Source organism: Methylomonas sp. DH-1 (assembly GCF_046097555.1).
GTDB classification, from domain to species: domain Bacteria; phylum Pseudomonadota; class Gammaproteobacteria; order Methylococcales; family Methylomonadaceae; genus Methylomonas; species Methylomonas koyamae.
Map to the genome: position 1 here is coordinate 3,894,646 of NZ_CP143089.1, position 57,671 is coordinate 3,952,316.

The following is a 57,671-nucleotide window of genomic DNA, read 5'->3' on the forward strand; positions in this document are numbered from 1 at the left end:
AAAGCTTTAGCGAAACCGTGCAGGACGAGAGCGGCATTGGCGATATTACATTGGAAGGCCGCTATAACTTCTGGCACAGCACCCATTACGACAAATTTGCCAGCTTGCTGCTGGGTACTACGTTACCGACCGGCGATTTCAACGCCACCCGCGCCGCAAATGCCATCGTCGGCAGAAATCTGGTGGCAATGGGCCCGGCGCTGCAGTCGGGCAAAGAAGTCGCCACCTTCACCGGCGGCTTACTGTATTCGCAACGTTGGAAAGATTTCTGGCTGCACGCCTCCGCACTCTACAACGTGAATCCGGAGAACGACGAACAATTCAAATTCGGCGACGTGTTGACCGGCGGCTTGGCGCTGCATTACACGCCAAACTATGACGTGATGGTCGGTATCGAGTTGGACTCCAGCTACACCCAGAAAAACGAGGATATGGGGTACAAGATCGGCAACAGCGGCGGCTTGGTGACTAATTTGGCTTTCGTCGGAGACTGGCGCTTCATGAACGCCTTCGGCGGCAACTTTAAATTGCGCGGCTCGGTCGGCCTACCGATCTACGAGGATTTGAATTCGTTCCTGGTTGCCTACGGCGCAAACAACCGCTTTAACTTGACCCAGGTGCAGCCCGGAGACGGCTTCTTCGCCAACTTGGCGATCCAGTGGACATACCGCGAAGCGCCGAATTACTAACCTTGTCTACAAAAACGGCCAGCTCGGCGAACCTTAGCCGAACCGGCTATTCGCAAACAGCCGCGCCGATTGAGGTCTCGAATCGATATGTTTGCACCAGCCCGATCAGCCGTGGCGCTCGGCCTTGCGTTTGCGGCCTTGGCTGCAACCTGGGCCGAGGATACGCAACCGTTGCTACAGCCCGACGACGCCTTTCAATTTTCCGCCGAACTGGTTGGCCGCGATACGCTGGCGCTGTCCTGGGATATTGCCGACGGCTATTACCTGTACCGGCAAAAATTCAAATTCGCTGCGAAAACCGCCGATATCGTAATTGATGTGCCGTCGTTTCCCACCGGCCAAAACCGGCAGGACCCGCAATTCGGCAATGTGGAAATATTTCGAGAACGCCTGGAACTGGTATTGCCGTTTCAACGCCGTTCGGCCGCTGGGGAAACATTGAATCTGGAAGTCACTTATCAGGGCTGCGCAGATATCGGCGTTTGTTACTTGCCGATACGGAAAACCATAGGTTTCGATTTGCCCGAAGCTGCAGCCAGGCCCGAATAAGGCCGGTCCGGTTTTGCCTGGCAGACAAAGGCCCTGCCAGCGTATCCGCTAATGCGGGATTGCGCGCCAGCTTCCGCTATCGCAGCGTGCAAAAAAACGGCGGCATGCCGAACATGCCGCCGCAACTTGCTAAGTCCACGTCCCTGTGTCGTTTTTTTCCAAATCAGGCTTTGCGGCGCGAAACGCCCAAAAACCCTGCCAATGCGGAACCGAACAACCAAACCGCGCCTGGCACCGGTACCGCAGCGACCGAAAAGTTTTCGGTGTTGGGAACGCGCGCTGCGAAGCTACCGTCGCCCAGATTGGTCCAGTTGGCGTTAGCGTTGACCAATAGCCGGTAGTCGGCGAAAGCCGTTTCGCCGCTGCGCGGGCCTGCATATTCGGCATAGTCGGTGCCGCTGTTCAATTGCACCGCACTGCTGCCGACCGCCAATCCGGTATTGGCCAGCGTACCGTTGCTGCCGAAGCCGCCGTTGGAAATAGCCGCCAAAAAGGCGGTGGGCGTATTGGCGTTGCTGCCTAGCAGGGCGTAAATGGTTTCGTTGCTGGCATTGATGCCGTTGTCGCCGCCGGCGCCGAACAGGGAGCCGACCGATACCGACCGCGAGGCCTGGTCGTATTTGCTGAAGCGGATCACGGTGCCGGCCAAAATCGGCGCGGCTCCGCTATTCCAGGACAGCACGCCTTCGCCGCTGTTGAAAGCGCCGCCGGCACCGATGGCATTGCCGTTCCATTCGTTGTCGTTGAAATGGATGGTGGTGTTCGCACCGATATCGACGAAAGCCACCAACGAAAATCCGTCTTCGTCGGCATTAAACGAGGTAAAGGCGATATCGCCCGTGGTCAAAGCCGCGTGGGCATTCGCGCCGGCCACCAGCAACAGGGCCGAAACAATTGTGTTGCGAAACATCGAGTTCTCCTGGTTCAAAATTGGGATTGGCTGAATTCGAGGCTTAAGCCTCTACCGAATCGGCCGGCCGCTGCAGCGGCCGCGGCGACTTGGATATCACCCAATGTTAACCAGCTCACAAGAAGGTAAAGCGTCAACTCGGTTAAGGTTTGATGAAATGTAATACGCGGCTAACCGGCTAACCCGAAGCGGCGCTCGCCGGCGGCAACCGCTAGCGCCAATAGCGCGATGGCAGCGAACGCGCCGCCGTCGCCCAAATACAGATACGGGGTAGCGCCGCGCATCGGCACGATGCTGTCGCTGATGGCCACGGTAGCGAACAACGGCGCCTGGCGTTTGACCGCTCCGTCCGGAGCGATGAAAGCGGTCACACCGGTGTTGGTGGCCCGCACCAGATAGCGGCCGGTTTCCAGCGCCCGCATCTGCGCCATCTGCAGATGTTGGTGAGGTTGGGCCGAATCGCCGAACCAGGCGTCGTTGGTCATGTTGACGATATAGCCTGCCTCGGCCGCCTGGCGCGCGACCAGTTCGCCGAACGCATCTTCGTAACAGATAGTCGCAACGAAGGCATGGCCGCCGGCCCGCAACAGCGGCTGGCGGGCGCCGCCGGCGGCAAAGTCGCCGAGCGGGATGGCCAGTTGGTCCAACACCCAGCCCGACAGCGGTTGCAACGGCAAATATTCGCCGAACGGCAGCAGATGGACTTTGTGGTACAGCGCTTGCGTTTCGCCCAGCGCCAACACGCTGTTGTAATAGTCCCTGCCCTGGCCGCTGCTGGGCAAACCGACCACGATATCGACGCCGCGGGCGCGGGCTTCGGCTTGCAATGGGTCGATAAAAAACGGCTTAACATCCTCCAAAAACGCCGGGATCGCCGTCTCCGGCCAGATGATGACGTCGGAATCCCAATACTGTTCGGTCAGCTTGCGGTACAGATTCAAGGTCGCCAGTTGTTGGTGGGCCAGCCATTTTTCGTCCTGGCCGATGTTGCCCTGCACCAGCGTGACGGCGATCGGCGCGCCGGCCGGCTCGGTCCAGGCCACTGCCCGCAAGCCGGCGCCGGCGCCCCAGATTGCCAGCAGCAGCGCCAGGCCTGACCGCCAACGCACGGTTTTTTGCGCCATTTCCGCCGCAGCAAATGCGGAAAAGGCCAACAAAAAACCGACTGCGTAAGCGCCGCCGAGCGCAGCGAAGCCGGCCAGCGGCGTGCCGGTCTGGCTGTAGCCTATTTGCAGCCAGGGAAAACCGTTCAGCACGTAGTTGCCGCGAAAATATTCCACCGCCACCCACAACAAAGCGGCGCCGGCGGCACGCGTCCAAGCGCCAGGCCACGGCACCATTGCGATCAACCAAGCCGCCAAGGCCGGAAACCCGGCCCAGGCCGCCACCAGCAGTGCTGCCAACGCAGCGGCGCTGGCCGGATCGGCACCGCCGAAATCGTGAATGCTGATATACACCCACCAGATGCCGGAACCGAACAGGCCCAGTCCGAAACAATAGGCGGTCGCAGCCGCCCGCCGCGGCGTCTGCCGTTGCCAAGCCAGATAAAGCGCGATCAGCGCGACCGGCGCCAGATAGGGCAAGGCGTAGGGCGCGAAAGCCAAGGTCAATAAGCCGCCGCTGCACAATGCGGCGAGTTCGGAGCGGTACTGCAGGATTCGGGACATGGGCCAGCCGGTCGGACAAATGGAGCGGCATTTTATGCAGCCGCGTGCGCTTATTCAAAATCCGTGGCTGTTGAAGCGGTTAATCTGTTCTAAACTTGCCGAGGTTTCCTTATGCACATCGACTCGCCGTTCATGACCGACAAAGCATCCCTGCCCTTCCAATTGACCCACGAATCGATGGCGAGCTGGTTGAAATCGCTCAGCTCGCTGGCCCCGGCCGTTGCCGCCAACCAGCTCAATCTGACGTTGAAAGAACTGGTACGCACCGATGCCGACGCGAATGCGTTGTTGCCGCTGTTGATCAATCTGAGCCCGCTGGCGCTGCACCTGTCCAACAGCCTGGCCAATCTGGCCCGCACCGAACCGCAAGGCAAAGCCTATAAAATCGCCAAACTGGCGGTACAACTGCTGCGCCACTTGAGCCTGGCACTGTGCCGGGCGATCGAATCCAAGCAATTGGCAACGGAAACCGTACCGACCGGGATCTTCCATGCCCTGCACCTGATCGGCTATTGCCAACGCAATAGCGCGCTGTTTTACGAACCGCCGTCGGCCACGCTATGGAAAAAAACCGCCCTGCTCTACCAAATCGCCGAAAAAAAGAATTGGCTGCAGCAGGAGATCGCCGGCAAATTCGCGGATTTGAAACAACCGAATTCGATTGAAGGAGTGGTAAAGCGCAATTTGTTATTCGCAATTTTCGCCCCCAACCGCTACGCCGTCGCCGAAATCGAACCGTTATTCAAACTTGCCGCCATCACCCAACCTTTGCTGGAAACGTCGATGCAACCCAGCCAGGGGCCGGATTTCTATTGGGAGTTGAAAGACAGCGAGCCCTGTCCGGCCAAACGCGGCCATTGGCAAACCTCGCGCGGCATGATGGCCATCTGCACCCAACGTCTGGGCCACGCGCTAAGGCTCGGCGAAATCAGCAGCGAATTGCCGCAAACCACCGTGAGCAAATTGACGCAACACCTGTGCGGTTACGACCAATTATTTGCGACCGTGGACTTGAAACCGCCGATATTGCCGGCCCGATTTTTCCCCGGCCTGGGCAGCGTCCAGGCTTATTTAGCAAGCCAGGATAAATTGTCGAAAATCATGCGCCTGAGCGGGCAAACGGCAAGCAGAAACGTGCTGCGCGATATGAGTCTGGTGCCGTTGGAGCACGAAAAAAACTTTTACAAACCCAGTACCGGCCACGTTTCCAACTTCAATAACCAACCCGGTTTTCCGGTCACATTGCTGCGCAACCACAGCAAACAATTCGTCGTGGCCGAAAGCAGCGAAGGCGCGTTCTGCACCGGCGACATCGGTATGTTGAGCCGGGAACAGCAAGCACCGCGGTTGATGTTGGTGCGGCGCCAGGCCGCGTTCGAAGATACCTCGCTGATCGCCTTCGAACCGGTCATCGGCGAATTGTCCATCCACGACATCGCCGGCGACGGCGGTAAAACCGTGCAAGCGGTGCTGGTCACCGACGAAAACCATAGCGAAGTATTTCTGCCGAAAGGCAAATATGCGCTGGAAAGCAAAATAGCCCTGCCAAACGGCACTACCCTGCTTTTGAAAAGCTGTCTGGAATTTAACGAATACTACGCCCGCTTCCGCGTCACGCTTGATTCGTGACCCCGTGCGGCACGTGCGCTGCCGCTACCTGGTGCTGTTCGGCCGAATCGCAATGGCCTTTCTGGTCGTCGAAGAAAATATCGGCGCCGAACGCCTTCAAAAAAGCGCCCTTGGGCATGCCGCCCAAAAACAAAGCCTCGTCGATCCGAATCCCCCAGGCGCGCAAGGTGCGCACCACCCGTTCGTGGGCCGGCGCGGCGCGGGCGGTGACCAACGCGGTGCGGATCGGCGAGATGTCTTGGTCGAAGTGAGTCTGGATCCGGTGCAACGCGCTGAGAAATTCCTTCAACGGCCCGCCGGATAAGGGTTTATGCGCTTCGCTGCGTTCGTTGGCGGCGAATGCGGCCAGGCCGTGTTGCTGGTAAATCCGCTCCGATTCGTCGGAGAACAGCACCGAATCGCCGTCGAAGGCGATGCGCAATTGCGGCGATGGGTTGGCTACCGCACCGGAGACAATGGTCGCCGCCGCATAACCGGCGGACAAGGCTTTGCGAACGTCTTCGTTGTTGGCGGATAAGAACAAATGGGCGCCGAATGCCGGAATATACTCGTAAGGCGACACGCCGCTGGTGAACGCGGCGCGGGTAATCGCCAGTTCGTAGTGGTTGATCGAATTGAAGATGCGCAATCCGGTATCGGCGCTGTTCTGCGACAGCAGAATGATTTCGACCAGCGGAGAACCGGGAAAGGCTTTGTTGATATCGAGAAATTTCTTAACCAGCGAAAAGCCGAAGCCCGGTTGCAGGATTTCGTTTTCGTGTTCGATCTGGTAGCGGCAGAAGGCTTCCTTGCCTTGGGTTTCGAAAATCGTGTGCGATTCGTCTAGGTCGAATAAGGCCCGCGACGACACCGCGACCACCAACTTCTGGTTATTCATGGCGCCGGCCCTATTCCTTGACCCGGGTGACCCAGACCGAATCCAAATTCAGCGTTTTCTTGACTTTGGCCGCATAGGCCGCCGCTTCGTATTGGGTTTTAAAACCGTCGACGCTCAAGCGGTACCAATTTTCGCCCTTGGTTTCGGTCTTGCTGACCTTGGCCGGCACGCCCTTGCCGGCGAATTCCTGCGCCTTGCTTTTGGCGTACCAGTCCTGCTTGAACGCCACCAGATTAACCGCCCAATTTTCCTCGACCGGAGCCGGTTTCTTCTTTTCCGGTTTCGGCGCCGCCGCCACGGCCGTAACCCGCCCCTTCTCCAGGGCGCTGACTTTGTTCTGCAATGCTTCGAGCGCCGCGCCGATTTGCAGGTTTTGGTTGGCCAGTTCGGCCAGTTTGCCGGCTTGGTCGCCGCTGGGGGCGGCAGCGGCGTTGGCGTGCGGCGCCTTGCTCAATTCCGCGATCTGGGTCGACATCACGCCGGTGCTGACCGTTAGTTCGTCCAATTGCTTGTGCAGCATCGCCATCTCGGCGGCATCATTGGCCGGTGCGGCATTAACCTGTTCCTGCAACTTGCCGATAATGGCCGCCAACTCGCCGACTTGGGACTTGGCGATCATGCCTTGCACGCCCAATCCCACGCCCGCCAGCAGGGCCACGCCGGCGATGCCGGCCGCGGCATAGGCCGCCACCGGTTTTTTGGCGCTCAACGCATCCAAACCGCGCTTGGCTTTCTTTTGTTCGACCTGCAAACTTTCCAGGCCGGCCTGGCACTCGCTGAGTTGGGCTTTTTCCGGCTTTTCGGCCAATTCGTGCTTCAACTGCTGCTGTTGCCTTTTCAGCTCGGCGATCTGCCGGTTCAGCGCAGTAATGTCGCCGCTGTAGTCGACCGCCGGTGCCGGCGGTGGCACTGGGGCAGCTACGGCCGTGACCGCCGCGGCAACCGCGACGTTCGCCAAACCCGCTGCGCCGCCGGCCGCCAGCGCATCGCCATCGTCGTCAGGCTCCGGTTCTGCCACGATTCGAGCCGCTGCATCGGGCTCGGCCTCGCCGGCTTCCGCTTCGGCATCAACGGCTACCGCCTCGATCGTATCGGTATCTGCCAGTGGGCTTCCGATGTCCGCCTCGATCTCGTCCGCGGCGGCAACACCTGGCACGGCAACATCCTCGTCAGCGGAGATATCGAAATCGGCCATCAGAAAATCGGCAGTGCCATCTAACATTTCCGGCTCATCGCCGAATTCGTCGATTTCCGCCATGTTTTCCAAGTCGCCGCCGGCCGGTGCGGCAACTGCTGCGGCAACGACCGTTTCCGCTTCGGTTTCCGCGAACTCGTCGATATCGCCGACCTGCTCCAACTCGGCCACTTCGGCTATAACCTCATCCGCCGCCAATTCGCGTTCAATGTCGGCACCGACGGCATCGGCAAATTCGTCGGCCAATGTCTCGGCCTCCCGGCCGGGATTGATCGGAATATCGGCAATTTCGCTATCGAATTCGTCGCCGAATTCGTCGATATCGTCCAGCGGCCGATTCTTCCCGGCCGGCAAGTCGATTTCCAGCAAGTTGTCGAAATCGCCGAATTCGTCGATTTCTTGTTCCGCGTCGCGGCCCAGGGTTTCTTCGCCGACCAGCAACCGGTCTATCGCTTCGTCGTCGTCGATTTCGCCCACTTCGCGCCCGGCCGGTTCGCTGATGTTCAACATCGCATCCAGATCGTCGGCGAAGGCATCCAGAGTTTTTTTGCTTTTACTGCCAGTCGGTTCAGCCATGAGTCTTCTCGGTTCGGTGGGGCGGCCGCTCGCTCGCCCGAATTACGCTATTATGGTCCGGCGTCTACCCGGCTTCCTTGACAGCGGTGACCAGAGCATTGACGTCGATCCGCCGCTTCAGTTGAATCCGGCCGAATCCGGCCTCCGCCATCTGGGCCAGGGCGACCGATTCGCGCATCACATGGTTTTCGGACTCGTCGCTGAACAGATGAATGATCCAATGTTCCAACAAGTCCAGGCGGTCGATGCCGATCAATGCCCTGAAGTAACCGGCCACTTCCCGTTGCGTGGCTTGGGTGTGTTCATCGATGTCGTCCAGGGCGTAGCGGTCGCCGTTGACGAATTTGCCGCCCGGTTTCAACACCCGGTGAATCTCGGCCAGCACCTGGCGCCGGTAACCGGCTTCGAAATTATGCAGCGTGTAAGCGGATGCGACGACATCCGCGCTGTGTTCGGGCAAATCGCGCAACGCGCTGAAAGCGTCTTGTCCGGAAAATGCGAGTCGCCCTTGGTTGGCCCAGTCTTGCAAATTCTGTTTGGCCTGGTTTTGCATGGTCGGCTCGCTGTCGACGCTCAGTACCCGGCAATTCTCCGCCGCCGACAAAATCGCCAGCGTAGTGATCCCGGTACCGCCGCCCAACTCGACTACTTCCGGTGTTGTGTCGCGGCCCCGGCAAAAATCGGCGACTTCGAGCCCGACCAAGCGGCTCATTTCCGCGGCAAACGGGCAGATTAGCTTCAGCATGTCGTATTCGCGGCCGATCACGCCGGAGAACATCGCATCGAACGGGTTATCGGCGCTCATGGACTCTCCTTGAGTTTTTGCCGGGCCTGGTAGGCTGCCAATTGTTCCGGAGTAGCTTCGCGCTGGTATTTATCCTTCCATTCGGCGTAGGGCATGCCGTAAACGATCTCGCGGGCTTGCTCGTAATCGACGCCGATACCGCGTTCGGCCGCCGCCGCCGCGTACCATTTCGCCAGACAATTGCGGCAGAAATCGGCAAGTATCATCAATTCGATATTTTGAACTTCGGTGTGCTGTTGCAAGTGGGCAAGCAGTTGCCGGAAAGCAGCGGCTTCCAACTCGGTACGATCAGTATCGGCCATGAAATCCTCCTTTAAATTCGGCATTTTAGCAGCAAAGCCGCCCCGCTCATGTACAATTGCAAACAAAGATTCTACAATTAAGCATCGTTACTTCGACCCCTAGCGTCACCCCGTGAACACCATACATAGTTCATCATTGGCATTCTATCCGGTCGGATATCAATATCGGCAAACCGGAGCCGCGGACGCCAAGCCTGAACAGCCGCCGCTAGCCGATACCGACGCTGCATTAAAAAACCGGCAACCGCAAAGCCAACCCTCGTCCACCGAGCAAATCGAGGCGGCACTGGCCGAAACCGAATTGACGATAGAAACCCGCAACGCACCAACCAATTCGCGCGCCTTGAAAGCCCTGAACGCCTACACCGAAAACCGGAACCAATCCGTTCAGGCACGGCTTCACCAAACACTTTCCGGCATCGATCTATACGCCTAACCTTTCCGCTAAACCGTCCATCATGAAACCGCTTTTAGAGTTTTTCCCAATCGTTTTGTTTTTCGTCGCCTACAAGCTGTACGACATCTATGTAGCAACCGGCGTCGTGATTGCCGCGACAGTGGTTCAAGTCTGCATTTACTGGCTGCTCTACCGCAAAGTCGAAACGATGCAATGGATTACGCTGGGTTTGATTCTGGTCATGGGCGGAGCCACGCTGTATTTGCAAGACGAGCAATTCATCAAATGGAAGCTGACCATTATCGAATGGCTATTCGGCGGCGCCTTCTTGATCAGCCAGTTCGTCGGCAATAGAACCTTCATCGAACGCATGATGGGCGCCAATCTGGAATTGCCGGCCCGCATCTGGAAGCGGCTGAACCTGAGCTGGTCCTTGTTTTTCATCGGCGTCGGTTTTTTGAACTTGTACGTCATGAGCCATTACAGTACCGACGATTGGGTCAGCTTCAAGACCTTCGGCGTACCGGGTTTGATGGTGCTTTTCATCGCGGTGCAAATGGTTTTCTTATATAAATACGTGCCGTCTCCGGAAGCGAAAGAGTGATGCTGTACGCGATAATTGCCGAAGATACTGCCGACAGCTTGAGCAAACGCCTGCAAACCAGGCCCGCTCATTTAGCGCGGTTACAAGAATTGCAAGACCAAGGCCGGTTGGTTCTAGCCGGACCGCATCCGGCAATCGACGCCGAAAATCCCGGCGATGCCGGCTTCAGCGGTAGCCTGGTGGTCGCCGAATTTGCCGACTTGCAGGCCGCCCGGACCTGGGCCGAAGCCGACCCGTATTTAGCCGCCGGCGTTTACGCCCGCGTTACCGTCAAACCCTTTAAACAAGTATTTCCCCAATGACTGCCGATATCATCAGACACAAGCTGGAAGAGGCTTTTAAGCCGGAATTAATCGAAATTATCGACCATAGCGCCGCGCATGCCGGACATGCCGGAAACCAAGGCGGCGGCCATTACCACGTCACACTGGTTTCAACGCAGTTCGAAAACAAATCGTTGGTGCAACGCCACCAACTGGTCTACCAAGCCTTGGGCGACATGATGAAGGCGGAGATTCACGCCTTGAGCATTAACGCCTTAACTCCCTCTGAAAACAGCAAAGGAAATTCTTGATATGAAATTGAAACTTGTCCCCCTGGTTCTGGCCGGCGCCGCTTTGTTGCCGGGCTGCTTCGAAGAAAAAGCCAAAGAGGCAGGTCCCGCAACTCCGGCCGTCAGCAAGGAAGATGCGGTGGCCTCGGTCAACGGTACCTACATCAGCAAAAAAACCCTGGAAACACTGGAAAAAGAGATTTCCGAACGCAGCCAAGGCCAAACCTTTCCTAAAGAACAATTATTGGAAGAGCTAATTCAACGGGAATTGTTGATTCAACAGGCTTTGCAAAAACAATTGGACAAATCGCCGGAAGTGATCGAGCGGATGGCAACCGTCAGAAATTCCTTGCTGTCGCAAGCGGCGTTACAGGATTACCTGAAAGCCAACCCGGTCACCGACGAAGAAATCAAAGCCGAATACGATTCGAAAATGGCCAACATGGGCAGCGAATACAAAGCGCGCCATATTCTGGTCAAAACCGAAGACGAGGCCAAGAAATTGATTGCCGAGCTGGATAAAGGCGGCAACTTTAACGAACTGGCTAAAAAGCACTCGATCGACCCGATGGGCTCGGAAGGCGGCGACCTGGGCTGGTTTACCGCCGACCGAATGGTGCCGCCATTCTCCGAAGCGGTCGTTGCCCTGGAAAACGGCAAATACAGCAAACAACCGGTGCAGACCCAGTTCGGCTGGCATGTCATTCTGCGCGAAGACTCCAGAGCCTTGACACCGCCACCGCTGGATGCCGTCAAAGAACAAATCCGGCCGATGCTGCAACGGCAAAAAGCGCAAGCAATGATCGAAAGCTTGCGTAAGAACGCGAAAATCGAGGTGATGTTGCCGCCGACACCGCCTAAACAGGAAGAAGCGCAGCCAGCAGCACCCCAACCGGCAGCTCCTGCCGAACAACCTGCGGCGGCACCGGCCGAGCAGGCAGCCCCAGCCGAACCTGCCTCCCCCGCAGCGGAAACCAAACCTGCGGAACCGGCGGCAGCGAAATAACCAAACAGCCTGAGTTGGCAATGCAGGGCGGAATCCGCCCTGCTTCACCGAACCCCACTGCAGCGGATTAAGCCGCTTGCGCCCTCATCGCGCGATTCTGGCACTTTTCATCCAGCATAGCCTTAATGCTTAACGAGCATTTGCCACAAACACCACCCGCTCCGGTACATTCCATTACCTGTCTACGACTGCAAAGGCCCTGGTTAATCGCCTGAGCGACCTGCTTATCGGTAACCGCTTTGCACACGCACACGTACATATAACAACCTCCAAACGATTTTGGATTAATGATAACAATTATCATTTAAAAGTAAAGCGGTGTTATCGGCATTTTTCAGGTTCCGAACTAAGCCAAACATCATTGGTCGAACGATAGCATTACCCTGCGATGCTTAGGAAATTCGCGGGATTCAGCCATGATTCCGAATTGCGCTTCCGGGTTTTTTCGTGCTTAAATACCGGGATAACCTTTTCGTCATATATAGAGCCAATGATGCAAGACTATCAAACCCAACAATCCACTGTGCTGGAAATACTGGACGCTCACCGAACGATGCCGGGCAGCTTGTTACCTATATTGCACGGGATTCAGGACACCCTGGGCTACATTCCTCCGGCCGCAGTCGCCGATATCGCAAGTTCTCTGAATTTGTCGCAAGCCGAAGTGCATGGGGTTATTAGTTTTTATCATTACTTCCGCGACACTCCGCCGGGCAAGCATACCGTACGCATCTGCCGCGCCGAATCCTGCCAATCGATGAACAGCAAAGCCTTGGAAAACCACGCCAAACAGGTGCTCGGCATCGATTACCACGAAACCACCGCAGACCAAACCTTCTCGCTGGAACCGGTTTATTGCCTGGGCAATTGCGCCTGCTCCCCATCGATTACAATAGACGACCAAGTATTCGGCCGCGTCACGCCGGATAAATTCGACAGTCTGCTTGCCAAATTCAAAGGTGCTTAACATGACCCGCCTGTTTATTTCCCGCGACTCCACCGCGCTGTCACTGGGCGCAGAGCAAGTCGCAGACGCGTTTGCCCAACATACTGCCGACCGGGGCCAATCGGTACAAATCGTTCGTAACGGCTCGCGCGGCCTGTTCTGGCTGGAGCCGCTGCTGGAAGTCGAAACCCCGCAAGGCCGCGTCGCTTACGGCCCGGTCCAAGAAGAAGACGTTGCAGGACTGCTCGACGCCGGATTACTGGAAGGCAAACCCCATCCGCTTTATCTGGGCAATATCGAAGAATTGCCCTACTTCAAAAACCAAAATCGGCTGACTTTTGCTCGCGTCGGCATCACCGACCCGGTTAGCCTGGACGATTATTTGGCCAACGACGGCTATAAAGGCCTAAAAAACGCATTGGCGTTACAGCCGGCCGAGATTGTCAAACACGTCACCGATTCCGGCCTGCGCGGCCGCGGCGGCGCGGCGTTTCCGACCGGCATCAAATGGAATACCGTATTGAACGCCCCCGGCGAACAAAAATACATCGTCTGTAACGCCGACGAAGGCGATTCCGGCACCTTCTCCGACCGGATGATCATGGAAGGCGATCCTTTCGTTTTAATCGAAGGTATGACCATCGCCGGCATTGCGGTCGGCGCGACTCAAGGTTACATCTATCTGCGCGTCGAATACCCGCATGCCAAAATCGCGTTGAACCAAGCCATTGAAGCCGCCTACAAAAACGGCTATCTCGGCGAAAACATCCAAGGCAGCGGCAAAACCTTCCATCTGGAAGTACGCAGCGGCGCCGGCGCATACGTCTGCGGCGAAGAAACGTCATTATTGGAGAGCCTGGAAGGCAAACGCGGCCTGGTGCGCTTCAAACCGCCACTGCCGGCCATCGTCGGCCTGTTCGGCAAACCGACCATCGTCAACAACGTGATTTCGCTGGCCTCGGTGCCTATCATTCTGGATAAAGGCGGCGAATTCTATAAAAACTACGGCATGGGCCGCTCGCGCGGCACGCTGCCGCTGCAATTGGCCGGCAACATCAAACACCCAGGCTTGTTCGAGGCCGCATTCGGCATGACTTTGCGCGAACTGCTGTACGACTACGGTGGCGGTTCCGCCAGCGGCCGACCGATTCGCGCCGTGCAAGTCGGCGGCCCGTTGGGCGCCTACATGCCGGAAAGCCAATTCGATACCCCGCTCGACTATGAAGCCTTCGCCGCCATCGGCGCGGTATTAGGCCACGGCGGCTTGGTCGTCCACGACGACACCACCAATCTGGCCGACATGGCCCGCTACGCGATGGAATTCTGCGTCGAAGAATCCTGCGGCAAATGCACGCCGTGCCGGATCGGCTCGACCCGCGGCGTCGAAGTCATCGATCGCATCGTCGCCGATGTGGACAAAGCCAAAAACACCGAATTGCTACGCGACTTGTGCGACACAATGTTGTGCGGCTCGCTGTGCGCGATGGGCGGCATGACACCTTATCCGGTGTTGAGCGCGTTGAACCATTTTCCCGAAGACTTTGGCCTACACCCCACCAAAGCCTGATCTATCCTCCCGGAGGTAGCTATGTCATTAAACAACGAAATCGACTACGGCACGCCGGCCAGCGCGTCGGCCGAACCAGTCTCCCTGGAAATCGACGGCCACAAAGTGACCGTCAATGCCGGCACTTCGGTAATGCGCGCGGCCGCCGAAGCCGGCATCAGCATTCCGAAATTATGCGCCACCGACCACCTCGACCCATTCGGCTCGTGCCGGATGTGCCTGGTGCAAATCGAAGGAGCGCGCGGCTACCCCGCTTCCTGTACCACACCGGTTGCGGCCGGCATGAAGGTGACTACGCAGAACGAAAAATTGGCAAAACTGCGTAAAGGCGTCGCCGAACTGTATATCTCCGACCATCCGCTGGATTGCTTGACCTGCTCCGCCAACGGCAATTGCGAACTGCAAGACACGGTCGGCGCGGTCGGTCTGCGCGAAGTGCGTTACGGTTTCGACGGCGACAACCATTTGAAGGCCGAAAAAGACGAAAGCAACCCCTATTTCTCGTTCGACCCGTCCAAATGCATCGTCTGTTCGCGTTGCGTCAGAGCCTGCGAAGAGGTGCAAGGTACGTTTGCGTTGACCATCGACGGCCGCGGCTTCGAATCCAAAGTCTCTCCCGGCCAAAACCAGCCGTTCATGGAATCCGAATGCGTCTCCTGCGGCGCTTGCGTGCAAGCCTGCCCGACCGCGACTTTGATGGAAAAAGCCGTGATCGACCACGGCCAACCCGAGCATAGCACCATTACCACCTGCGCCTATTGCGGCGTCGGTTGCTCGTTCAAAGCCGAAATGAAAGGGGAGCAACTGGTGCGCATGGTGCCGGACAAAAACGGACTGGCAAACCATGGCCACTCATGCGTCAAAGGCCGCTTCGCCTTCGGTTACGCCACCCATAAAGACCGTATCACTACGCCAATGGTACGCGACAAAATCACCGATCCATGGCGCGAAGTCAGCTGGGAAGAAGCGATTCAAACCGCGGCCAGCCGTTTGAAAGCGATTCAAACCAAATACGGCAAAGATGCGGTTGGCGGCATTACTTCGTCCCGCTGCACCAACGAAGAAACCTATCTGGTACAAAAATTGATCCGCGCCGGCTTCGGCAATAACAATGTCGACACTTGCGCCCGCGTTTGCCATTCGCCGACCGGTTACGGCTTGAAAACCACCTTCGGCGAATCGTCCGGCACCCAGACCTTCGATTCGGTCATGCAATCCGACGTGATTCTGGTAATCGGCGCCAACCCGACCGACGGCCATCCTGTCTTCGGTTCGTTGATGAAACGCCGTCTGCGCCAAGGCGCCAAATTGATCGTGGTCGACCCTCGCGAGATCGACTTGGTCCGCAATAGCCCGCATATCAAGGCCGACTATCACTTGAAATTGCGTCCTGGCACCAATGTCGCCGTAGTTACCGCGCTGGCCCACGTCATCGTCACCGAAGGCTTGGTCGACGAAGCCTTCGTCAACGAGCGTTGCGACGTCGAGAGTTTCAACAAATGGCGCACCTTCGTCGCCAAACCGGAAAATTCGCCGGAAGCCGTCGCCGAACTGGCCGGCGTACCGGCCGAACTGCTGCGCGGCGCGGCGCGTTTGTACGCCACCGGCGGCAACGGCGCGATTTATTACGGCTTGGGCGTCACCGAACACAGCCAAGGCTCTACCACCGTAATCGGCATCGCCAACTTGGCAATGGCGACCGGCAACATCGGCCGCGAAGGCGTCGGCGTCAACCCGTTACGCGGCCAGAACAACGTGCAAGGCTCCTGCGACATGGGTTCGTTCCCGCACGAATTCGTCGGCTACCGCCACGTTTCCGACGGCGCCACTCGCGCCCAATTCGAAGCCGAATGGGGCGTCAGTCTGGCTTCGGAGCCCGGCCTACGGATTCCGAACATGTTCACCGCGGCTATCGAAGGCAGCTTCAAAGGCCTGTACGTGCAAGGCGAGGACATCGCCCAATCCGATCCGGACATCAACCACGTTCACCATGCCTTGCGCGAACTGGAATGCTTGATCGTGCAAGACATCTTCCTGAACGAAACCGCCAAGTTCGCCCATGTGTTCCTGCCGGGCTCGTCGTTCCTGGAGAAAAACGGCACCTTCACCAACGCCGAACGCCGGATTTCGCCGGTGCGCAAGGTCATGAAGCCATTGGCCGGCAAGGAAGATTGGGAAGTCACTCAAGACCTGTCCAATGCCTTGGGCTATCCGATGAACTACGCCCATCCGTCGGAAATCATGGACGAGATCGCGCGCCTGACCCCGCAATTCGCCGGCGTCAGCTACGCCAAAATCGACGAAATGGGCAGTATTCAATGGCCTTGCAACGAGGAACACCCGGACGGCACGCCGATCATGCACGCCGACCAGTTCGTGCGCGGCAAAGGCCGCTTCCTGTTGACCGAGTACGTGCCGACTACGGAGCGCACCAATAGCAAATACCCGCTGATCCTGACCACCGGCCGGATTTTGTCGCAATACAACGTCGGCGCTCAAACCCGGCGTACCGCGAACGTGGCTTGGCACGAAGAGGACCGCTTGGAGATCCATCCGCACGATGCCGAAGTGTTAGGCGTAGCGGACGGCGACTGGGTCGGCGTGAAAAGCCGTTCCGGCGAAACCGTATTACGCGCACGCGTCACCGACCGGATGCAACCGGGCGTGGTCTATACCACGTTCCACTTCCCGCATTCCGGCGCTAACGTGATTACGACCGACAACTCCGACTGGGCCACCAACTGTCCCGAGTACAAAGTTACGGCGGTACACGTGGCCAAGGTGGCGAAACCGTCCGAGTGGCAAAAGGAATACCAAGCCTTCTCCGACGACCAGCAATCGCTGCTGGATAACCGCATCGTCACCGCCGGCTAAATCCTGGCAAAACCGCGCATGGATCCAGTACCCGCGGAACTAGGCTGGACCAGCTATCGGACCGGAACGTTCGATAGCTGGCGCGGTCCGGAGCACAGCCGCAAACAGGACTACGTCGCCGAAGAGGTGCCGGTAGTGCTGGTCTACAACACTATACCTCACGTCGTTATGCTGACCACGCCGCTCAATCTGGAAGATTTCGGCCTGGGTTTCAGCCTTACCGAAGGCATCATTCGCCATCCGTCCGAAATACTGTCCATCAAAACTGTTCAGCGCGCCAAAGGCGTCGAAGTACGGATGCAAATTCCGGAGGAACGCTTCAACAATCTGCACGGCAAGGGCAAGAACATGACCGGCCGCACCGGCTGCGGCCTATGCGGCGCCACGACGCTGGAACAAGCCATCCGCCCAACACGAAAGGTTGGAACAGGCTTAGTATTGGATGCATATCGCCTGAGCGCGGCATTCGAAACCATGCGCCAACAACAAGCTTTGAATTTATTGACCGGCGCCGTGCACGCCGCCGCTTGGCTCGATCCCGAACACGGCATTACCGCAGTACGCGAAGACGTCGGCCGCCACAATGCGTTGGACAAGCTGATCGGCGCGTTGGCCAAAAGCGGTTGCGATTTCTCTGCCGGCTGGCTGCTGGTCACCAGCCGGGCCAGTTACGAAATGGTGCAAAAAGCCGCCAGCGTCGGCATCACCTTGCTGGCCGCGATTTCGGCGCCGACCGCATTGGCGATCAGCCTGGCGGAAGATTGCGGGCTGACGCTGGTCGGTTTCACCCGCAACGACAACCATACGATTTACACCCATCCCTTCCGTTTACAACATTTTCAAGAATCAACCGCATAGACCCATGGATAACAGCAATCTGATCAAAATGGCCAACAACATCGGCGCCTTTTTCAAATCCGAGCCGGAACACGATGCGGCCGTAGCCGGTGTGGAACAACACATCCGCAATTTCTGGGAGCCCAGAATGCGCAAACAAATCGTCGAATATATCCAACACGGCGGCAACGAATTGCTCGACATCGTCGCCGAAGCGGTCAAACGCATCGCGCAAAAGCCGTGAGTCAAATATTCATGCGAATGGAAAGATAGAGGGTTCAGCCACGGCCATTCGTATCGGGCTTGTGGCTCGGATCATGGCTGAACGCTTTTCGGGTTAGCGGCATATTTTTGTGCAGAAACCAAACAAAAGCCCTCTAATAATCAAAGTTAATCAATTGGTTACAGCTACCGATCAGACTTCGTTTACCGAGGCGACAATTGGCTTGAGCTGCTCCGCAACATAGGGCATTGGCCTTTGTGTTTTGATTCGGCTGATACAGCCGGATTGCAAAGCGGATACTGCGAACGCAAACAGAACACATCAGCAGCCGACTCGGCAAAAACCTGAAAGGCAAATCCCGCCCATCTGCCGCTGCAGAATCAGCCTTTACACCCGCTCGGCGGAAGCCGGTAGAGTGCAAAGGCTGGCCGAATTTATGCCAAGACAGTCGACTTGCGGCGCCCTTTCGCCAAAAAGCCGAGCACAGCCGTCATCATGAACCACGCCGTGGCTGGCAGAGGCACCGCCGCCGGAGTGCCGCCGGAGCCCGGATAGTCCGAGCTAGCCTGGGAAGCCTTAATGTCGAAGGCGAACAAACGGTGTTCGTTACCGGCACCGTGGTTAGTCGGATCAACAAATGCCAGACTCCAGGAAGTTTGACCCAGCAGACTGATCATGCTGCTAGAGTTTTCGGTGATCCAGCCGGTCGGAGACCACCAACCCAATTGAAAATTGCTGGAACCGAGCAGCGCTCCGGTCGAGTTGCCGGTCTTGATGTCGACATTGACGCCGTTTTGGGTAAAGGTCACAGTCGCGGCATCGAAAAAGCTCAATACCGGATTAATAATGGCGTTGCCTATAGAGCTGCTCAACAAAGCAGTGTCTTCGAAAATACCGAACTTCTCTCCGGTAGGTATGTTCAGCAGCAATGCGTAAGTGTTGGCGAACTGGCTGTCGTTATCGGTAGGTGCCCAGACACTTGCAGAACTAGCATCCGACATGGCCAGCAGACCGGCCACTACGCCCGCTTTGAAAACTTTGGTCACTTGCATGTTATCCATTTCCTATATTTGTTGAAGAGGTTCGCAAATCTTAATTTTTGAGCCATTTGGTTCAATGGTACTGAGGTGTCATGACAAAATTGTCAGACCGCGACGACTCCGAAATACCCGCCGATAGCCCACCCGACTCAACAGCCCGATAACGCCAAATATTTACGAAAATTTTATCGATCTGTTCGTAAACTGGACCGACTTCGGCACATGCCTTGATTTTCGGAACCCATATGCAACATATCCGCCCCGATCCCGATGCACTGTTAGCCCGCGTCGAGCGCGACCAGGCCAGGGCCAAACGCGGCCGGCTGAAGATATTCTTCGGTGCCGCGGCCGGCGTCGGCAAGACCTTTGCGATGCTGTTGGCCGCCCGCGAGCGGCGTGCCGACAATCTGGACGTCGTGGTCGGCGTCGTCGAAACCCACGGCCGCAAGGAAACCCAGGCGCTGCTGGCCGGCCTGGAAACGCTGCCGCTGCGCCGGATCGACTATAAAGGAACGGTGCTGCACGAATTCGACCTGGATGCCGCATTGAAGCGGCGGCCGGCCATCATTTTGGTCGACGAATTAGCGCATTCGAATGTCCCCGGCTGCCGCCACCCGAAACGCTGGCAGGATATCCACGAATTGCTCGAAGCCGGTATCGATGTCTACACCGCGCTAAACGTGCAGCACCTGGAGAGTTTGAACGACGACATCGGCCAAATCTCCGGCATTCGGGTCTGGGAGACGGTGCCGGACACGGTGTTCGAAGACGCCGACGAAGTCGAGCTGGTCGATCTGCCGCCGGACGAATTGTTAAACCGGCTCAAGGAAGGCAAGGTTTATCTGCCGCAACAAGCCCAGGAAGCGGTCAAACATTTCTTCCGCAAAGGCAATCTGATCGCGCTGCGGGAATTGGCTCTGCGTCAGACCGCGAGCCGGGTCGACGCCGAAATGCTGGATTACCGGGAAGACCACGCCATCCGCGAAGTCTGGCAAGTCAGCGAACGGATTCTGGTCTGCATTGGCCCCAACGCCCTGGCCGAGCGCCTGGTGCGCGCCGGCAAACGCCTGGCAACCAGCCTGCGCGCGGAGTGGATCGTGGCCTACGTCGAAACCCCGCAGTTGCAGCGTTTGCCGGCCGAAAAACGCGACGGCGTGCTGCGCATTTTGCGCCTGGCCGAACAGCTCGGCGCCGAAACCGTGACCCTCAGTGCACCGGACATGAGCGAAGCCTTGATCCGCTTTTCCCGGCAACGCAACATCGGCAAAATCGTCATCGGCAAACCCAGCCGGCGCGGCTGGCGGCGCTGGCTATTCGGCTCGGTGGTCGATACCTTGGTTAGCCGGGCCCACAATATCAACCTGTATCTGCTCGGCAGCCCGCAAACGCGGGAGCGCGGCCAAGCTGCCCCGGAACTGGCTTTGTTCGGCAAAAGCCCCCTACCCGGCCTGAAGCAACGCATTCCCAGCAAAACCGCGCGGCGTTACCTGGGCTACCTGTGGGCGTTTGCCGTCAATGCGTTGATTACCGCGGCGGGCTATCTGCTGCTGGGCCGGTTGGAACCGGCCAACTTGATAATGGTGTATTTGCTGGGCGTGATTTTCGTCGCCAGTCGCTTCGGCCGCGGGCCGTCGGTGCTGGCCTCGGTGCTCGGCGTCGGCTGCTTCGACTTATTGTTCGTGCAGCCCTACTACAGTTTTTCGGTGGCCGACAGCCAGTATCTGATCACGCTGTCGGCGATGCTGGCAGTGGGCATCGTCGTCAGCAATCTGACCGCCAACGTACGCTCGCAAGCCAAAGTGGCCGCGCACCGGGAGCGCCGGGCCGCGGCTTTGTATTCGATGAGCCGGGAGCTAGGCAGCAGCCAGAGCGAAACCGACGTGGTGCGGGTTGCGGTCAAGCATTTGTATGCCGAATTCAGCAGCCGCAACGTGATTCTGTTTCCGAATGGCAACGGCCGCATGGTATTTCCGGCAGGAAAAGCCCTCGCCGAATCGTTGTTGGGTGCCGATTTGAGCGTGGCCCAATGGGTATTCGACCATAACGAAATCGCCGGCCAAGGTACCGATACCCTGCCCGGCGCCTCCGCCGTCTACTTCCCGATACATAGCGACGACCAGGTATTGGGCGTACTGGCCTTGCTGCCGGTCAATCTGCGCCGGGTGTTTTTGCCCGAGCAGCAAAAACTGCTGGAAACCTTTTTACGCCAGATCGGCCAGGCCATCGGCCGCATCCGCTTTTCCGAACGCGCCCGTTCCACCCAGATGCAAATGGAAGCGGAGCGTCTGCGCAACTCGCTGCTCAGCGCGATCTCCCACGATTTACGCACGCCGCTGGCAACCATCATCGGTTCGGCCAGCACCATCGCCCATAACCAGCAAAAACTGGCGCCGCAGGACCTGGTCGAACTCGGCCAAGGTATCGTCGACGAAGCCGAACGCATGGCGAATCTGGTCAACAACATCCTCGACATGGCCAAGCTCGAAGCCGGCGTGTTGGAGTTGAACAAGCAATGGTACCCGCTGGAAGAAATCGTGGGCACCGCATTGACCCAGTTGCAAGCCCAACTGGCCGGCCGGCCGGTCACGGTCAAGCTGCCGCCGGGCATACCGATGGTGCTGGCCGATTCGGTCATGATCGAACAGGTGTTGATCAATCTGCTGGAAAACGCAGTACGCTATACCCCGGAGGCCAGCCCGCTGGAAATATCGGCCGAATTCGGCGACAGTTCGGTCGAAATCGCCGTCGCCGACCGCGGCCCCGGCATTCCGCGCGGCATGGAGGAACGCCTGTTCGAGAAGTTCTACCAAGGCCGCCAGGAAACGGCGCAAAGCGGCGTCGGCCTGGGGCTCGCGATCTGCCGCGCCATCGTCGAAATCCACGGCGGCACCATCAGCGCGCGCAACCGGCCGGACGGCGGCGCGCTATTCGTCTTCAAGCTGCCTCTGGACCAGCCGCCACCCGAAGTCGAACCCGAGGAATAACGCTCAACGGAAACCCGCACCATGTCCAAAACCGACCCCGTCATCATCGTCATCGAAGACGATCCGGCCATCCGCCGCTTTCTGCGCACCAGTCTGCACAGCAACGGCTACAAGGTGTTCGATGCCGAGACCGGCAGGCAAGGCCTGGTGGAATTGGGTGTGCGCAAGCCGGATTTGCTGATCCTGGACTTAGGACTACCGGATATGGACGGCGTCGATGTAATCAAGGCGGTAAGGGCTTGGTCTGCGCTACCGATCATCATCCTGTCGGCCAGAAGCGGCGAACAACAGAAAATCGACGCGCTCGATGCCGGGGCCGACGATTACCTGACCAAACCCTTCGGTTTCGGCGAATTGCAGGCGCGGATCCGGGTAGCGCTGCGCCACGCCGTGCGGCCGTCGGACTCGGCGCAAGAGCAAGTATTTACCACCGGCAATTTGCAGGTCGACCTGATCAACCGGGTAGTCAAAGTCGACGACCGGGAAGTACACCTGACGCCGATCCAGTACCGGCTGCTAACGGTATTGGTCAAACATGCCGGCAAGGTGTTAACCCACCAGCAAATCCTGCGCGAGGTCTGGGGTCCCAATTACCAGGAACACGCCCACTACCCGCGGATTTACATGAGCCAACTCCGGCAAAAACTGGAAGCCGACCCGGCCCAGCCCAAACTGCTGCTGACCGAATCCGGGCTGGGTTACCGGCTCAAAGTCTGGTAACCCGGCTTAAAAGGTCACCACCACATCGGCACCAAAAATAAACTGGCTGTCCTTGTTCCGTTCGTCGTAAGCATCGACGCCTTCTGACCAGTCGTAACGCGCTTCCGGGCGCAGCATCAGCCATTTGGCCGGCTTCCAGTTCACGCCGAGCGTCGCCGCATAATAATTGGCCGGCCCGGTCCCCAGCACCGCACAACTGGGGCACATTTGACCCACCCGAACACCGTCGTCATCCCTAAACCATTCGCCGCGCAGGCCCACGCCCACCGTATCGGATACATCGTATTTCAATTGCGAATGGATACCGTACCATTCGGCGTCGGCGAAATTATTCAGCGGGTGTTGTTGTTCGATGCCGTGGTCGTGTTGCAGTACGTAATGCCAGCGTTCGGTAAAGTTATGTTGGAGAACCAGACTGTAAAACGTGCGGTTGTCGCGCTTATTGATACCGGTCTGGCGTTGAAATTCCCGAAGATTGTTGTCGCTGTTGACGTCGCCGGTAATCAGCGTCGCGGTGAACGAGGTTGCCGCATCGTCGCTGGTCCAGGTCGCGCCGCCTAGAAAGTTCCAATTCTCCATGTTTTTGTCGAATCCGTCCCAGGCGCCGTTACCGTCCAGCACACCGTTCAATTTGGTATGGCCGCCAGTCACCGCGCCCAGCGTCACGCTGAGATTTTGATGAACCGGATAGGTGGTAGTCATGCCGAAATGGGTAAATGGTTCGCCGTACTGGAAGGTAGAAGGATGGGTGTAGAAAAAATTGTCCGGCGACAAGCCGGTCTCGTAACCCATGATCGTGTAAAACCGGCCGATGCGCGTGGTCAGGCCCTTGCCTATCGGCGTAAAAATATCCAGGTAAGCGTTCGGAATCGCCAGTTTGTAAAAGCGCTCGTCGGAACCGATCAAGCGATTATCCCAATGTCCGCCGCCGTAGGTGTAACGGCTTGCAATCGAAAACGCGCAAACGTGCAATCAGCGCAATTTTCGACCAGAATTAAATGCAACTGACGGGCATTCAAACCGAGATTATTTGCAACTGAACCAGCAATCATCTGCTCCGACCTGCAATCGTCCGCAGCAAACCAGGATTATTTGCAACTGAAACCATAATGAATTCAGATCGGTAATCCAGCCAGGCGCATACGATCCCGTAGTTCGCTGGCACGGATTGGATCGAGTTGGTTGGCAAACAGGGCTTTGATTTCTGCTGGTTTGGCATCGAAGTTCTGCACCAGTTCGCGCAGACCATATCCTTGGCGGGTGATGGTGGCTTCCATGTCGTCCAAGTGCTTGGATAACACCGTTTCGACCAACTCAGCGCCGACCGGATTTTCACCTGATTGATACCCCGCTTCAAAGGCCTGAGTCAGATGCCATTCAATCTGCAAGGCGGTCCGTAACCGACTTGCCAAGAGGTCAATGGCATCGGCGGTCATCAGCGTTTCCACTCCTTCCTTCTGGCGTTCAGTGCATTGGCCGAGTAACCATTTGATATATTCGCGTTGACTGCCGGTGATGCCGTCCAGCGAGAACATATCGGTACGCAAGCCGATTTCTTCCAATTTGGGGCGGCGCAAATCATTACGCAGCTTGGGCCAACCCGCAAGGACGACTGATAAGCATCCGTCATCACTTTCAATCACTTCCATGAGTCGTTTGATACCGGTGAGGGCATCATCTTTTAGAGCATGAGCATCGTCAATAAATAATGCTACCGGGCGTTTGCCCTTTTTAATCAGCGCCTGTAATTCTCTTTCACGGTCCTCGGATCGGGACGGTATCCTAATCTTCTTTCCCGTGGAAAGATCGTAGAACAGCGCCGCCATCAGTGTGTTCAGTTTAATGTTGTGCTTTTCCACCGCTTGCGAGCGGGAGACGGTGACTTTATTTTCATCTTTCAATTGTTGCTGCAATCGGCGTAATGTGACGGTTTTGCCGCTACCGATGACGCCGTAGAGAACAATAATCCGGCCTTCATGGATAGCGCCGCGAATATTCTTGAACAATTGGCTGTGATGTTCGGTTTCGTAATAACCGGCGCGATTCAGTGGTTTGGTCAGCCCATAATAGTCCATCACTTCAACCCGCATGTTGTCCCCCTTGGGATTCTTGGCATCTAAAATATTCTCGAATACGTGCAAGCACAACGCTTCGTTCGAGAGTTTCAGCAAGCACGCTGTCGATGAAAGCGCGATCATTGGGCGTGAGCTTGGCTAACGGCTTCGCAATGTCATCGGCGATAGCCAGTTTCGCGGCAATCTTACTGGGATAATGGTATTCCTGGCGTTCGGCGTTGAAGGGATGCCGTGGCAAATCTTCCGGCAATGCCGTCGGCTCTTCTAATTGTAAATCTGCGTCACCGGTCAATGCGGCAATGGGTAGCCCGAGTTGATCGGCCAGTTGCCTGATGCGATCAGCCTTTTCATCTATTGCCGTTTTCTTGAACGCCCGATACCGATTAAGGGGAATGGGGCCTGAAATGGGAGCATAAGGCCCGGAGCGTTCGCCATCATATTCGACATAGAGTTCGGTGTCGAATAACCCCCACAACAGCAACACGGTTTCACCAGCCAGTTCCGGTGCGACCTCATAGGCGGTGCCATCCACCGAAACCCGAGCATCAGCCCCGACCTTGTGCCGCTCTGGCTCCCGAGCAAACCGGCAGAACTGTTCCCAGGAACACATTTCGCGAAAACCATTTGCCGGCAAGTTGGCGAGCCAATCTTCCAGCCGTGTGTGAGGTTCGCTCCGGTGCCCCTTCCGGTTGTAGTCCAGCAAATAACGCTGCAACCACAAGTTGGCTTCGGCCTCATTCTGCGGCTGATGGAAATGATAAAGTGTTTCATGTACCTCTTTCACGGTACGAAACGGCCGTTCTACTTTGCCGGTAGCGCGAGCAGTTACCCGACGACCATCTTTCCCGGCTGGCATGTGTGTCTTCCAAATAACACCCAAGGCATCCATCACATTCTGGAATACCCGGCTCTTGGAGACTGGGCCACAATCCATGTAGATCATGTCCGGAATACCTTGAAACGGAAAATCCGGCATGTAGGGTTTGGGGGCCATGGCATTAAACAGAAACCGCAACGCCGATTCAGCATCTTCACCGTAGACACAGCGATATTCCTCATACCCTACGCCACTACGGTCATCGACGATGCTGTATAGCATCAGGGTTGGCGCACCTCGGCTGGGTTCTATCCACAATGGCGCTTTAACATGTTTAAGCTCGGAAGGCGACATATCGAATTGCCAGCAAGCGTTGCTCAATTCAGCCTGGAACCTAACCGCCGGCGGCTGTCGGGTCAAACGCGGTTGATCGAGTTTCCAGTAGCTAAGGTAATGATTTACCGTACTGACACTTAATAAACCCTTGGGAACACGGATAAATCCTTGTGGGGTTTCCAGGCCATAATCTTCCATCAGTTCGATGGCTCGGCGAGTGGAAACATGGCGGCCCTTCTTGTTAGTCGTCCGTAGTTTCAATGCCGCGATGAGTTCGCAGTAGCGCTCCAGTTCTGCTTTCGGCAGCACACGCGGTTTGCCACGGTCGCCGCGCTGGGCGGCCTTGGGTTTGTGTAAATCCCGGAGTGCGCGATAAACCGTGTCGATGGAAACAGCGTAAAGTTCGGCGACGGATTTGATCTGAGTAGTTCGTTCCGGACTTTTGGGCGATAGCCGATCCAGCCGTTGGCGCAATGCCAACAGCGAATCAGTTGGAATGGGACTATGCCGCGTCGCGGGCATTGACACCCTGCTCCGCGAGATAGTTATACAGGGTACTTTTGGAAATCCCCATGATCCGGCAGATTTCCACGATGCTATGTTGACGTTCTTTATAAAGGCGTAACGCTAGCTCGCGTTTTTTAGGATCAAGGAGCTTTGGCCGGCCACCTTGCCGTCCTCGCGCACGCGCTGCCGACAATCCCGCCTGGGTGCGTTCGCGAATTAGGTTGCGTTCGAACTCAGCCAAAGCGCCGAACAGATGAAACACTAACCGGCCACCACTGGTGGTGGTATCAATATTCTCTTGCAGGCTTCGGAGTCCGATACCTTGCTGTTCCAGTTTTTCAACCAGGTGGATCAGATGCTTCAAGGAGCGGCCCAGTCGATCAAGTCGCCAAACCACCAACGTGTCACCTGAGCGGGCTATTTCCATAACACCGGCCAGACCGAGACGCTCGGTACTCGCACCGCTTTGCTGCTCGGTGTAAATCTTTTCGCAACCCGCTTTTTCAAGCGCGTCTCGTTGCAAGTCCAGATTCTGATCATCAGTGGATACCCTGGCATAACCGATCAACATGTTTTCTCTATCCTCTAGTCCAATAAGTCTCAAGATCAGAGTATATCTGGAATTTGTTTCATGGAATAGTTTTATGGACTCTGGAAGCCTTATCAGACGGCGTCAGGAAGTGGAAGGTTGAAAAGTCCAGAAAACGGACGTATTCTGGACTGGTCATTTTTCGAAGCCGGTATCAGCAGCGACTTGGGCGACAAAGACCGACCCCAAGCAGCCGTTCGCCATCCAACTCATCGGCAGTCCTGTTCCATCGTACAGCAGACCGTCAAACCAACGACAGAACTCTTAATAACTGTCCGACTAACAAATTGAACAATATAGTTCAGCGGCTGCTTGCCAAGAAGAATCCTGGCAAGCAGCACAAATCATTTACATCTGGCGATGCATCGCCGCCATACTCAAATTGGCTTCAGCCGCCTTTTCATAGGCATTAATCAACACTCGACAATGACTTACCAAGGTGTCGAGTTGCTTGCCGTAAACATAGCTTTTCGCTTGATATTGGCTAAGCAGTTTTTTGTGCTCTTCAACTTTAAGTTGCAGTTCTTTGGCCGCCTCTTCGTAATGTTTCGCCAATGCCTCGTGATCAGCTTTGGTCGTTGCGCTTTGAACGGCTTGAGTCATATCCATCGGATGCGGGTTCATCTCACTACATGCCACTAAGATGCCAGCACCTAACAATAAGGTAATCAATAGTTTTGTTTTCATAGATTTTCTCCAGATTTAGTTGTTATTAATCGTTAATTTCGTCCTGTTTTTATAGCTCATGGAGTGATGAAAAATTAGAAATGACATCAATCCATTCTATAAATCTTTATATTTCAAGCACAAATAGTGCCATTATTAAAATCAATGAGTTAAATTCGTCTTTACATACTCTCACGGCTGATTGCGCAATACTGGTGCAAACAAAGGTGTTGCCGCACCGTATTGGGTCAATTTCCTAAGCCTATGTGCGTGCAACTTCATATCTTGCCTTTCGAGCCTTAAACGCAGTGTTCAAAAAGTGTTCGCCAACAAGGCGTTGCAGCATTGCTTCCAGTTGAGATTCGTCTAAATCATTCACCTCTTGATGAAGACTCGGAGCAATCTTGGCAAAAATCGTTACCAGTTGAGGGTCAAAGTGGCTGCCACCCTCTTTAGTGAGCTTGGTAATAGCATCGACCGCTGGCCACGCGTCCTTGTACGGACGGTGCGAGGTCAGCGCATCAAACACGTCCCCGATAGCGAATATTCGCGCGTTCAGAGGAATGGCATCCCCTTTAAGGCCTTGCAGATACCCGCTGCCGTCATATTTCTCATGATGAAACTCCACGACATCCCGCGCACCGGTTAACCAGTGCGATTTGTTTAGAATTTCCACGCCTAATGCCACATGCGTTTTCATGACCTCGAATTCATCCACTGTCAGTTTTTCCGGTTTCAGTAAAATCGGATCGCGGATGCCGATCTTGCCGACATCATGTAAAAAAGCCCCTGCAATGAGATCGCGCATATTTTCTTCAGGCAGCCCAATCGCTTCGCCAAGCCGCAGTGCGTAATAAGTCACCCGATAGTTATGATGGTTAGTTTCCGAATCGCGTTCTGCAATGGCACAGCCCAGTACATTCATCAGTTCAAGATTGCCTTGTAAGAGTTCGCCGGAAAGCCTAATGACGCCTCGATTGAGGGTCAGGACAATCGGATACATCAAGAGGCTGGTAAAGAAAATGCCTAGCGTCACGAAGGCCAGCATGCGGATTAGGTTTTGCTTCAACGCGGCAAACGTTTCCGGATCAACCTGATAAACGCCCTCGAAATAACCCATCGGCGAATCCTGTTCGCCACGTAGCGGAACCAGTGTCACTAGCCACAACTGCCCCCGAATAAAATGTAGGTCATGCGTAAACTCGTCGACCTTTGGAAATTGATGGCGATATTGATCGATGAACTGCTCGACCACTTCCTGCCCTTGTCGAACAACTTCGAGTTTTAACTGTTCGTTGCGGTCATACAATTCGACAATCAGAAAATGCTGGCTCACCAGTTGTTCAGCCAGTAGCCTCAGATGTACGGTTGATGGGGTATCGAGTTGTTCCAGGTTATGGGCCGATGCCCCGCTGAATATCGCTGATTCCTTCAACGCAAGGGCATGAACCAATTGCTCGGCCCTCTTAATTTCCAGCCATAAAATGGAACCGCCTACTGTTACGCTCAGGAACAACCAACCCAAAAACAATCGAGCCAGAATTTTTCGGTGAATAAAGCGATTGGTGGACATCGCTTGGGGCGATTTCACTCTGTTAGGCTGGCGGCGGCGTGATTGCTCGGTTTTCATCATTCTAAGCAATTTTTTTGGCTCGATTGAGCAGGATTTTTCTGAGTTCTAAGATTGTCAAGGGTATAAATCCAACCCCGATCCAGACTACACACTGATGCAACGACACCGATTTGATCTGAAACAGGGCCTGTAGCATCGAAACATGGTGTATCGCCAACTGTAAGCCGAAACACACGGCGACAATCAGAAACAAGCGTAGATTGGAGAACAAGCCGATTTGCCAGATGACGCGCTGTTCGCTTCGCGCACCGAAGGCGCGCAGCAAACCGGTAATCACCAGAGCGGTAAAGGCGGCATCGCGAGCTTGATCAAGCGTATTGCCAACCACATGCAGTTCATAGGCAAACACGCCCAGCGTGACGCTTGCGGCCAATATACCGGTGAATAACGTCAGATAAAACAAATTCCGATTGAGTAACTGGGATTGCGTTCTTCGTGGTGGGCGATTCAATACCCCTGGATCGATCGGATCGGTGGAGAGCGCCAAAGCTGCAAAACCATCGGTAACCAAGTTGATCCACAAAAGATGTAACGGTAAAAGCGGTAATGGCCAACCCAGCAGCACCGCCCCCAACATCACCAACAATTCGCCGGTACTACTGCCCAGCAGATAAGCTAGCGTTTTGGCGATGTTGTCATAAATGCCGCGTCCTTCTTCGACGGCGGCGACAATGGAAGCAAAATTATCATCGGCAACAATCATGTCGGCGGCTTCTTTGGTCACTTCAGTACCGGTAATGCCCATAGCGATTCCGATGGACGCCTCTTTGATAGCCGGCGCATCGTTCACGCCGTCTCCCGTCATCGCGACAACCGCCCCAGTCGCTTTCCATGCCCGCACAATACGCAGTTTATGCTCGGCTGTTACCCGTGCATACACCGAAACATGCGGTACGCGTTCCTTTAACTCAGCATCGTCCAAGTGGTCTATCTCGGTACCAATCAGAACTTCATCGCCCTTATCCATAATCCCTAATTCGCAGCCAATAGTTCGCGCAGTATCAGGGTGGTCGCCGGTGATCATCACCGTTTTGATCCCTGCCCGTTTGCATTTGCTGACGGCCTCTCTGGCTTCACCACGCGGCGGGTCCTGTAAGCCGACGAGTCCCAACAAAATAAGCTGCTGTTCGATCTCGACATCACTGCTGAACACGCCCGCGCCGAAATGGATGCCCTCTAGTGGACGCTCTGCCACGGCCAGCACTCGCAAAGCATCGTTGGCCAGTAAGCGATTGGCCTGAAACAAATGCGTGCGGTCGATTTCAGTCAACGCCCTGACACCTTGGTCGGTACGAATCAACGTGCAACGGCTAAGAACGACTTCGGGAGCACCTTTGACAAAGGCCCAGGGGAAATTAGCCTGACGACGGATAACGCTCATACGTTTGCGGTCAGAATCAAAAGGGATCACCGCCAAACGCGGCATGTCCGTTTCTATGGCAGACCGGGTAATATTCGCTTTCGCGGCGACCACCAATAACGCCCCCTCGGTAGGATCGCCTACTACAGTAGATCGACCATCGATTAGCGTGAGTTCGGCATCGTTGCATGCCGCCGATGCTCGCAGCAAGGCGAATAATTCGGGGCTTTCCGAGGGGATGCTTTCCACGTTGCCGGAGAAAAATGTGCCTTCCGTGGCGTAACCTTCACCGGTAACACGATAGAGGTTTTTCGAGGTAACCAACTTGCGGGCCGTCATTTCACCCATCGTCAGCGTGCCGGTCTTATCGGTACAAATCACCTGCGCACGGCCTAATGTTTCGACCGAAGCCAAGCGTCGTACCAAGGCATGCCGTTGAACCATCCGTTGCACGCCTAATGCCAGCGCAATCGTTACCACCGCTGGCAACCCTTCGGGAATCGCCGCGACGGCAAGACTCACCGAACTTAGGAACAGCTCAAAGGGGGCGATGCCACGCCATACTCCCAGACCGAAAATCAAGCCGACGATGCCGAAACACGCCATCAACAAAAGGCGTCCAACCCGTTCCAGTTGGCGTTGTAATGGTGTTTCTCCACTTTCGGCCGATTCGAGCAGTTTCGCGATGCGACCAAGTTCGGTTTCCATGCCGGTGTTAACCACCACCGCGTGAGCGGAACCTCCCGTCACACTGGTACCGAGAAAAACCATATTGCTTCGCTCAGCCAATGGTGTGTCCAATACCAAACTAACGGTAAACTTAGCCACGGCTTGTGATTCCCCTGTGAGCGGGGCTTCATTGACACGAAACACGGAGGCTTGAATAAGGCGAGCATCCGCTGCAACCAAATCGCCCGCTTCGAGTAACAGTAAATCTCCCGGAACGACTTCAGTGGTTGTAATCACCAAACTATGGCCATCCCGAATCACTCGGCAATGCGGCGCTGTTAAACGAACGAGTGCGGCGGCCGCTTTCTCGGCCCGATACTCCTGGAGAAAGCCAATTATTGCATTCAAGATCACGATAGCGATGATGGCAATACCGTCGATAACTTCACCGAGTGCGACGGAAACAGCCGCTGCACCAATCAGCACCCAAATAACGAGACTTCTAAACTGACTGATAAAAATCAGCAAAGCCGAAAAGCGCTTGCCCTTATGCAGCTTATTTTGCCCATATCGAGCCAGTCGATGTTTCGCTTCTTCGGTGGAAAGTCCCTGTTCCATATCGGTCGCAAGCAGACCTGCGGTTTCGATTGCTGATAACTTGTGCCATGTGTTCGTCATAACACACCTCCCCCTAACATTATCGGTAACAGAAGGGATAACGACCGGTGGCAGCTAGAGATTATCAAAGCAGGCCTCCTATTCCGGAATGCTGGCTAACAATGAATCCACTGCGGCAGAAACCGCTAGATCGACCCTGTTATCGTTGATTAACCCGTCCAATATCCCGCCATCCCCGACCAAACAAATCGTACTGTCCCGCCATAGCTGCAAGCCCTTCTCTTTGTCATATAGAAAGCCTGCCACTTCCACCTTATCGTTGCTGCCAACCACATTGAGATCAATCAGGGCTAAGACCATGATCCAGCGTGCATCCGGCGGACCAAGGCGTTTTATCACGGCAGGATCGGCGGCCCGTAGACTATCGTTGGTCAGGGTAGCGCTCTCACGCGAATCACTCAGGACCACCGGGTATCCTTTCCGCTTCAGGATCGTTGCCGCCTTTTGGCGCAAGGGTTCTTCGAGATGTGCCGCGACATGCTTGTCGATTCGTGCATCAACGGCTGGCAGCAGCGTAATATAACCGATGGATTTGGGCATCAATTCCGAAGCCCGGTAGAATGCGGGCTGGGTAACGGCACACCCTTCCAGCAAGAAAAGCACACCGACGAATGCGATTAGAATTGGTTTATGCCAACGGATAGTCATAGCTCTTCCCCCCTCGCTATTTCTGGCGATGCAGATTTGCCATCTCTAAATTTTCTTCAGCCGCTTTTTCGTAGGCATTGATCAATGATTGGCAATGTTCTTTAAACCCTTCGGCTTGCCGGCCGTAAAGATAGCTTTTTGCCTGGTATTGGCTCAAAAGCAGCTTGTGTTCTTGGACCTTGACCTGCATCTCCTTAGCGGTTTCTTCATAGTGTTTAACCAAAGCCTCATGCTGTACGGCCAGGTCCAAATCCATCGAATGCGGAGTTATTTCGCTACAGGCGACTAGTAAGCCGGTCGTTAAAAGCAAAGTGATCAGTAATTTTGTTTTCATAGGTGATGTCCTGAGAAACCGATTTTAGTTTAGTAATCCAGAAGCCATTTGACGGTGTAGTCGGGCCATTTCTAAGTTCTCTTGCTCGGAATTAGCATATATTTTGATCAGTTGTAAACAATGTGCTTCGAATTGAGCATATTGCTCATCTGCTTTTGAAAGAATTGCTTGATATTCCCCCAATTGTTTTTTGTGGTCATCGGACTTCGCTTTCATTTCATAGGCTATTTGTTCGTAATGAACGGCCAGTGCTTCGTGGTCTGTCTTTGTTTTCGCGTTATGAATGGCTACGACCATGTCCATGGGATGAGAAGCCAACTGGGCGCAGCCCACCAACAATCCCAGCATTGTGAAAATCAATAACAGTTTCATAATGTTCATAGTAAATCTCCTTAAATAAAGTCCTGTTTTCGAGGATGGAAGCACATTAAAATTGGTCGTTAGTTAGGTTTTTCGTTTTCATACACTTAATTTAAAGCTCTGCCATAGGCGGAGCGCGATGTGTTGCTAGCTATAAAAACGCCGGCAACAAAATCGGTTTAGATCGTTTTAGGTTTCCCCTTGGTTATCGAAACCGCTCTTGAAACTGCAACACCAGGCTGTAAATCACCGGGAACACCAAAAGGCTTAATATTAATACGGTGAGCATGCCTCCCAGCGCGGGAGCAGCGATGCGTTGGGTAACATCCGCGCCGGTGCCGGTCGCCGTCATGATGGGTATCAAGCCGATGATGTTGGCCAGCGAGGTAATGGCTACCGGCCGGACGCGCAACGCCGTCGCGGCTTCGCTGGCCATTCGGATTTCCTTAGCAGTCAGTGGTGCCTGTTTTTGCGCCCTAAGCTTATCGATTTCTATATCGATAAAGCTCAGCACCATCACCCCGGTTTCCGCCGCCGTACCCGCCAGCGCGATCAGGCCGACATAGACGGTAATCGACAGGTTGTAGCCCAGCCAATAGACGAACCAGATACCGCCAATCAGGCTGAAAGGAATCGCCAGCATCACAATGGTAGGTTCGGTGATATTGCGAAAAGCGGTGTACAACAGGATGAAAATCAGTAGCAAGGTGATGGGTATGACGATGCGTAGCCTTTCCGCAGCCCGCTGCATGTATTCAAACTGGCCCGACCACGTCACGGTATAACCGGCGGGCAACGTGACTTTTTCGGCTAACGTCTTTTTCGCCTGTTCGACGTAGCCGCCGATGTCGGAGGTTTTAAGATCGACATAAATCCAGGCATTGGGCCGCGCATCCTCGGTTTTGATCACGTCGGTACCGCGCTTGAAATCGATGTTCGCCACCGTCGTCAACGGGATTTGGCTACCGGTCGGTGTCGGAATCAACACCCGGCGAAGCGCTTCCAAATTGTCACGCAAATCGCGCGGATACCTGAGATTGACCGGATACCGCTCCAGACCTTCCACGGTCTCGGTGATGTTCATGCCGCCAATCGCGCTTTGGATTACATCCTGTACGTCGCCGACCGTTAAGCCGTAACGCGCGGCGGCTTCGCGGTTGATCTCGAAATCCAGGAAATAGCCACCGACCGCCCGGTCGCCGTAGGCTGATAGCGTGTCCGGCAAGGTTTTCATCGCCTGCTCGATTTGCAAGGACAGGGATTGCAGCACGTTCAGGTCGGGACCGGAGACCTTGATGCCGACCGGCGTCTTGATGCCGGTAGAGAGCATGTCGATGCGAGTCTTGATGGGCATGGTCCAAGCGTTGGCCAATCCCGGAAAATGAATGGCCTTATCCATGTCATCCATCACTTGCCGCGTGGTCTTGTTCGGGTCTGGCCATTGATCGCGCGGTTTAAGCTGGATGGTGGTTTCCACCATCATCAACGGTGCCGAATCGGTGGCGGTTTCCGCCCGGCCGATCTTGCCGAACACATGATGCACTTCCGGAAAGGTCTTGATGATCTTGTCGGTCTGCTGCAAGACTTCCCTGGCTTTGGTGATGGAGATGCCCGGAAAGGTGGTGGGCATATATAAAATATCGCCTTCATCCAGGGGCGGCATGAATTCACTGCCCAATTGGGATAAAGGATAAAAGGTCGAGGCCATCAACAGCAGCGCCACGACCAGCGTGGCACCTCGCCAGCGCATCGCTATCCTTAAGACCGGTGAATGGATGGCATGCAGGAATCGATTAATCGGATTTTTTTGCTCAGGAATGATCTTGCCGCGCACGAAATACCCCATCAACACCGGCACCAAGGTGATGGTCAGGATCGCGGCGGCGGCCATTGCATAGGTCTTGGTGTACGCCAATGGGCTGAATAAACGGCCTTCCTGGGCTTCCATGGTAATGATGGGCAAAAAGGACACGGTAATCACCAGCAAGGACGAAAACAAACCGGAGCCGACTTCGCGGGACGCATTGCCGATGGCTTCCCAGCGTTCCTGTGAAGTCAACTTGGCTTGTTTTTTTTCGGCCGCTTCGGCCAGGTGTTTATGAGCGTTTTCCACCATCACCACGCCGCCATCGACCATATCGCCAATCGCCAGCGCGATGCCGCCCAAGGACATGATGTTGGCGTTCATGCCTTGCCATTTCATGACGATAAAGGCCATCAGGATGCCTAAGGGCAAGGTGAGCACGATCACCAAGGATGAACGCAGGTGCAGCAAAAACAAGGCGACCAAGGCGCAGACGATGATCAGCTCCTGGCTTAATGCCTCTTTCAAGGTGTCCACCGCTCGCTCGATCAAACTGCCCCGGTCGTAGACCGGGACGATTTCCACGCCTTCCGGCAGGCCTTTTTTCAGTTCATCCAGCTTCGCCCGCACGTCCTCGATGGTGGCCAGGGCGTTTTCACCGAAACGCATCACCACCACGCCGCCGGCCACTTCGCCTTCGCCGTTCAATTCGGTGACGCCGCGCCGTAATTCCGGGCCAATCTGCACATGGGCGACATCCTGCAAGCGGACGGGCGTGCCGTTGGCATCGACACCCACCGGTATGGTGTTCAGGTCGTTGATCGATTTGATGTAGCCCAAGCCCCTGACCATGTGCTCGGTTTCGCCGAGCTCCAGTAAACGGCCACCCACGTCGTTGTTGGAGCGTTTGATGGCCATCATCACCGTGGATAACGGGATCTCATAGGCCTGCAACGCATTGGGATCGACTTCCACTTGGTATTGTTTAACGTAGCCGCCGACCGAGGCCACCTCGGATACGCCGGGCACGGTCTGCAAGGGATAGCGTAAATACCAGTCCTGAATCGAGCGCAGTTGCGCTAGGTCATGCTTGCCGGTCTTGTCCACCAGCACATATTCGTAAACCCAGCCAACGCCGGTCGCATCCGGACCCAATGCTGGCGTGACGCTTTGCGGCAGGCGGTTTTTCACATAGTTGAGGTATTCCAGCACCCGAGACCTGGCCCAATACATATCGGTGCCGTCTTCGAAAATGACATAGACGAACGACAAGCCAAAGAAGGAATAACCGCGTACCACCTTGGCATGCGGCACGGCCAGCATGGCGGTGGTCAAGGGATAAGTCACCTGGTTTTCGACCACCTGCGGCGACTGGTCGGCATAGTCGGTGAAGATGATCACCTGCACATCCGATAAATCCGGGATGGCGTCCAGCGGCATGTTCTTGAACGACCAAATCCCGCCGATGGCCAGAATAATCGCCCCCAGCAACACCATGAAGCGGTCCTTCAAGACGCTATTGATGATGAAATCAGTCATGGCGATGCGCTCCCTGCTCGATCTGCAAACGGCTCGGCTCGGATGCCGGCGTCGCCGAAGGCTCCATCATTTTGGATGTGGCTTCGTTCAGCTTGGATTCCGAATCGATCAAAAATTGCGCCGAGGTCACCACTTCCTCGCCGACACCGAGGCCTTGAAGAATCGAGACATCGCCGTTGGACGCCAAACCGACTGTCACCGCACGGGGTTCAAACTTGCCGGGGGCTCGCACCACGAAAACCTGGGTATGCGCACCGGAACGCACCACCGCTTCCGAGGGAATCACGATGGCATCGACCTGTTTGCCGGCCAATATCGTCACTTCGGCAAACATATCGGGTTTTAACAACAAACCTGGATTATCGAAGGCCAAACGCACTTTGATAGTCCGCGTCTTGGCTTCGGCATACGGATAGATAAAGGTCAGATGGCCCTTGAACGTGCGCCCCGGGATACCGGCCAATTGCATATCGACCGGGTCGCCTTCTTTCACCCAGGGCAGTTCGTATTCGTAAATTTCCGCGTACACCCAGACTTTGGATAGGTCGGCGATCATGTACAGTTCGGTTTCCGGCGTCACATACTGTCCTTCACGGGCACCGATGTTGATGACGATACCGTCCGCCGGCGTATGGATATGCAGGCTTTTTTTGATGGACCGGCTGTCGGTCAGTTCATGCAACTGATGCTCGGGCACATCCAGCAATTTCAAACGTTCTCGGGAGCTTTTCACCAGTTCTTCCGCACCACGGCGGATGTCTTCGATGGGACTTTTTTCCAGAACTTTGAGATTATTGATGGCCAATACGTATTCCTGTTGGCTGGCCACCAACTGCGGCGAATAGATGCTCAACAGTTCTTGATTCTTCCTGACTTGTTCACCGGTCTTGTCCGCATGCAAGGTTTCGATCCAGCCTTCGGTTTTGGGGTGCAGGCGAACGATACGTTCTTCGTCATAGGCCACCCGGCCGACGGCTCGAACCACATGCGAGAGCAAGGTCTTTTTGGCAAATGCGGTGCGCACACCGATGTTTTGCACAGTGGCTGCATCAATTTTTACTTCACCAGCCGACTCGTCGGTTTTATCCTCCTCGTCCGCATACACAGGCAGATAATCCATCCCCATGTTGTCCTTAGCGGGCACAGGCGACGTCACCGATGGATTCATCGGATTGCGGTAAAACAAAATTTTGGGTTGTTTGGGCGCATTATCCTCGGCATACACCGGTTCATAGTCCATGCCCATGGCATCCTTGGCGGGTACCGGGGAAGTTGCCGATGGATTCATGGCACTTCTGTAAAATAAAGGCTTCCTGCCCTCAGTCGATTGCACCGCCGATTCCTGTTTGGATTGCTGAGCCAACCAATAACCGCCCGCCAAGCCTATTCCCAGCGTTACCGTAGCCGTTAACAAAAGCTGCTTATTCATAAATATCGTCCTCGCCCACATTCGCGCACAGTTGCGCCAATGCCTGTTGGGCTTCAGTAAAGGCTTTCCAGTATTGGGTTTCGTATTCGAACAAGGTGATCTGGCTGCGCACCAGATTCAAAAAATCGACCTTGTTGACCTGATAGCCGGCCAGCATCGAGGCGACAGTCTGCCGGGCTTGCGGAATGATGCCGGTATCGAACAATACGAATTGCTGTTTGGCCCGCTGGTAATCGCTGTGACTTTGGGTAATTTCAGAGCGAACCGCGTTCCATCGATCTTGCAGTGCGTAGCGTTGTTGCATGAGTTCACTGGTACGCTGATCGACAGCTTTGGCTTGTTTGCTGGCGGCAAAAATCGGCACGTTCATACTGACGCCCAAGCTCAGCAAATCCGAACGCTGGGTGCCGTCGAGCATATTATTGCGGGCGCCATATGCCGCTTCGACGTTGAAATCCGGTAGAAAATCTTTATGCGCCAGTTCCAGTTTCGATTGCGCCGCATGGATGCTTTGGCGGTCGCTTTCCAACATCGGCCTTGAGGTTTCCGCTTGTTGATAGAGACGGTCTTCCCGCCTGATTTCCGGTAGATGTATTGACAGCGTGGCGGGTAATTGCACGGGGTTGTTGGCAGGTTGATCCAACAGTGCATTGAGTTTGGCGACGGTACTGCGTCGCATGCCATCAAGGCTGATCTTTTGATCCAATAGCTTGGAGAGTTCCAGTTGGGCTAGCAATACGTCCTGTTGCAAGCCTTCGCCCACTTCGTATTTGCTGCGAGCGATGTCGACGAATTGTTGCAATAATTTGTGATTGTTATCGACAATCTCCAGCGTCCGATCCAGATAAAAAACCTGCCACCACAGCGTTTTGACATCACTGAGCAAACGCAGGCGCAATTCATCGGCATTCAGCGTGGCGGATTCCGCTTCATAGATGGCCGCCTGCTCGCGTAGCGCCAATTTGCCGGGAAAGGGAATTCCTTGAGAAAGCCCGAAACCGATTTGTGTCATGTCCTCTTGCCGGGTACTAAAGCTATTGGTTGGCAAGCTCATCGCATTGAAGCTGATTTGCGGGTCGGGCAGGCTGCCTTCCTGCGACGGTATGGCGGCCATCGCCTTGGCACGGGCCAGGGTTTGCGCCAGGTCAGGATTGTCCTGAACGACTTTTTGGGTGGCCGCCTCAAGCGTCAATAGCGGTTGCTCATCAGCGGCGGCCATGCGGCAGACGATAAACAGCGTCGCCATCAGCAGACGCCTTGATTGAAAAAAGGATGACATGATGATCCTCGTAAACTCGTGATAACCACGACGAACCAACAACAGCCGGACTTTGGCCGATGTTGATCGTCATCAGGGCGGGCGGTTATTTCTTACAGTGAAACACCACCGTTGAACGGCTTAGAGGCTAAAAATCGGCGGTTTTATGTCGGGAGGTGCAAGAAACGAGGCGGAATTAGATTTTTCCCCAAAGCCATAGCTATTGGACACCTGGATTGGAATAAACCTGAAAGATGACGTGATCCCGCAATCGACGCAAACATGAAAGCTGCAACTAGCCAAGTGCGGTTTGGCTGTGGCGGATTGGCAATGATCGGCGTGTGTGGGCACCACTCCCCCGTCATCATTCATTTCATCGGCAGCAACGACCATTTGCGCAACCGCTAACTGGCTGGTGAGTGCAGAATAATGAGCAAACGCCACCACTACAGGCATGATAGCCATGAGCACTAACAGAATGGTGGTGAGGCGGTGTTGCATCATATTGCCTTAATCTAACTGATCTTTATTATTGTAGATGAAATTTTGTATACGTCGCCAGTAACAAGCCTGCTATTGGACAACAATATCCTAAATCGCTCAAAACTTTGCCGACAATGTCATACGGAAATTGATCGGCTCAACCGGATGAAAGTGAATGTCATTCACGCCGGCAGGGTCTTCGCCCGGCAAGCGAGAGGTATAGTAATAGTCAATCGCACTGTCTGTACGATTGAGCAAATTGAACATTTCCGCTTGTAAGGTCCAGGTTTTATTGAATTCGTAGCCCAGCATCGCCGAGAGCATGATAGTCGGTTTTGACCGCACACTATTATCTTCAATCAGAGAGCGAGGCCCAAAGTAACGCAGTCTTGGACCGCCAAAGAAACCGTAGAAATCATGGACCGTAGCGCCGGTGGCGACGACCGTTTCAATGGAACCCGGAATATAGTTACCCGCTGGGTCATTGCCCATAAAGCGCGATTTGGAATAACTAAAATCGGCGTCAAGTGTTAACCAGTCGGTCGGTGAGTAATAATTGGCAAATTCCAAACCGTAACGGCGACTGGGTCGGCTGGGTTCGGTGGTTCCTGCATCACCCGAGAACAGCAGCTCTGAATCAATATCCAGCCACCAGATGGCTAATGTACTTTGCAAACCTTTTATCCAAGTGGTACGTGCACCAATTTCAGAACCGTAGGTTCGTGCAAGCGGCACGGCGGATTTCACATTTTCGCCAGAGCTAGGATCGATGCGGGTATTAACGCCACGACCATCATTACTGTGGTAACCCAAGCCACCGTTCAAGTAAAACTCGGTATCAGCCCATGGGCCAAAGACCATGCCCAATTTAGGGCTCACTAAACCATCGTAACGCTCGCCTTGGTTAGCGGCGATATTGCTGTTGGTGACATTAAAACGGAAACCATCAAAGCGCACCCCAAGCGTAGTCCTAAACCAATCATTCCAGCGCGTTTTATTTTCGGCATAGGGACTGGCACTAGTCACCCATACGGAATCTTGGCGGACCGTCGATAGGCGTTGCCGCGCTTTGGTTAAATACAAGCCATTATCGATATTGTCATTCCGCACTTGTAAGCCAAAAGTGCTTTCCGACTCGGCACCTGCAAGCTTGTGATAAATGGTATGACTGGCCTTGAATCCAGTTTGCGAGCGTTGATCAGGCTGATTGAATTGATCGCCATTAACCGGATCATTCAGAAAATACGTGAAGTTCGAGAATAAATTAAGTTTTGAATAAAGCCCGTAAGCCATGACCTTTGTTGCACTGGTATTGGTATTACGGTGCCATTCGGCAGTCAGGCTGTAACGTTCACTCGCACCGCCATCGGTAGGATCAAGGGCATCATAACGACCGATAAGCCCTGAAGTGACGGCGCGTTTTGCTATTTGGTCAGTGGCATTCCAATCCGCTTTATAGGCCATGGCGGTAACATTCCAGCCAGTTTCGCCATGTTCTTCGCTATAACGAAGTACACCATTATATTTTTGATAATTGTTGCTAACTGTCCACGGACCACCGTTGTTGACGATTTCACCGGCGTACAGCAGATTACCGTCGCCCAATTTATGAGAACCGGTAGTTAGTCCGCGATAGTAATCAAACATGCCGCCCGTAAATTTCACCAATGTGTTAGGCATACCATCAAAGTATTGAATATTCGCGGCACCTGCACTGGAAAAGTCCCCGTTTTCTGCATAATAGTTTCCCTTCTGATAGTTAACCGTTTTAATTAATTCAGGGATCAGAAAGTTGGTATCCGTCCAACCTTGACCGTGTGCATGGGTGGTTAAATTAACCGGAACGCCATCGATTTGGGTTAAAAAATCGGTACCGTGATCGAGGTTGAAACCGCGAAGGTAATACTGATTGGCTTTACCCTCACCACTGTGTTGCGAGGCAATTAAACCTGGTACGGTTTCCAATATCTCGCCCGGACGACTGATTGGACGGTATTTAAGCTGTTCTTGGCCAACATGGCCTTGCGAGGCACTTTCGGCGATACCGACTAAGTCTCTTGAACGTCCAAAATCTTCGACTTCGACTGTCTCCAACTCTTCCGCTTTTTCCTGTTTGGCAGAGGATTTGGTTTTTTTTGAGGGTTTATTCTTGGCCGCTTTGTCTTCGGTTTCAATTTGATCGGCTTGCGCCACCACTTCGGCTACATCCGTATTCGGTGCCGCTTGAAGATTGGCGCAACTTAAGCCCAAGATGATTTCAAGGCTGATGATCAAAGGCTTCTTTTTTATTATTGTATTGTAAAGGCTCATAGGTTTTCTTTTAAACGATGTCGGATTGATTTTTATTGTTATGTCAGGAGGAGATGGGGCCTAACGGGCCATGTTTTTATCATTGCCAGCGGCAAGTTTTGTCGGTTTGCAAACAACGAATGAAATCGGAAGATTGCGCTCATGGCGGCACTGCTTGAATCGCTTGAGCCAACGGGCGCTAATAAATCGAACGAGAAATGGTTTCGATAACGGATAGGCGTTACAGCGCGGTGCGAGGCATTGCGAGGATTACAGTCCAGCCAGTTGTTGTAGATCGCTTTTAGCTGGAAAATGCCAATAGTGAATTTGGCAAAGATCAATTGAAGATAAAGTTCTTCAATGGATTGAATCGAGGTCTTGCGGAGATCGGAAGAGACTTTCGGGAGTGAGGCATTGGCAAGCAAACTTGGCGGCGAGGTCAGGCCCACACCGTTGCTTAACAACTGTTTGCCAGGCGTATGGTTAATATCGGGAAAATAATGTTTGAAACTGAGACAGTCGTGACTGACCGAAGCCGATTCAACTAGCCACTTGTGCTGCAAATCTGTCAAACGATGAAACGAGAGATGTTTCAATAGTAAGCCAAAACCGTTGCTACCTACGCTGTTTTTTTCTAAATCGATCTTGGTTTGCGACCTCACGCTAAACACCTGAGAGTCAATAGAATGACTGACCTGTAAGAGCTCTTGAGGAAACAGATGCGCATCGCGGTTAGCAGAGAAGCGCGTTTGGCCAACTGCCAAGCAACTCGGCGCGATCAGAGAAATCCGAGCGTTTTGATTCAGCGAAGCATTTTTTACATTGTCGTCTTTAGTCGATCCAATGGTTTCGGCCAGCGAGGCACTCGAAAACATAACCGTCAACAAACAACTAATAGTGAATACCACGAGTTTGGCAACCAATATGCCGGCGCCATGCAGCAGCAATGTTGCCAGCATGAAGCCCAACGTATAAGAAATCAGACTAGCAGACGTGGAAATTTCCTGACCATGGGCAAAGCCATGGAAGAAAGCAAAAAACGCCACAATCATGACATTGATTTTGGCGCTAAAACGGATTTTACGGGTAATTAATACACCGAAAACAGCGCAAGATAACAGGATGATGCCTTCCACGCTGGGAATGGCCAAACCTGTTGCACCGGCAAGTCCCCCTAAACTCATGACCCCAACGAATGCAAGCGGCAACATCCAAACGGCCTGGCCACGCAATTGGGCCGCCCAGATGCCAACGGCCAACATAGTGACAAGATGATCCCAGCCAGATAGCGGATGACTAAAGCCATGACTCCAACCAATGCTATCTAAATCGATAAATTGGAAGCCTGCAAAAATGAGTACCAACAAAAACGACAATCCAAAAGAGAGCAATAGACGACGATTGTGTCTTGAATCTGATTGCTGAATGGATTGGTTAGGCTGCATCAAGGGGGGCCAATAAAAATAATTAAGGTATAGAACTTATTTAAAGAGATTGAAACTTGGCTGTTATCCTATCGTTGAAAGTTCGGTAAGCCCGACTAGGCGACTTATCCGAAGGTAATGAGGTGATTATATAGCCAATGCCAGTAGAGGACGCACTAAAAATATGTCATTTAACATAGTTTAATTATAGGGGCTGGCATAAACGAACCCTTTTCAACCAGAAAAAGCCTCGGTCATCAATAAAACAATCGCACCGAAGTCTGGTTTAGTGAATTACATTGAGTACATATTCAACCGCGTAGGGATAGATATAGAATTCGGAAAGAATTGTACGCTAAGGGTCAATGTATCAGGTTGACGTCATGGATGCTACGCTATAGCTGTCAGGAAATACTGAAATCAACCCAATACTGGCGCTCTTAAGGGAGAAAGCCTAAAAATGCGACCTTTAACCATCGGCAAACTTGCCAAACAAACCGAAGTCACTATCGAGACCATCCGTCATTATCAACGCATTGGTTTACTGACAGAGCCAGCGAAGCCCGATGGCGGTTATCGCGTTTATTCAACAGATGCGATTGCCCGAATTCGTTTTATCAAACGCGCTCAACAGGCCGGATTTACCTTGAAAGAAATTGCCACCTTGCTATCGCTTGACGGGGCGCACTGTGCCGATGTGAGGCAACTCGCCGAGCAAAAATGCCAGCAGATCGATCAACATATCAGAGATTTAACCGCTCTCCGGCAGGTATTGGAAAGCTTGGTCAACGACTGTCAGCAGACAGCTCCAACCGCTCATTGCGCTATTCTCGATGCGTTTAGCGATGATGCATCACCCCAACCCTGATTCTAAATCTCAGACTTGACTCTGTTCTAAACAACAGGGTTTAGACTCCTTGCCAACATTAAGCATGGTTTGGCTTAGGAGATTGCTATGAATACAGACCCTGAAACACCCATAAAAACCCCATCATGGTTAGGCATCGGCGCTATTTTGGCCGCTGTAGGGGCTTCGGCCTGTTGTGTTGGGCCTTTTTTGCTGTTGTCGATGGGTATTGGCGGTGCTTGGATAAGCACCTTGACGGCACTGGAACCGGCCCGGCCATTTTTCATTATCCTTACCCTGATTTTTATAGGACTCGGCTTTCGAAAACTCTATCTAACACCTGATCGCTGTGCGGTAGGTGAAATCTGCTCCACATCCGACAACCAACGCCGACAGCGCCTACTGTTTTGGCTGGGTTCCTCGTTCATTTTGATACTGCTAGCCTTTCCCTGGTTGGCGCCATTTTTCATCGCTTAAGAGAAATCGATATGACTATTAAAACCGGTTTGTTAATTTTGAGCTTGTCATCAACCGCTCTGTGGATGCCGGTGGCCCACGCTGAAACAACTGTTTCACAGCCAAACCAACAGCAAGCGGTGACGCTGAATATAGAAAACATGACCTGCGCGATGTGTACAGTCACCATCAAAAAAGCCTTACAAAAAGTCGAAGGAGTACAAAATGTGGTTGTCGATTACGATACCAAAACGGCCGTGATTATTTTCGACAGCCAAAAAACCGATAGTGCAGCCTTGATCAAAGCCACGACAGATGCTGGTTATCCGGGTTCCCTAGGCACACCTGTTTCTCGATAAAGCCGAGAATACGGTCTATGTCTGATTGCTGCTGCCAAAATACATCCACCAAAACCAAACAGATTTGTTCTGAGTGTGGCTCCACTTGTAAAAGTGTCGGTATGTCTACGCTTTATCATCAGGTCAGGTTTCCCGAGAATCAGTCAATCATCACCGACAGCTATTATTTTTGCCCTGCCAAAACATGCCCAGTTGGGTACTTTTCCAGTGCGGCCAACATCATTCCAAAACAGCATTTACGAAGCTATCAAGCCATTCAAAACGACGAGCTTTGTTACTGTTTTGATATTGACGCCGAGCAGTATTTGTCGGCGTTAAAAGTCCAACGTGCGGAACCGATAAAAGACTTTGTGATGCAGCGCACCAAAGCCGGGGAATGTGCTTGTGAAATTAGAAACCCGTCAGGTCAATGCTGTTTAGCGAATTTCAAGCGTTTAGAAAATGAGCAAAACGCAGGTGTCAAATGATCGCTATAAACTAGCCATTCGGAGAACTGATTTTTTGTATTTTTCACAGACCGCTTGTGGCCGCTATGGATAGTGGCCGACTGCCGCCGATGCCCGGCGACATATTTCACTTGCAAATAATCCTGGTTTGCGGCGGACGATTGCAGGTCGGAGCAGATGATTGCTGGTTCAGTTGCAAATAATCTTGGTTTGAGCGCCCGTCAGTTGCATTTAATTCTGGTCGAAAATTGCGCTGATTGCACGTTTGCGCGTTTTCGATTGCAAGCCGTTACACGTAGGGATTGATGGTGTTGAAGCGGGCGTCGCTGCCGTACATCAAGGTCAGCTTGCCGCCTATGTCCCAATGGTCGCCGCCGGTATTGACGTCGCGGATCAACTCGCCGCCCAGTTGGTGCAGATTAAATTCGTTGGCCCGGTCGGCAAACACCACGGGGCCGTTGTAGCCGTCGCCAGGATCGTTGGCGTTGTAAACGATACCGGCATCGGCCCAACTGTGGACGCGCAAACCGGCGGCTTTCATCCAGGGCAAATCGTTAATCAGCGGCAAGCCGTTCAATAAACCGGCGCGTTCCTCGGCCGGCAACGGCGACATCGCCAACAGTAACGGTGCGGCATACAGCCATTCGCGGGTTCGGAAAGATGAGTGTGGCATGGTGTTCTCCTGTCGGAAAATGAATCGTCGAAGTTTTTCGGGCGCAAGCGTTCCCGCCAGCCGGAAAATCCGGCTTAAATGGTTGGGGTTATGAAAATTTAAACGGCTAAAACCGGCGGTTTAGTCGGGACGAGCAAGATAGGCGCGCCAGCCGCCGTAATCGGTAATGTCCAGTGCCTCACGCACGGCGGCCGCTTCGCAGACAAAGCCCTGCACAACAGTGCCGTCATGCAATTGCACGCTGCCGATACCCAAGGGTGGCGGAATTTCGGCGACGAATTCGCCGTAACGGCCAATCGGCAAAGCCCACACCTCGACGGCAATCGCCGCGCCGGTTTCGTCGCGCACCATGCCCGGCCGCTTGCCATCCGGTAATGCGTAAAGCCGGTAGGTTGGCGCGGTGTGCGTGCTTTGCAACAAGATGCCGCCACGGCCGGTCAACAGAGGGTTCAGCGGCAAGCCGGACAGATGCGCGCCGCACACCGCTACCTGAACGAAGCCTGCCGCGTCGTCGCTGTCCGCGTCGGGAAATTCGGGGCTTAAGATTTGGGAGACGCCCAACTTATGCGGCACCCATTGCTCGCGCCGTTTCGCCAAGGCCAGCAAAGCCCGGTCGGCAAAGGCTGGCGCGCACAAGGTGATGCCGAACGGCAGGCCATTGCCGCGAAAACCGGCCGGCAACGCAATGGCGCTGAGGTCGAGCAGATTCATGAAATTGGTGTAATAGCCCAAGCGGCTATTCAATTCGACCGGCTGGTCTTCGACGGCGGCAATCGGGTAGATGGTGCCGGTGGTCGGCGTCACCAATACATCGATTTGGCTCCAGAGCGCGTCGCTTCGCACCTTCAATTCCTGCAAGCGGTAAAACGCGCGCCAGGCGTCGGCGGCCGACAAGTCCGCGCCTTTGGCAAGAATGCCTAGCGTCACCGGAAATAAGGCTTCGGGGTTGGTCTGCAACAGTTCGCCGGCCACCAAATAACGCTCGGCCAGCCACGGCCCGGCATAGAGCAAACCGGCGGCGCCCAGCAAAGGCTGGATGTCCACTTCGACGGCGCAGCCGCCTTGTTCCACCAGTTGCTCAACGGCCGCGGCAAACAAGGCTGCCGCCGCATGGTCGCCAAAAAATTGCAGTTGCTCCGGTTTCGGCACGCCAAAACGGAAACGGCCGGCAAAGCCCGGCGGCAGCGGCAAAGGCTGATCGGGCCGGTTATAGGCGTCTTCCGCGTCGTAAACGTTGGCGACCCGCAGCACCCGTTCCGCGTCGGCGGCCGTCAACGCGAAGATCGACACGCAATCCAGGCTGCGGCAGGCCGGCACCACGCCGGCCGTGCTTAACAAGCCCCGCGTCGGTTTGACGCCGACCAGGTTGTTGAACGCGGCCGGCACTCGGCCGGAGCCGGCGGTGTCGGTGCCCAGCGCAAAGCTGGCCAAACCGGTCGCCACCGCGACCGCCGAACCCGAGCTGGAGCCGCCGGCGATGTAATCTGGATCGAAGCTGTTGCGGCACACGCCATAGGGCGAGCGGGTGCCGACCAAGCCGGTCGCGAATTGGTCCAGATTGGTCTTGCCGACTGGAATCGCCCCGGCGGCGATCAATTGCTGCACCACGAAAGCCGACTGCCGCGGCTGGTAGGCGTAAGCCGGACAAGCCGCTGTGGTGGGCAGATCGGCCAAATCGATATTGTCCTTGATCGCAAAAGGGATGCCGTACAAGGGCAAGTCGTCCTGCGCCTGCTCCGCCAGCGCCGCGGCGTAAGCCAGCATGCGTTCGAACGGCAAACGGCTGATCCAGACGCCGCGCGCCGGCGCGGATTCCAGGCGCTGCCAGAGCATTTCAACCAGCGCCGTCGGCGTCAGCGCGCCGTCCCGATAAGCCTGGCTGAGGCTGGCGATGCTGAGTACCTCCGGTAATTCGGTCCAGGTCTTCATAAGTCCTCCCCGACCTGCAGCACCAGCAAATCCTGGCCGGCGCTGATTTGAGCGCCTTCGGCGCAAAACACTTTCCAGACCGTACCATCTGCCGGCGCCGTTACCGGAAATTCCATTTTCATCGATTCGACCACCACCAAGGCATCGCCTTGCTTGACGCTATCGCCGGCCTGGACCAAAACCTGCCAGACGTTGCCGGCGATATGGCTGGCCACGGCTCTGGCACCGGCCGGCAAATCCAGTTCGGTATCGATGGCCGCCGCCGCGACCGTCTGGTCGTCCGCATACACTTGTCCGGCTTGCGCCCAGCGTTCGCGTTCGGCGTCGAAGGCCGCCTGTTGGCGCTGTTTGCAGGCGGCGATCTCGTCGGCGTGTGCGCGCAGAAAGTCATTGTATTGGCGCAGGCTGAAGGTTTCCTCGCGGATATCCAGCTTCGCCTTGCCGCTGATCACGTCCTGCCGGTAACGCAGCAATTCCTCGGCGGATACCGGATAAAACCGAATTTGGTCGAAAAAGCGCAGCAACCACGGCTTGCCGTCGCGAAAATCAGCGGTTTGCCGGTAGCGGTTCCACATCGGCACGGTGCGGCCGACGAACTGGTAGCCGCCCGGACCTTCCATGCCGTAAACGCACAGGTAAGCGCCGCCGATGCCGACCGCGTTCTCCGGCGTCCAGGTGCGGGCCGGGTTGTATTTGGTGGTCACCAGCCGGTGACGTGGATCGATCGGCGTCGCCACCGGCGCGCCGAGGTAGACGTCGCCCAAGCCCATCACCAGATAACTGGCGTTGAACAGGATGTCCTTGACCTGTTCGATGCTGTCCAGGCCGTTGATGCGCCGGATGAACTCGATATTGCTTGGGCACCACGGCGCATCCTTGCGCACCGACTGCCTATATTTTTCGATGGCCAATTGGGTGGACGGGTCGTCCCAGGACAGCGGCAGGTGGACGATGCGGGTCGGCACTTCCATGTCCTCGATGGCCGGCAATTCGGCTTCGGCCTGCGCCAGAATCCGCATCAAGTCGTCCAGCTTCAAATGCCGGTCGTAATGCACCTGCAAGGAACGTATACCCGGCGTCAGGTCGACGATGCCGGAAATACCGCGCTGTTGCAGCCAAGTCATCAAGGCGTGCACCCGAAAACGCAGATTGATGTCCAGTATCAACGGACCGTATTCGACCAGCAGATTGCGGTCGCCGGCCTGGCGATAGGTCACTGCAACCTGCTCGATATTGGCCGGCACCTGAGCAAGGATGCAGCTTTCCTCAAAGCTTGCTGTTACCGGCAGTTCCGGTAACACGGCATGGGCCGGATCGGCTAAAGCTCGCTCGACTTGGGCATCCAGACTCGCGGCCTGTTCGCGGTTCAGGCGGATAAAACGCACGGTATTACCCGGCTTTAATTGGCCCAGCTTCCACAATTCTGCCGCGACCACGGTGGCCGGGCAGACGAAACCGCCTAGGCTGGGACCGTCCGGCCCCAATATCACCGGCATGTCGCCGGTAAAATCCACCGCGCCGATGGCGTAGGCGTTGTCATGGATGTTGGATGGATGCAAACCGGCTTCGCCGCCGTCGCTGCGCGCCCAGCGCGGTTTCGGGCCGATCAGGCGGATGCCGGTGCGGTTGGAGTTGTAATGCACTTCCCAGTCGGTCGCGAAGAATTCGGCGATGTCTTCGTCGGTAAAGAAATCCGGCGCGCCGTGCGGGCCGTACAGCACGCCGATCTGCCAGTGCTCGGAATAAACCGGTAGCGCGGCCGGATTCGGCACGACTTCCTCGGCCATAGCGGCATCCGCTACGACCGGCAACACGTCGCCGACCCGCAACACCCTACCGCCGTGGCCGCCGAACTGGCCCAAGGTAAATGTGGCGCGACTGCCCAGATATTCCGGCACGTCGAAGCCGCCTTGGATCGCCAGATAAGCACGGCAACCCTGGCCGGCGATAGTGCCCAGTTTCAACACATCGCCGGCGGACACTGTTATGGCTTGCCAGAATGCGACGGCCTGACCGTTCAATTCGGCCGTCATCGCCGCGCCGGCCAATACGATGCGGGTAGCGAAATTGAAGCGCAGGCAGGGGCCGTTGATGGCCATCTCCAGACCGGCCGCGTGTTCCGGGTTGCCCAAAATCCGGTTCGCCAAGCGAAAGGCCAGCATATCCATCGGTCCGGACGGCGGCACACCGACGTCCCAATAACCCAAGCGGCCCGGATAATCCTGGATCATGCTTTGCGTGCCGGCTTCCAGCACGTCCAGGGTGCGCGGAAGGTAAGTCAGGCCGGCCAAATAAGCAGTGATCTGGCGGCCGCTGCGAAACACCTCGTCGGCGACGATCTGCCGCAAATAGGCCAGATTGGTTTCGATGCCGGCCAAACGAGTTTCGGCCAAGGCCGCATCCATTTGCGCCAGCGCCTGTTCGCGGTCGCCGGCGTGGACGATGACCTTGGCCAGCAAGGGATCATAATGCGGGGTGACCTCCAGGCCGTTCTCCAGCCAATGATCGACCCGGACGCCGGCCGGAAAACGGCAATCGGTCAACAAGCCGGCCGAGGGCTGGAAGTTCTTGTTCGGGTCTTCGGCGTACACCCTGACCTGCATAGCCCAACCCTGCGGCGCGTGCCGGTACTGATCCAGAAACGTACTATCGCCGGCCGCCAGCCGCAGCATCCAGGCCACCAGGTCGGTACCGGTGACTTGCTCGGTCACGCCGTGTTCGACTTGCAGCCGGGTGTTGACCTCCAGGAAATAAAATTCGCCGCTGTCCTGGTCGTAAACGAATTCGACGGTGCCGGCGGAACGGTAATTCACCGCTTCGGCCAGCGCCAGGGCATGGCGATAGAGCTCCTCCCGCGTCGCCTCGCTGAGGCCCGGCGCCGGGGTTTCCTCGATTACTTTCTGGTTGCGGCGTTGTACCGAACAATCGCGCTCGCCCAGATGAATCACCCGGCCCGCGCCGTCGCCGAAAATCTGCACCTCGATATGGCGGGCGCGTTCGATGAATTTCTCCAGATACAGGCCGCTGTCCTTGAAATTGGCCGCACTCAAGCGCTGCACTACGGCAAATGCCTCGCTGAGTTCGGCATCGTTGCGGCACAGGCGCATACCGATGCCACCGCCGCCGGCTGTGCTTTTCAGCATCAATGGGTAGCCGATGCCGGCGGCCGCCTGCACAGCCTGCTCTATGTCCGCCAGCAAACCGGTGCCCGGCAGCAAGGGCACGCCGCAAGCTTGGGCGATCTCGCGGGCGGTGTGCTTCAAGCCAAAGCGCCGCAACTGTTCCGGCGTCGGGCCGATGAAGACAATGCCGGCCGCGGCGCATTGCTCGGCGAATTCGGCATTCTCGCTCAAGAAGCCGTAGCCGGGATGAATGGCCTGGGCGCCGGTGCTCAATGCCGCTGCCAAAATCCGCTCGCCGCGCAAATAGCTGTCGGCCGCCGCCGCGCCGCCGACGCAAACCGCTTCGTCGGCTTCTTGCACGTGCTGGGCATGGGCATCGGCTTCGGAATACACCGCGACGCTGGCGACACCCAATTGATTTAGGGTCCGAATGATGCGGCAGGCGATCTCGCCGCGATTGGCGATCAATACCTTGTTAAACATGAATCCTCTTCTGGCGGGCCGTCCCGCCTTGCTTTGCCAGCGCCGGGCCGTCCCGGCGCGGATTATGGGTCAGTCCCAGATCAGCAGGCGCACCGGCGTCGGGTTATAGGCGTTACACGGATTATTCAGTTGCGGGCAGTTGGAAATCAGCGCGATGACGTCCATCTCCGCCCGCATTTCCACATACTTGCCCGGCGCGGAAATGCCGTCGGCAAAGGTCAATTGGCCATCGGCTGTGACCGGCACGTTCATGAAAAAATTGATATTGCTGGCGATGTCGCGTTTGGCCAGACCGCAGTCGGCATGACCGACGGCCAGCAAAAAGCTGTCGCGGCAACTGTGCATGTGTTTCTTGTCCAGGGCGTAGCGCACGCTGTTGCTTTCGGCGGCGCAAGCGCCGCCCAGCGTATCGTGGCGGCCGCAGGTGTCGGCGACGATGGTCAGCAACACCTGGCCCTCGCCGGACATCAGCTTAGTGCCGGCGCTCAGGTACAAATTGCCTTGGTGGCGTATCGTGTCGCTGGCGCTGTAACGTTCTTCATGGTCGGCGGCGCTGTAAAACAGCGTATCGACGGCCTGGTTGCCTTCCAGGTCCAGAATGCGGAAGGTCTGGCCTTGTGTGATGGTATGCAGCCAGGGTTCGCCGGCCGGCAAGGTGTAATCGTAAATGGCGTTGCTCGGATCGAGCGTGCTCTCGACGATGGGCATGGTTTCGTCCTCGTTAGATCGGTGATTACAAAAAATAGCGTTCGGTATTGCTGAAGCCGCGGCCATTTTCCGGGCGGAAATTGCGGCATTTGTCGTCTTGGTCCGGCAAGGTGCCGCGATAGGCCTCCAGCAACACCGGTTTGGGCTGGTAATGCGAATTGGGGTCCAACGGATGCGGGCAACTGCTCAGCACCACCAGCGTGTTCATTTCGAAGCGCAATTCGACTTGGCTACCGGGGACGGAATGTCCAACTTGATATTGCAGATTGCCGTCTCGGTCGGCTGTGATCTTGCTGAAGAAATTGACGTTGGCGACCAAGTCGCGCTTGCCCAGTCCCCATTTCTCCAGTTCGATCAACAAGCTGTCGCGGCCGTTGCGGTACATCGCATTGCGGTGGCTTTGGTAATTGGCCGTGCCGTATTTGGCCAGCACTTGCGCGGCGTCGGACACACCGCACACCGTGTCGTGCCAACCCAGCGTGTCGGCGGTAAGCGAGCACAACACCCGGCCCATGTCCGAGTAGCAAACAAAGCCTTCGGTGAGATGAAACGTGTGTTGCGCTTTTAACGTGTCGGCCATGTTGTAGCGTTCGGTGCGTTCGTCGTCATTGACGAACAAAGCCGACAAGTTGGCGCCGCCTTCGCTGTCGGTCAGGCGCAGCCGGTTGCCGCGCCGCATCCGAAACGAAGTATGGGCGCCGCCAGGCAGAGTCTCGCTCCAAAGCAGGTCTGCGGGATTGATTGCAGCTAAAGTCATGTTGGTCTCCTAATAGGTTTATGGCGCCGGAACCTGGCCCAGGCGCTCGAGCAGTTCGTAGTCGGTCTGCATGCCGGACGTGTCGCGGATGCCGGCCAAAATTTGTTTTTTTAAAGCGATAAAGTCCGGGGTCTGCTTCATGTCCTGGTCGCGATGGTCCGGCAACGGCACGGTGTGGACCGCGGCGATGCGTCCCGGCCGCGGCGCCATCAGTACCACCCGGTGCGCCAGATAAATCGCTTCTTCCACGTCGTGGGTGACGAACAGCACCGTGGTCTTTTCCAGGATGGAAACGTGTAGGATCAGATCGTGCATGACCTCGCGGGTTTGGGCGTCCAGCGCGCCGAACGGCTCGTCCATCAGCAGGATGCGCGGCCGCGCCATCAAAGCCCGGGCAATCGCCACCCGCTGCTGCATGCCGCCGGACAACTGTTTCGGATAGGCGTCGGCGACGTGGCTTAGCCCCATCAAGCGGATCAGGGCGTCGGCCCGGCCTTCGGCGGACTCGACGTCGCTCAGCGTCGATACGTCGCGGTGCACTTTCAATTGCCGGCAGAACTTTATGTTGTCGGTCACGCTCAACCAGGGATACAAGCTGTAATGCTGGAACACCATGGCCCGGTCGATGCCGGGACCGGCAATAGGTGAACCGTTAACGTCGATGCTGCCGCCGCTGGCTGGCTCCAGGCCACCGACGATGCGCAGCAAGGTCGATTTGCCGCAGCCGGAGGCGCCGACCAGCGTAACGAACTCGCCGGGCGCAATGTCGAGATCGGCATCCAGCAAGGCGACAATGTCCGCGCCGTTGGCGGCAAAGCGTTTTTGCAATTGGCGGATTTGAATGATGGGAGTCGTCATCGCGCTATCTCCGGTACAGCCAAGGGAAGCTGCGGCGATGCGCCCAGCGGAAGCATTGGTCGGTAGCCAGCCCGAACAATCCGATCAAAATGATGCCGGCGAAGATTTTGTCGGTTTGCAGAAAACGTTGCGCCTTCAGCACAGCAAAGCCCAGTCCGGAGTTGGCCGCAACCAGTTCGGCCACCACCAGATAAGTCCAGGCCCAGCCCATCGTCACCCGCAAGGTATCCAGAATCGCCGGTTTGGCCGACGGCATGATCACCCGCATCACGATTTCGTCGCGGTCGGCGCCCATGGTTTGCGCCGCTTCGATTTGCTCCATCGGCACTCGCCGCACGTCCTCGGCGATCATCAGCAGCATTTGAAAGAAGGTGCCGATGAAAATAATCGCGATCTTGGCGCCCTCGTCGATGCCGACCCACAGCATCACCAACGGGATGAAGGCGGCCGCCGGCATGTAGCGGATGAAGTCGGTCAAGGGTTCGAACAGGGCTTTGACCGGCGCATAGGTACCGACCAGTACGCCCAAGGGCAAGGCCAATACCGCAGACAATAAAAACCCGGCCACGACCCGGTAAACGCTGATCGCCACGTCCCCCAGCAGATCGCCGTCGCGCAGCCATTCCCAGGCACTGTCCAACACCAAAGGCGGTGTCGGCAGGAACACCGGATCTATCGCGCCGCCGGCAGAGGCCCACCACCAACCGAGTAGCACCGACAGCAAACCGCTGATTGCAATCAGCCAATGCGTGCGCCGTTCCAAACTGCCGCGTATCGCCCACAATGGTCGGCGCGGATTTAAATTGCCAGTCATCGTTGCCACCCTAAGTTAGCGAGCGGCGAGCGCTTCGGCCACCAATGAGGCATCGACACCGACCGCCAAATCCGGCACGCTTTCGATCAAACGGTTGTCTTTCAAAAAGGCGGCGATGGTGGGGCCGACCGCCGCTAACGACGCCGGTTCGCTAGCCGGTCCCAAGGCTTTCAGGTTGTCTTCCAGTGTGAAGAAGCGGGTACCGGGCAGAAACACTTTGTAGGCATCCGGTTTCATGCCGACCACTTTGGCCATGACGGTGACGGCTTGGTCGGGCTGCTCGCGGATAAAGCGCTGGGTATCCTGCCAAGCCTTGATCATGCCGACCAGTTCGGCGCGGTGGGTTTCGATGGCTTTAACCCGAGCCACCAGCAAATCCGGGATCAGGCCGGGCATGTCTTTGGAGGTGAATAAGGCCGTGCCTTTGCCGCTGGCCTGGATATTGTTGACCCAAGGATTCCACACCACGGTGGCGTCGACCCGGCCGCTCAAGAATGCCGCCGCCGCGTCGCCGGCCGACAGGTTTACGGTTTTGATGTCGTTGAAACTCAAGCCGTTCTTGCTCAGCGCGGTGGCGAGCACGAAGTGGGAAATCGAATATTGTTCGAGGGCGATGGTTTTGCCTTTCAGGTCGGCGAAGCTTTTGATGGCGGGATTGACCATCAAGGCGTCGTTGCCGTCGGAATTATCGTTGACCAGGATGGCTTTGACCGGCACGTTCTTGCTGAGCGGTGCCATCGTGTCGGACCAGGTCTGGCAGTTGGCGTCCAACTGGCCGGCGGACAAGGCCGAGATCGAGTCGGTGTAATTGGCAAACCAGACCAGTTTGACCTTGGCGCCGTACTTTTTGAAATAGCCGTTGTGTTCGGCGACGTACCAGGCCACCCAGCCGGGCCAGTCGCTGACCCCGACCTTGATTTCGGCACGGGCCGGAATGGACAAGCAAGAGAATGCAGCGGCCAGAAACAGCGCCGAAAAGCGGGAGAAGATGCGGGGAAAAGTTGAGGTCATGGCTAGCTCCGGTCGGGTTGAAAAGCTACACGTAGAGGCGGATCGGTTTATAAAACCGTCTGACCTCCCGGGCTTTTATCCCGCCGTGTAGCTCCCCGAAAGAAGCCGGCAACTCTCGGTCGCTGACGTTCGAAATCGAACCGGAACCCTAGTCACCATTTTGTTAAGGCGCTTTTATGATCGCGCCTCACGTGTTTCGTTGTTATCTATAACATTAATTGTGCCAACATACGGTCCCCTTATAAATCAATTTGTTAGCCTAAGCGCCGGTTAACCGCACCCAATTTTGCGCTCGATTATAGCGCAAAACTCTACCAGATTGGTGCAAGCCGTCCGCCGCCGACTAATTTCAGATCGCCTGGCGAACAACGCCAAAGCCAAGCCGATTCGCGCGCAGACTTGGCAACACCCGAACCTAGCGTAGAAATCAAAGGCCGTTGCCGATCAGGATGAAGGGCGCCCAATAGTAAGGGTGTTTAAAGGAAACCGAGCCGCCGCCGTCCAGTTGCACACCGCGCCCGTCCCCGGCTTGGCCGCCGGCCGCGCCGGTAATCATGGCCAACTGCGCCTGGCGCAAGGCTTCGGCTTTGCTGGCGCCTGATTGTTTCAAGGCCCGGTAAAACCGGTTCATCAAGGCTTGGGTACCGCCGTCGTCGACCGACCACAGCGAAGCCAGCGTGGCGCGCGCGCCGGCGCTTTCCATCAAAAAACCCAAGCCCAAAATTTCCTCGCCCTGGCCCAACAACGATCCCACCGCGGTTTCGCAGGCGCTGAGCACGATCAGATCGACATTGCGTAGCGACCATTCGTACTTGACCTGGTCGACCGTGACCCGTTCGCCGTTGCCGAACAGGATGAACGATTCGTCGGGCTTGCCGGAAACCAGTGCGGCATGGGTGGCGAAATGCACGATGTTGTAACGGTTCAGTTCCGGCACCACCGCGTCGGTGCTGAAATTGCGGTCGACCAATTTCAGCGCTCCCGGATAGAGCGCCGCCAAGTCGTTGACCTCCGCGCCGGCAAACGGCAATCCGGCGAAGGCGAAATGGCGGTCTCCCAGCGTGAAGTCGTAATCGCCGCTGGCGAAGGCCGCGGCCAGCAACTTAGGCTCGCGAATCGGCCGCGTCTCCAGCTCGGCCAGAGAGAATGCGGTAATGTTGACGCTGTTGAAGCGTTCGGCCAGCCATTGGCGGCCGTCGTGCAAAGCGGCCAACGGGATGTAACGCAACACGCCGTCCGGGGCATACAGTAGGGTTTTGGCGCCGATTTGCTGCAGGTGCCGCTCTATCGGTTTTACCAGCCACGCGTATAAGGCTTGCGCGCGTTGCTCGACATCCCCCTGATGCCGAGACAAAGCGCT

The 57,671-nt window shown here is 55.6% G+C and carries 50 protein-coding genes, 1 pseudogene and 1 riboswitch (2 of these 52 only partly in view); of the genes and pseudogenes, 18 read left to right on the plus strand and 33 right to left on the minus strand.

All coding sequences use genetic code 11. The annotated features are described in order from the left end of the window. Positions 1-689 carry the end of a nitrous oxide reductase accessory protein NosL gene (locus VXJ35_RS17800; RefSeq protein WP_064022588.1) on the plus strand. Its footprint begins 784 nt before the window's first position, so 689 of the gene's 1,473 nt are visible here — the last part of the coding sequence; its start codon lies beyond the left edge, outside the window; it ends in the stop codon at positions 687-689. Positions 690-776: 87 nt separating this feature from the next. Beyond that, entirely contained in the window at positions 777-1,238 is a 462-nt protein-coding gene (locus tag VXJ35_RS17805) for a protein-disulfide reductase DsbD N-terminal domain-containing protein (protein ID WP_082880986.1), read from the plus strand. Positions 1,239-1,401: 163 nt separating this feature from the next. On the opposite strand, the gene VXJ35_RS17810 is transcribed toward VXJ35_RS17805, so the two are convergent. Both VXJ35_RS17810 and lnt read right to left on the minus strand, forming a co-directional pair. Next, on the minus strand, positions 1,402-2,148 hold the full coding sequence (locus tag VXJ35_RS17810; protein ID WP_064022590.1) for a hypothetical protein: 747 nt from the start codon (positions 2,146-2,148) through the stop codon (positions 1,402-1,404). 170 nt (positions 2,149-2,318) lie between these two features. Beyond that, entirely contained in the window at positions 2,319-3,815 is a 1,497-nt protein-coding gene (gene lnt, locus VXJ35_RS17815) for an apolipoprotein N-acyltransferase (RefSeq protein ID WP_064022591.1), read from the minus strand. Positions 3,816-3,926: 111 nt separating this feature from the next. Here lnt and VXJ35_RS17820 point away from each other — a divergent pair, with 111 nt between their 5' ends. Continuing rightward, positions 3,927-5,444, plus strand: a complete 1,518-nt coding sequence (locus VXJ35_RS17820; RefSeq protein WP_064022592.1) for a hypothetical protein — start codon at positions 3,927-3,929, stop codon at positions 5,442-5,444. Here VXJ35_RS17820 and VXJ35_RS17825 read toward each other — a convergent pair. The 4 genes from VXJ35_RS17825 to VXJ35_RS17840 all read right to left on the minus strand — a co-directional run bounded on the left by VXJ35_RS17825 (position 5,428) and on the right by VXJ35_RS17840 (position 9,199). Beyond that, positions 5,428-6,321: a 5'-nucleotidase gene (locus VXJ35_RS17825; protein WP_064022593.1), complete on the minus strand. Its 894-nt coding sequence runs from the start codon at positions 6,319-6,321 to the stop codon at positions 5,428-5,430. The genes VXJ35_RS17820 and VXJ35_RS17825 overlap by 17 nt on opposite strands. A 10-nt stretch (positions 6,322-6,331) precedes the next feature. Further along, a complete protein-coding gene (locus VXJ35_RS17830) occupies positions 6,332-8,092 on the minus strand; it encodes an SPOR domain-containing protein (protein WP_064022594.1) in 1,761 nt (586 codons plus the stop codon). 64 nt (positions 8,093-8,156) lie between these two features. After that, complete coding sequence (locus tag VXJ35_RS17835) at positions 8,157-8,897, minus strand: class I SAM-dependent methyltransferase (RefSeq protein WP_064022595.1); 741 nt, start codon at positions 8,895-8,897, stop codon at positions 8,157-8,159. Next, positions 8,894-9,199, minus strand: a complete 306-nt coding sequence (locus VXJ35_RS17840; protein WP_064023582.1) for a DUF1244 domain-containing protein — start codon at positions 9,197-9,199, stop codon at positions 8,894-8,896. The genes VXJ35_RS17835 and VXJ35_RS17840 overlap by 4 nt, the downstream gene beginning before the upstream one ends. 112 nt (positions 9,200-9,311) lie before the next feature. Between VXJ35_RS17840 and VXJ35_RS17845 the strand changes: the two genes are divergently transcribed. Genes VXJ35_RS17845 through VXJ35_RS17865 form a run of 5 tightly spaced genes read left to right on the plus strand, consistent with a single transcriptional unit; the run spans position 9,312 to position 11,759 of the window. Continuing rightward, positions 9,312-9,635 (plus strand): hypothetical protein, encoded by a 324-nt coding sequence (locus VXJ35_RS17845; RefSeq protein ID WP_157198224.1) that lies wholly within the window; start codon positions 9,312-9,314, stop codon positions 9,633-9,635. 22 nt (positions 9,636-9,657) lie between these two features. Next, the gene (locus tag VXJ35_RS17850) at positions 9,658-10,200 is read left to right on the plus strand and encodes a septation protein A (protein WP_064022597.1); all 543 of its coding nucleotides are present in this window, start codon (positions 9,658-9,660) and stop codon (positions 10,198-10,200) included. Beyond that, positions 10,200-10,502 carry a YciI family protein gene (locus VXJ35_RS17855; RefSeq protein ID WP_064022598.1) on the plus strand — a complete coding sequence of 101 codons (303 nt, stop codon included), beginning with the start codon at positions 10,200-10,202 and terminating at the stop codon, positions 10,500-10,502. The genes VXJ35_RS17850 and VXJ35_RS17855 overlap by 1 nt, the downstream gene beginning before the upstream one ends. Next, the gene (locus tag VXJ35_RS17860) at positions 10,499-10,774 is read left to right on the plus strand and encodes a BolA family transcriptional regulator (protein ID WP_054762766.1); all 276 of its coding nucleotides are present in this window, start codon (positions 10,499-10,501) and stop codon (positions 10,772-10,774) included. Before VXJ35_RS17855 ends, VXJ35_RS17860 begins: the two co-directional genes overlap by 4 nt. Position 10,775: 1 nt before the next feature. After that, positions 10,776-11,759: a peptidylprolyl isomerase gene (locus tag VXJ35_RS17865; protein ID WP_064022599.1), complete on the plus strand. Its 984-nt coding sequence runs from the start codon at positions 10,776-10,778 to the stop codon at positions 11,757-11,759. Positions 11,760-11,826: 67 nt separating this feature from the next. On the opposite strand, the gene VXJ35_RS17870 is transcribed toward VXJ35_RS17865, so the two are convergent. Next, entirely contained in the window at positions 11,827-12,063 is a 237-nt protein-coding gene (locus tag VXJ35_RS17870; protein WP_331711079.1) for a (2Fe-2S)-binding protein, read from the minus strand. A gap of 189 nt (positions 12,064-12,252) precedes the next feature. Here VXJ35_RS17870 and VXJ35_RS17875 point away from each other — a divergent pair, with 189 nt between their 5' ends. From VXJ35_RS17875 to VXJ35_RS17895, 5 genes are read left to right on the plus strand one after another with little or no spacing between them, the layout of a single operon-like run. Further along, the gene (locus VXJ35_RS17875; RefSeq protein ID WP_064023584.1) at positions 12,253-12,726 is read left to right on the plus strand and encodes a formate dehydrogenase subunit gamma; all 474 of its coding nucleotides are present in this window, start codon (positions 12,253-12,255) and stop codon (positions 12,724-12,726) included. A gap of 1 nt (position 12,727) precedes the next feature. After that, positions 12,728-14,272, plus strand: coding sequence for an NADH-quinone oxidoreductase subunit NuoF (locus tag VXJ35_RS17880; RefSeq protein ID WP_064022600.1), 1,545 nt, complete (start codon positions 12,728-12,730; stop codon positions 14,270-14,272). 21 nt (positions 14,273-14,293) lie between these two features. Next, positions 14,294-17,146 carry a formate dehydrogenase subunit alpha gene (gene fdhF, locus VXJ35_RS17885; protein WP_064022601.1) on the plus strand — a complete coding sequence of 951 codons (2,853 nt, stop codon included), beginning with the start codon at positions 14,294-14,296 and terminating at the stop codon, positions 17,144-17,146. A gap of 18 nt (positions 17,147-17,164) precedes the next feature. Beyond that, on the plus strand, positions 17,165-18,004 hold the full coding sequence (fdhD, locus tag VXJ35_RS17890; RefSeq protein WP_064022602.1) for a formate dehydrogenase accessory sulfurtransferase FdhD: 840 nt from the start codon (positions 17,165-17,167) through the stop codon (positions 18,002-18,004). Positions 18,005-18,008: 4 nt separating this feature from the next. Continuing rightward, positions 18,009-18,227, plus strand: coding sequence for a formate dehydrogenase subunit delta (locus VXJ35_RS17895; protein WP_054762763.1), 219 nt, complete (start codon positions 18,009-18,011; stop codon positions 18,225-18,227). Positions 18,228-18,640: 413 nt separating this feature from the next. Here VXJ35_RS17895 and VXJ35_RS17900 read toward each other — a convergent pair whose 3' ends face one another. Next, entirely contained in the window at positions 18,641-19,258 is a 618-nt protein-coding gene (locus VXJ35_RS17900; RefSeq protein WP_157198225.1) for a hypothetical protein, read from the minus strand. Between the two features lie 233 nt (positions 19,259-19,491). Between VXJ35_RS17900 and VXJ35_RS17905 the strand changes: the two genes are divergently transcribed. Both VXJ35_RS17905 and VXJ35_RS17910 read left to right on the plus strand, forming a co-directional pair. Continuing rightward, a complete protein-coding gene (locus tag VXJ35_RS17905) occupies positions 19,492-22,230 on the plus strand; it encodes a sensor histidine kinase KdpD (RefSeq protein WP_064022604.1) in 2,739 nt (912 codons plus the stop codon). Positions 22,231-22,251: 21 nt separating this feature from the next. After that, positions 22,252-22,950: a response regulator gene (locus tag VXJ35_RS17910; protein WP_054762757.1), complete on the plus strand. Its 699-nt coding sequence runs from the start codon at positions 22,252-22,254 to the stop codon at positions 22,948-22,950. Between the two features lie 6 nt (positions 22,951-22,956). On the opposite strand, the gene VXJ35_RS17915 is transcribed toward VXJ35_RS17910, so the two are convergent. From VXJ35_RS17915 to VXJ35_RS17990, 16 genes are all read right to left on the minus strand, one after another. Continuing rightward, positions 22,957-23,922, minus strand: coding sequence for an outer membrane beta-barrel protein (locus VXJ35_RS17915; RefSeq protein WP_269454916.1), 966 nt, complete (start codon positions 23,920-23,922; stop codon positions 22,957-22,959). A gap of 143 nt (positions 23,923-24,065) precedes the next feature. Continuing rightward, entirely contained in the window at positions 24,066-25,040 is a 975-nt protein-coding gene (locus VXJ35_RS17920) for an ExeA family protein (RefSeq protein WP_064022605.1), read from the minus strand. Then, complete coding sequence (locus VXJ35_RS17925) at positions 25,030-26,676, minus strand: IS481 family transposase (protein WP_197496102.1); 1,647 nt, start codon at positions 26,674-26,676, stop codon at positions 25,030-25,032. The genes VXJ35_RS17920 and VXJ35_RS17925 overlap by 11 nt, the downstream gene beginning before the upstream one ends. A 4-nt stretch (positions 26,677-26,680) precedes the next feature. Beyond that, positions 26,681-27,256: a recombinase family protein gene (locus VXJ35_RS17930; protein ID WP_064022607.1), complete on the minus strand. Its 576-nt coding sequence runs from the start codon at positions 27,254-27,256 to the stop codon at positions 26,681-26,683. 366 nt (positions 27,257-27,622) lie between these two features. Next, positions 27,623-27,961, minus strand: coding sequence for a hypothetical protein (locus VXJ35_RS17935; RefSeq protein WP_064022608.1), 339 nt, complete (start codon positions 27,959-27,961; stop codon positions 27,623-27,625). Between the two features lie 241 nt (positions 27,962-28,202). Continuing rightward, complete coding sequence (locus VXJ35_RS17940) at positions 28,203-29,573, minus strand: HD-GYP domain-containing protein (RefSeq protein ID WP_064022609.1); 1,371 nt, start codon at positions 29,571-29,573, stop codon at positions 28,203-28,205. A gap of 1 nt (position 29,574) precedes the next feature. Then, positions 29,575-32,280 carry a cation-translocating P-type ATPase gene (locus VXJ35_RS17945; RefSeq protein WP_064022610.1) on the minus strand — a complete coding sequence of 902 codons (2,706 nt, stop codon included), beginning with the start codon at positions 32,278-32,280 and terminating at the stop codon, positions 29,575-29,577. A 78-nt stretch (positions 32,281-32,358) separates the two neighbouring features. Then, the gene (locus VXJ35_RS17950; protein WP_064022611.1) at positions 32,359-32,928 is read right to left on the minus strand and encodes a hypothetical protein; all 570 of its coding nucleotides are present in this window, start codon (positions 32,926-32,928) and stop codon (positions 32,359-32,361) included. Positions 32,929-32,944: 16 nt separating this feature from the next. After that, entirely contained in the window at positions 32,945-33,262 is a 318-nt protein-coding gene (locus VXJ35_RS17955; protein ID WP_064022612.1) for a hypothetical protein, read from the minus strand. Between the two features lie 24 nt (positions 33,263-33,286). Beyond that, positions 33,287-33,643: a hypothetical protein gene (locus VXJ35_RS17960; protein WP_064022613.1), complete on the minus strand. Its 357-nt coding sequence runs from the start codon at positions 33,641-33,643 to the stop codon at positions 33,287-33,289. A 184-nt stretch (positions 33,644-33,827) separates the two neighbouring features. Then, positions 33,828-36,965, minus strand: coding sequence for an efflux RND transporter permease subunit (locus VXJ35_RS17965; RefSeq protein ID WP_064022614.1), 3,138 nt, complete (start codon positions 36,963-36,965; stop codon positions 33,828-33,830). Next, complete coding sequence (locus tag VXJ35_RS17970) at positions 36,958-38,394, minus strand: efflux RND transporter periplasmic adaptor subunit (RefSeq protein WP_064022615.1); 1,437 nt, start codon at positions 38,392-38,394, stop codon at positions 36,958-36,960. The genes VXJ35_RS17965 and VXJ35_RS17970 overlap by 8 nt, the downstream gene beginning before the upstream one ends. Continuing rightward, a complete protein-coding gene (locus VXJ35_RS17975) occupies positions 38,387-39,640 on the minus strand; it encodes a TolC family protein (protein ID WP_064022616.1) in 1,254 nt (417 codons plus the stop codon). The genes VXJ35_RS17970 and VXJ35_RS17975 overlap by 8 nt, the downstream gene beginning before the upstream one ends. Before the next feature lie 153 nt (positions 39,641-39,793). Next, positions 39,794-40,156 carry a hypothetical protein gene (locus tag VXJ35_RS17980; protein WP_064022617.1) on the minus strand — a complete coding sequence of 121 codons (363 nt, stop codon included), beginning with the start codon at positions 40,154-40,156 and terminating at the stop codon, positions 39,794-39,796. 96 nt (positions 40,157-40,252) lie between these two features. Then, positions 40,253-42,445 carry a TonB-dependent receptor gene (locus VXJ35_RS17985; protein WP_082880987.1) on the minus strand — a complete coding sequence of 731 codons (2,193 nt, stop codon included), beginning with the start codon at positions 42,443-42,445 and terminating at the stop codon, positions 40,253-40,255. Positions 42,446-42,483: 38 nt separating this feature from the next. After that, entirely contained in the window at positions 42,484-43,791 is a 1,308-nt protein-coding gene (locus VXJ35_RS17990) for a HupE/UreJ family protein (protein WP_408953917.1), read from the minus strand. Between the two features lie 517 nt (positions 43,792-44,308). Here VXJ35_RS17990 and VXJ35_RS17995 point away from each other — a divergent pair. The 3 genes and pseudogenes from VXJ35_RS17995 to VXJ35_RS18005 all read left to right on the plus strand — a co-directional run bounded on the left by VXJ35_RS17995 (position 44,309) and on the right by VXJ35_RS18005 (position 45,977). After that, positions 44,309-44,716, plus strand: a complete 408-nt coding sequence (locus VXJ35_RS17995) for a MerR family DNA-binding protein (protein ID WP_064022619.1) — start codon at positions 44,309-44,311, stop codon at positions 44,714-44,716. 87 nt (positions 44,717-44,803) lie between these two features. After that, positions 44,804-45,510, plus strand: a pseudogene (locus VXJ35_RS18000) (MerT/CopZ fusion-like heavy metal transport selenoprotein). Positions 45,511-45,527: 17 nt separating this feature from the next. Further along, positions 45,528-45,977: a putative iron-sulfur cluster-binding metallochaperone gene (locus VXJ35_RS18005; RefSeq protein ID WP_197495895.1), complete on the plus strand. Its 450-nt coding sequence runs from the start codon at positions 45,528-45,530 to the stop codon at positions 45,975-45,977. Between the two features lie 268 nt (positions 45,978-46,245). Here the strand turns inward: VXJ35_RS18005 and VXJ35_RS18010 are convergent, their stop codons facing one another. From VXJ35_RS18010 to VXJ35_RS18050, 9 genes are all read right to left on the minus strand, one after another. Next, positions 46,246-46,629, minus strand: a complete 384-nt coding sequence (locus VXJ35_RS18010; RefSeq protein ID WP_082880990.1) for an outer membrane beta-barrel protein — start codon at positions 46,627-46,629, stop codon at positions 46,246-46,248. A gap of 120 nt (positions 46,630-46,749) precedes the next feature. After that, positions 46,750-48,558 carry an allophanate hydrolase gene (gene atzF, locus VXJ35_RS18015; RefSeq protein WP_064022621.1) on the minus strand — a complete coding sequence of 603 codons (1,809 nt, stop codon included), beginning with the start codon at positions 48,556-48,558 and terminating at the stop codon, positions 46,750-46,752. Beyond that, a complete protein-coding gene (gene uca, locus VXJ35_RS18020; protein WP_064022622.1) occupies positions 48,555-52,163 on the minus strand; it encodes an urea carboxylase in 3,609 nt (1,202 codons plus the stop codon). Before uca ends, atzF begins: the two co-directional genes overlap by 4 nt. A gap of 69 nt (positions 52,164-52,232) precedes the next feature. Then, positions 52,233-52,871, minus strand: a complete 639-nt coding sequence (locus VXJ35_RS18025) for an urea amidolyase associated protein UAAP2 (protein WP_064022623.1) — start codon at positions 52,869-52,871, stop codon at positions 52,233-52,235. Positions 52,872-52,896: 25 nt separating this feature from the next. Next, positions 52,897-53,628, minus strand: a complete 732-nt coding sequence (locus tag VXJ35_RS18030; protein WP_064022624.1) for an urea amidolyase associated protein UAAP1 — start codon at positions 53,626-53,628, stop codon at positions 52,897-52,899. An 18-nt stretch (positions 53,629-53,646) separates the two neighbouring features. After that, positions 53,647-54,486, minus strand: a complete 840-nt coding sequence (locus VXJ35_RS18035; RefSeq protein WP_064022625.1) for an ABC transporter ATP-binding protein — start codon at positions 54,484-54,486, stop codon at positions 53,647-53,649. A gap of 4 nt (positions 54,487-54,490) precedes the next feature. Continuing rightward, the gene (locus tag VXJ35_RS18040) at positions 54,491-55,300 is read right to left on the minus strand and encodes an ABC transporter permease (RefSeq protein WP_064022626.1); all 810 of its coding nucleotides are present in this window, start codon (positions 55,298-55,300) and stop codon (positions 54,491-54,493) included. A gap of 15 nt (positions 55,301-55,315) precedes the next feature. Further along, positions 55,316-56,311 (minus strand): ABC transporter substrate-binding protein, encoded by a 996-nt coding sequence (locus VXJ35_RS18045; RefSeq protein WP_064022627.1) that lies wholly within the window; start codon positions 56,309-56,311, stop codon positions 55,316-55,318. Between the two features lie 62 nt (positions 56,312-56,373). After that, positions 56,374-56,474, minus strand: a riboswitch (guanidine-I (ykkC/yxkD leader). Between the two features lie 264 nt (positions 56,475-56,738). Then, positions 56,739-57,671, minus strand: the 3' end of a protein-coding gene (locus VXJ35_RS18050; protein ID WP_197495897.1) for a tetratricopeptide repeat protein. The gene runs 1,791 nt beyond the window's last position; the window shows 933 of its 2,724 coding nt (coding positions 1,792-2,724); the start codon falls outside the window, past its right edge; its stop codon occupies positions 56,739-56,741.

What these genes read in the sequence shown, in the direction of transcription:
- VXJ35_RS18005 (WP_197495895.1), top strand. Translation starts at nt 45,528, where the DNA reads ATGTCTGATTGCTGCTGCCAAAATACATCCACCAAAACCAAACAGATT.
- VXJ35_RS17935 (WP_064022608.1), bottom strand. Translation starts at nt 27,961, where the DNA reads ATGAAAACAAAACTATTGATTACCTTATTGTTAGGTGCTGGCATCTTA.
- VXJ35_RS17955 (WP_064022612.1), bottom strand. Translation starts at nt 33,262, where the DNA reads ATGAAAACAAAATTACTGATCACTTTGCTTTTAACGACCGGCTTACTA.
- VXJ35_RS17850 (WP_064022597.1), top strand. Translation starts at nt 9,658, where the DNA reads ATGAAACCGCTTTTAGAGTTTTTCCCAATCGTTTTGTTTTTCGTCGCC.
- VXJ35_RS17905 (WP_064022604.1), top strand. Translation starts at nt 19,492, where the DNA reads ATGCAACATATCCGCCCCGATCCCGATGCACTGTTAGCCCGCGTCGAG.
- VXJ35_RS17900 (WP_157198225.1), bottom strand. Translation starts at nt 19,258, where the DNA reads ATGCAAGTGACCAAAGTTTTCAAAGCGGGCGTAGTGGCCGGTCTGCTG.
- VXJ35_RS17870 (WP_331711079.1), bottom strand. Translation starts at nt 12,063, where the DNA reads ATGATAATTGTTATCATTAATCCAAAATCGTTTGGAGGTTGTTATATG.
- VXJ35_RS17830 (WP_064022594.1), bottom strand. Translation starts at nt 8,092, where the DNA reads ATGGCTGAACCGACTGGCAGTAAAAGCAAAAAAACTCTGGATGCCTTC.
- VXJ35_RS18030 (WP_064022624.1), bottom strand. Translation starts at nt 53,628, where the DNA reads ATGACTTTAGCTGCAATCAATCCCGCAGACCTGCTTTGGAGCGAGACT.
- VXJ35_RS17860 (WP_054762766.1), top strand. Translation starts at nt 10,499, where the DNA reads ATGACTGCCGATATCATCAGACACAAGCTGGAAGAGGCTTTTAAGCCG.
- VXJ35_RS17895 (WP_054762763.1), top strand. Translation starts at nt 18,009, where the DNA reads ATGGATAACAGCAATCTGATCAAAATGGCCAACAACATCGGCGCCTTT.
- VXJ35_RS17820 (WP_064022592.1), top strand. Translation starts at nt 3,927, where the DNA reads ATGCACATCGACTCGCCGTTCATGACCGACAAAGCATCCCTGCCCTTC.
- fdhD (WP_064022602.1), top strand. Translation starts at nt 17,165, where the DNA reads ATGGATCCAGTACCCGCGGAACTAGGCTGGACCAGCTATCGGACCGGA.
- fdhF (WP_064022601.1), top strand. Translation starts at nt 14,294, where the DNA reads ATGTCATTAAACAACGAAATCGACTACGGCACGCCGGCCAGCGCGTCG.
- VXJ35_RS17930 (WP_064022607.1), bottom strand. Translation starts at nt 27,256, where the DNA reads ATGTTGATCGGTTATGCCAGGGTATCCACTGATGATCAGAATCTGGAC.
- VXJ35_RS18025 (WP_064022623.1), bottom strand. Translation starts at nt 52,871, where the DNA reads ATGCCCATCGTCGAGAGCACGCTCGATCCGAGCAACGCCATTTACGAT.
- VXJ35_RS17945 (WP_064022610.1), bottom strand. Translation starts at nt 32,280, where the DNA reads ATGACGAACACATGGCACAAGTTATCAGCAATCGAAACCGCAGGTCTG.
- VXJ35_RS17975 (WP_064022616.1), bottom strand. Translation starts at nt 39,640, where the DNA reads ATGGCGACGCTGTTTATCGTCTGCCGCATGGCCGCCGCTGATGAGCAA.
- VXJ35_RS17970 (WP_064022615.1), bottom strand. Translation starts at nt 38,394, where the DNA reads ATGAATAAGCAGCTTTTGTTAACGGCTACGGTAACGCTGGGAATAGGC.
- VXJ35_RS17855 (WP_064022598.1), top strand. Translation starts at nt 10,200, where the DNA reads ATGCTGTACGCGATAATTGCCGAAGATACTGCCGACAGCTTGAGCAAA.
- VXJ35_RS18040 (WP_064022626.1), bottom strand. Translation starts at nt 55,300, where the DNA reads ATGACTGGCAATTTAAATCCGCGCCGACCATTGTGGGCGATACGCGGC.
- VXJ35_RS18035 (WP_064022625.1), bottom strand. Translation starts at nt 54,486, where the DNA reads ATGACGACTCCCATCATTCAAATCCGCCAATTGCAAAAACGCTTTGCC.
- uca (WP_064022622.1), bottom strand. Translation starts at nt 52,163, where the DNA reads ATGTTTAACAAGGTATTGATCGCCAATCGCGGCGAGATCGCCTGCCGC.
- VXJ35_RS17835 (WP_064022595.1), bottom strand. Translation starts at nt 8,897, where the DNA reads ATGAGCGCCGATAACCCGTTCGATGCGATGTTCTCCGGCGTGATCGGC.
- VXJ35_RS17840 (WP_064023582.1), bottom strand. Translation starts at nt 9,199, where the DNA reads ATGGCCGATACTGATCGTACCGAGTTGGAAGCCGCTGCTTTCCGGCAA.
- VXJ35_RS17995 (WP_064022619.1), top strand. Translation starts at nt 44,309, where the DNA reads ATGCGACCTTTAACCATCGGCAAACTTGCCAAACAAACCGAAGTCACT.
- VXJ35_RS17875 (WP_064023584.1), top strand. Translation starts at nt 12,253, where the DNA reads ATGCAAGACTATCAAACCCAACAATCCACTGTGCTGGAAATACTGGAC.
- VXJ35_RS17920 (WP_064022605.1), bottom strand. Translation starts at nt 25,040, where the DNA reads ATGCGGGTTGAAGTGATGGACTATTATGGGCTGACCAAACCACTGAAT.
- VXJ35_RS17985 (WP_082880987.1), bottom strand. Translation starts at nt 42,445, where the DNA reads ATGAGCCTTTACAATACAATAATAAAAAAGAAGCCTTTGATCATCAGC.
- VXJ35_RS17940 (WP_064022609.1), bottom strand. Translation starts at nt 29,573, where the DNA reads ATGATGAAAACCGAGCAATCACGCCGCCGCCAGCCTAACAGAGTGAAA.
- lnt (WP_064022591.1), bottom strand. Translation starts at nt 3,815, where the DNA reads ATGTCCCGAATCCTGCAGTACCGCTCCGAACTCGCCGCATTGTGCAGC.
- VXJ35_RS18010 (WP_082880990.1), bottom strand. Translation starts at nt 46,629, where the DNA reads ATGCCACACTCATCTTTCCGAACCCGCGAATGGCTGTATGCCGCACCG.
- atzF (WP_064022621.1), bottom strand. Translation starts at nt 48,558, where the DNA reads ATGAAGACCTGGACCGAATTACCGGAGGTACTCAGCATCGCCAGCCTC.
- VXJ35_RS17965 (WP_064022614.1), bottom strand. Translation starts at nt 36,965, where the DNA reads ATGACTGATTTCATCATCAATAGCGTCTTGAAGGACCGCTTCATGGTG.
- VXJ35_RS17810 (WP_064022590.1), bottom strand. Translation starts at nt 2,148, where the DNA reads ATGTTTCGCAACACAATTGTTTCGGCCCTGTTGCTGGTGGCCGGCGCG.
- VXJ35_RS17880 (WP_064022600.1), top strand. Translation starts at nt 12,728, where the DNA reads ATGACCCGCCTGTTTATTTCCCGCGACTCCACCGCGCTGTCACTGGGC.
- VXJ35_RS17950 (WP_064022611.1), bottom strand. Translation starts at nt 32,928, where the DNA reads ATGACTATCCGTTGGCATAAACCAATTCTAATCGCATTCGTCGGTGTG.
- VXJ35_RS18045 (WP_064022627.1), bottom strand. Translation starts at nt 56,311, where the DNA reads ATGACCTCAACTTTTCCCCGCATCTTCTCCCGCTTTTCGGCGCTGTTT.
- VXJ35_RS17960 (WP_064022613.1), bottom strand. Translation starts at nt 33,643, where the DNA reads ATGAACATTATGAAACTGTTATTGATTTTCACAATGCTGGGATTGTTG.
- VXJ35_RS17980 (WP_064022617.1), bottom strand. Translation starts at nt 40,156, where the DNA reads ATGATGCAACACCGCCTCACCACCATTCTGTTAGTGCTCATGGCTATC.
- VXJ35_RS17825 (WP_064022593.1), bottom strand. Translation starts at nt 6,321, where the DNA reads ATGAATAACCAGAAGTTGGTGGTCGCGGTGTCGTCGCGGGCCTTATTC.
- VXJ35_RS17910 (WP_054762757.1), top strand. Translation starts at nt 22,252, where the DNA reads ATGTCCAAAACCGACCCCGTCATCATCGTCATCGAAGACGATCCGGCC.
- VXJ35_RS17805 (WP_082880986.1), top strand. Translation starts at nt 777, where the DNA reads ATGTTTGCACCAGCCCGATCAGCCGTGGCGCTCGGCCTTGCGTTTGCG.
- VXJ35_RS17865 (WP_064022599.1), top strand. Translation starts at nt 10,776, where the DNA reads ATGAAATTGAAACTTGTCCCCCTGGTTCTGGCCGGCGCCGCTTTGTTG.